General features: G+C 75.1%; 44 protein-coding genes (2 of these 44 running past the window's edge). 27 read left to right on the top strand and 17 right to left on the bottom strand.

The genetic code is table 11. From position 1 onward, the window contains the following. A protein-coding gene (locus tag ACZ47G_RS14575; protein WP_465742433.1) for a restriction endonuclease crosses the window boundary here: on the top strand, nt 1-342 show its 3' portion. The gene continues 237 nt to the left of window position 1, outside the view; 342 of the gene's 579 nt are visible here — the last part of the coding sequence; its start codon lies beyond the left edge, outside the window; its stop codon occupies nt 340-342. Nucleotides 343-349: 7 nt separating this feature from the next. On the opposite strand, the gene ACZ47G_RS14570 is transcribed toward ACZ47G_RS14575, so the two are convergent. From ACZ47G_RS14570 to ACZ47G_RS14560, 3 genes are read right to left on the bottom strand one after another with little or no spacing between them, the layout of a single operon-like run. Next, a complete protein-coding gene (locus tag ACZ47G_RS14570) occupies nt 350-808 on the bottom strand; it encodes a protein-tyrosine phosphatase family protein (RefSeq protein WP_465742431.1) in 459 nt (152 codons plus the stop codon). 14 nt (nt 809-822) lie between these two features. Further along, the gene (locus ACZ47G_RS14565; protein ID WP_465742429.1) at nt 823-1,662 is read right to left on the bottom strand and encodes an SDR family NAD(P)-dependent oxidoreductase; all 840 of its coding nucleotides are present in this window, start codon (nt 1,660-1,662) and stop codon (nt 823-825) included. A 37-nt stretch (nt 1,663-1,699) separates the two neighbouring features. Further along, on the bottom strand, nt 1,700-3,124 hold the full coding sequence (locus ACZ47G_RS14560; RefSeq protein ID WP_465742427.1) for a helix-turn-helix transcriptional regulator: 1,425 nt from the start codon (nt 3,122-3,124) through the stop codon (nt 1,700-1,702). Between the two features lie 149 nt (nt 3,125-3,273). Here ACZ47G_RS14560 and ACZ47G_RS14555 point away from each other — a divergent pair, with 149 nt between their 5' ends. The 3 genes from ACZ47G_RS14555 to ACZ47G_RS14545 all read left to right on the top strand — a co-directional run bounded on the left by ACZ47G_RS14555 (nt 3,274) and on the right by ACZ47G_RS14545 (nt 6,175). Continuing rightward, on the top strand, nt 3,274-4,203 hold the full coding sequence (locus ACZ47G_RS14555; protein ID WP_465742425.1) for an NADP-dependent oxidoreductase: 930 nt from the start codon (nt 3,274-3,276) through the stop codon (nt 4,201-4,203). A gap of 167 nt (nt 4,204-4,370) precedes the next feature. Then, the gene (locus ACZ47G_RS14550) at nt 4,371-5,159 is read left to right on the top strand and encodes an SDR family NAD(P)-dependent oxidoreductase (protein ID WP_465742423.1); all 789 of its coding nucleotides are present in this window, start codon (nt 4,371-4,373) and stop codon (nt 5,157-5,159) included. A 239-nt stretch (nt 5,160-5,398) separates the two neighbouring features. Then, a complete protein-coding gene (locus tag ACZ47G_RS14545) occupies nt 5,399-6,175 on the top strand; it encodes a GNAT family N-acetyltransferase (protein WP_465742421.1) in 777 nt (258 codons plus the stop codon). 144 nt (nt 6,176-6,319) lie between these two features. Here ACZ47G_RS14545 and ACZ47G_RS14540 read toward each other — a convergent pair whose 3' ends face one another. From ACZ47G_RS14540 to ACZ47G_RS14525, 4 genes are all read right to left on the bottom strand, one after another. Then, nucleotides 6,320-7,417, bottom strand: a complete 1,098-nt coding sequence (locus tag ACZ47G_RS14540) for a PP2C family protein-serine/threonine phosphatase (RefSeq protein ID WP_465742651.1) — start codon at nt 7,415-7,417, stop codon at nt 6,320-6,322. Nucleotides 7,418-7,603: 186 nt separating this feature from the next. Continuing rightward, nucleotides 7,604-8,026, bottom strand: coding sequence for a MarR family winged helix-turn-helix transcriptional regulator (locus tag ACZ47G_RS14535; RefSeq protein ID WP_465742419.1), 423 nt, complete (start codon nt 8,024-8,026; stop codon nt 7,604-7,606). A 30-nt stretch (nt 8,027-8,056) separates the two neighbouring features. Continuing rightward, the gene (locus tag ACZ47G_RS14530) at nt 8,057-9,397 is read right to left on the bottom strand and encodes a M48 family metalloprotease (protein WP_465742417.1); all 1,341 of its coding nucleotides are present in this window, start codon (nt 9,395-9,397) and stop codon (nt 8,057-8,059) included. Nucleotides 9,398-9,586: 189 nt separating this feature from the next. Then, complete coding sequence (locus ACZ47G_RS14525) at nt 9,587-10,339, bottom strand: universal stress protein (RefSeq protein WP_465742415.1); 753 nt, start codon at nt 10,337-10,339, stop codon at nt 9,587-9,589. Nucleotides 10,340-10,641: 302 nt separating this feature from the next. Here ACZ47G_RS14525 and ACZ47G_RS14520 point away from each other — a divergent pair, with 302 nt between their 5' ends. The 8 genes from ACZ47G_RS14520 to ACZ47G_RS14485 all read left to right on the top strand — a co-directional run bounded on the left by ACZ47G_RS14520 (nt 10,642) and on the right by ACZ47G_RS14485 (nt 17,908). Next, nucleotides 10,642-11,781: a CapA family protein gene (locus tag ACZ47G_RS14520; RefSeq protein ID WP_465742413.1), complete on the top strand. Its 1,140-nt coding sequence runs from the start codon at nt 10,642-10,644 to the stop codon at nt 11,779-11,781. 66 nt (nt 11,782-11,847) lie between these two features. After that, on the top strand, nt 11,848-12,168 hold the full coding sequence (locus ACZ47G_RS14515) for a GNAT family N-acetyltransferase (protein ID WP_465742411.1): 321 nt from the start codon (nt 11,848-11,850) through the stop codon (nt 12,166-12,168). 168 nt (nt 12,169-12,336) lie between these two features. Beyond that, the gene (locus ACZ47G_RS14510) at nt 12,337-13,116 is read left to right on the top strand and encodes a 2,3-dihydro-2,3-dihydroxybenzoate dehydrogenase (protein ID WP_465742409.1); all 780 of its coding nucleotides are present in this window, start codon (nt 12,337-12,339) and stop codon (nt 13,114-13,116) included. 121 nt (nt 13,117-13,237) lie between these two features. After that, nucleotides 13,238-14,464 (top strand): isochorismate synthase DhbC, encoded by a 1,227-nt coding sequence (gene dhbC, locus ACZ47G_RS14505; protein ID WP_465742649.1) that lies wholly within the window; start codon nt 13,238-13,240, stop codon nt 14,462-14,464. Then, nucleotides 14,461-16,149, top strand: a complete 1,689-nt coding sequence (locus ACZ47G_RS14500) for a (2,3-dihydroxybenzoyl)adenylate synthase (RefSeq protein WP_465742407.1) — start codon at nt 14,461-14,463, stop codon at nt 16,147-16,149. The genes dhbC and ACZ47G_RS14500 overlap by 4 nt, the downstream gene beginning before the upstream one ends. Before the next feature lie 33 nt (nt 16,150-16,182). Next, the gene (locus ACZ47G_RS14495) at nt 16,183-16,842 is read left to right on the top strand and encodes an isochorismatase family protein (RefSeq protein ID WP_465742405.1); all 660 of its coding nucleotides are present in this window, start codon (nt 16,183-16,185) and stop codon (nt 16,840-16,842) included. A gap of 14 nt (nt 16,843-16,856) precedes the next feature. Next, on the top strand, nt 16,857-17,099 hold the full coding sequence (locus tag ACZ47G_RS14490; RefSeq protein WP_465742403.1) for a phosphopantetheine-binding protein: 243 nt from the start codon (nt 16,857-16,859) through the stop codon (nt 17,097-17,099). Next, nucleotides 17,099-17,908 carry an AMP-binding protein gene (locus ACZ47G_RS14485; protein ID WP_465742401.1) on the top strand — a complete coding sequence of 270 codons (810 nt, stop codon included), beginning with the start codon at nt 17,099-17,101 and terminating at the stop codon, nt 17,906-17,908. Before ACZ47G_RS14490 ends, ACZ47G_RS14485 begins: the two co-directional genes overlap by 1 nt. 100 nt (nt 17,909-18,008) lie before the next feature. Here ACZ47G_RS14485 and ACZ47G_RS14480 read toward each other — a convergent pair whose 3' ends face one another. Then, nucleotides 18,009-19,247 carry a M20 family metallopeptidase gene (locus ACZ47G_RS14480; protein WP_465742399.1) on the bottom strand — a complete coding sequence of 413 codons (1,239 nt, stop codon included), beginning with the start codon at nt 19,245-19,247 and terminating at the stop codon, nt 18,009-18,011. Nucleotides 19,248-19,364: 117 nt separating this feature from the next. On the opposite strand from ACZ47G_RS14480, the gene ACZ47G_RS14475 reads away from it, so the two are divergent. From ACZ47G_RS14475 to ACZ47G_RS14455, 5 genes are all read left to right on the top strand, one after another. Further along, nucleotides 19,365-26,774: an amino acid adenylation domain-containing protein gene (locus tag ACZ47G_RS14475; protein ID WP_465742397.1), complete on the top strand. Its 7,410-nt coding sequence runs from the start codon at nt 19,365-19,367 to the stop codon at nt 26,772-26,774. Further along, nucleotides 26,767-26,952, top strand: coding sequence for an MbtH family protein (locus tag ACZ47G_RS14470; protein WP_380451627.1), 186 nt, complete (start codon nt 26,767-26,769; stop codon nt 26,950-26,952). Before ACZ47G_RS14475 ends, ACZ47G_RS14470 begins: the two co-directional genes overlap by 8 nt. Then, a complete protein-coding gene (locus tag ACZ47G_RS14465; protein WP_465742395.1) occupies nt 26,949-28,343 on the top strand; it encodes a DHA2 family efflux MFS transporter permease subunit in 1,395 nt (464 codons plus the stop codon). The genes ACZ47G_RS14470 and ACZ47G_RS14465 overlap by 4 nt, the downstream gene beginning before the upstream one ends. 83 nt (nt 28,344-28,426) lie before the next feature. Further along, nucleotides 28,427-28,978, top strand: coding sequence for a Uma2 family endonuclease (locus ACZ47G_RS14460; RefSeq protein WP_465742393.1), 552 nt, complete (start codon nt 28,427-28,429; stop codon nt 28,976-28,978). Between the two features lie 121 nt (nt 28,979-29,099). Next, nucleotides 29,100-29,651, top strand: a complete 552-nt coding sequence (locus tag ACZ47G_RS14455) for a YceI family protein (RefSeq protein ID WP_465742391.1) — start codon at nt 29,100-29,102, stop codon at nt 29,649-29,651. A gap of 90 nt (nt 29,652-29,741) precedes the next feature. Here ACZ47G_RS14455 and ACZ47G_RS14450 read toward each other — a convergent pair whose 3' ends face one another. The 4 genes from ACZ47G_RS14450 to fhuB form a co-directional block, all read right to left on the bottom strand. Further along, nucleotides 29,742-29,939 (bottom strand): DUF397 domain-containing protein, encoded by a 198-nt coding sequence (locus ACZ47G_RS14450; RefSeq protein WP_465742389.1) that lies wholly within the window; start codon nt 29,937-29,939, stop codon nt 29,742-29,744. After that, the gene (locus ACZ47G_RS14445; protein WP_465742387.1) at nt 29,936-30,751 is read right to left on the bottom strand and encodes a helix-turn-helix domain-containing protein; all 816 of its coding nucleotides are present in this window, start codon (nt 30,749-30,751) and stop codon (nt 29,936-29,938) included. The genes ACZ47G_RS14450 and ACZ47G_RS14445 overlap by 4 nt, the downstream gene beginning before the upstream one ends. Nucleotides 30,752-30,825: 74 nt before the next feature. Continuing rightward, nucleotides 30,826-31,944: an enterochelin esterase gene (gene fes / locus ACZ47G_RS14440; RefSeq protein WP_465742385.1), complete on the bottom strand. Its 1,119-nt coding sequence runs from the start codon at nt 31,942-31,944 to the stop codon at nt 30,826-30,828. A 17-nt stretch (nt 31,945-31,961) separates the two neighbouring features. Next, nucleotides 31,962-34,121 (bottom strand): Fe(3+)-hydroxamate ABC transporter permease FhuB, encoded by a 2,160-nt coding sequence (gene fhuB / locus ACZ47G_RS14435; RefSeq protein WP_465742383.1) that lies wholly within the window; start codon nt 34,119-34,121, stop codon nt 31,962-31,964. 116 nt (nt 34,122-34,237) lie between these two features. Here fhuB and ACZ47G_RS14430 point away from each other — a divergent pair, with 116 nt between their 5' ends. The 8 genes from ACZ47G_RS14430 (at nt 34,238) to ACZ47G_RS14395 (ending at nt 50,119) form a co-directional block, all read left to right on the top strand. After that, a complete protein-coding gene (locus tag ACZ47G_RS14430) occupies nt 34,238-35,266 on the top strand; it encodes an ABC transporter substrate-binding protein (RefSeq protein ID WP_465742381.1) in 1,029 nt (342 codons plus the stop codon). Between the two features lie 29 nt (nt 35,267-35,295). Continuing rightward, complete coding sequence (locus tag ACZ47G_RS14425) at nt 35,296-36,078, top strand: ABC transporter ATP-binding protein (RefSeq protein WP_465742379.1); 783 nt, start codon at nt 35,296-35,298, stop codon at nt 36,076-36,078. 279 nt (nt 36,079-36,357) lie between these two features. Next, entirely contained in the window at nt 36,358-37,218 is an 861-nt protein-coding gene (locus ACZ47G_RS14420) for a DUF4132 domain-containing protein (RefSeq protein WP_465742377.1), read from the top strand. After that, nucleotides 37,215-42,440 (top strand): hypothetical protein, encoded by a 5,226-nt coding sequence (locus tag ACZ47G_RS14415; RefSeq protein ID WP_465742375.1) that lies wholly within the window; start codon nt 37,215-37,217, stop codon nt 42,438-42,440. Before ACZ47G_RS14420 ends, ACZ47G_RS14415 begins: the two co-directional genes overlap by 4 nt. Further along, entirely contained in the window at nt 42,437-43,594 is a 1,158-nt protein-coding gene (locus tag ACZ47G_RS14410) for an ATP-binding protein (protein WP_465742373.1), read from the top strand. Before ACZ47G_RS14415 ends, ACZ47G_RS14410 begins: the two co-directional genes overlap by 4 nt. 2 nt (nt 43,595-43,596) lie before the next feature. Then, entirely contained in the window at nt 43,597-47,487 is a 3,891-nt protein-coding gene (locus ACZ47G_RS14405) for a DUF5682 family protein (protein WP_465742371.1), read from the top strand. Further along, the gene (locus ACZ47G_RS14400; RefSeq protein WP_465742369.1) at nt 47,484-49,550 is read left to right on the top strand and encodes a hypothetical protein; all 2,067 of its coding nucleotides are present in this window, start codon (nt 47,484-47,486) and stop codon (nt 49,548-49,550) included. The genes ACZ47G_RS14405 and ACZ47G_RS14400 overlap by 4 nt, the downstream gene beginning before the upstream one ends. A 116-nt stretch (nt 49,551-49,666) precedes the next feature. After that, nucleotides 49,667-50,119: a MarR family winged helix-turn-helix transcriptional regulator gene (locus ACZ47G_RS14395; protein WP_465742367.1), complete on the top strand. Its 453-nt coding sequence runs from the start codon at nt 49,667-49,669 to the stop codon at nt 50,117-50,119. A gap of 79 nt (nt 50,120-50,198) precedes the next feature. On the opposite strand, the gene ACZ47G_RS14390 is transcribed toward ACZ47G_RS14395, so the two are convergent. The 5 genes from ACZ47G_RS14390 to ACZ47G_RS14370 all read right to left on the bottom strand — a co-directional run bounded on the left by ACZ47G_RS14390 (nt 50,199) and on the right by ACZ47G_RS14370 (nt 55,639). Continuing rightward, nucleotides 50,199-50,774: a GTP-binding protein gene (locus ACZ47G_RS14390; RefSeq protein ID WP_380463163.1), complete on the bottom strand. Its 576-nt coding sequence runs from the start codon at nt 50,772-50,774 to the stop codon at nt 50,199-50,201. 66 nt (nt 50,775-50,840) lie between these two features. Further along, nucleotides 50,841-51,224 (bottom strand): DUF742 domain-containing protein, encoded by a 384-nt coding sequence (locus ACZ47G_RS14385; RefSeq protein ID WP_188307852.1) that lies wholly within the window; start codon nt 51,222-51,224, stop codon nt 50,841-50,843. Beyond that, nucleotides 51,221-51,652 carry a roadblock/LC7 domain-containing protein gene (locus ACZ47G_RS14380; RefSeq protein WP_465742364.1) on the bottom strand — a complete coding sequence of 144 codons (432 nt, stop codon included), beginning with the start codon at nt 51,650-51,652 and terminating at the stop codon, nt 51,221-51,223. The genes ACZ47G_RS14385 and ACZ47G_RS14380 overlap by 4 nt, the downstream gene beginning before the upstream one ends. Continuing rightward, nucleotides 51,652-53,856 (bottom strand): sensor histidine kinase, encoded by a 2,205-nt coding sequence (locus ACZ47G_RS14375; RefSeq protein WP_465742362.1) that lies wholly within the window; start codon nt 53,854-53,856, stop codon nt 51,652-51,654. The genes ACZ47G_RS14380 and ACZ47G_RS14375 overlap by 1 nt, the downstream gene beginning before the upstream one ends. A gap of 472 nt (nt 53,857-54,328) precedes the next feature. Beyond that, a complete protein-coding gene (locus ACZ47G_RS14370) occupies nt 54,329-55,639 on the bottom strand; it encodes an acyl-CoA dehydrogenase family protein (RefSeq protein WP_465742360.1) in 1,311 nt (436 codons plus the stop codon). Nucleotides 55,640-56,061: 422 nt separating this feature from the next. On the opposite strand from ACZ47G_RS14370, the gene ACZ47G_RS14365 reads away from it, so the two are divergent. Both ACZ47G_RS14365 and ACZ47G_RS14360 read left to right on the top strand, forming a co-directional pair. Next, nucleotides 56,062-57,138 carry a GAF domain-containing protein gene (locus ACZ47G_RS14365; protein WP_465742358.1) on the top strand — a complete coding sequence of 359 codons (1,077 nt, stop codon included), beginning with the start codon at nt 56,062-56,064 and terminating at the stop codon, nt 57,136-57,138. A 386-nt stretch (nt 57,139-57,524) separates the two neighbouring features. Then, nucleotides 57,525-57,671, top strand: the 5' portion of a protein-coding gene (locus tag ACZ47G_RS14360; RefSeq protein WP_465742647.1) for a lipase maturation factor family protein. The gene runs 1,452 nt beyond the window's last position; 147 of the gene's 1,599 nt are visible here — the first part of the coding sequence; the start codon lies at nt 57,525-57,527; its stop codon lies off the right edge, out of view.

The raw sequence follows: 57,671 nt of genomic DNA, 5'->3' as shown, positions 1-57,671 counted from the left end.
ACCGCCGAGCGGGTCGGCGGCCAGGGCGACCAGGCGGCCGACGTGATCGGCCACCACCCCGACCTCGGCCGCATCGTCGTCCAGGCGAAGCACACCAGGGTCGCGGCGAAGGTCGGCGTCAAGGTGATGTACGAGGTGAAGGGCACCGCAGGCCCCGCCCACGGCGCGGACGTGGCGGTGGTGGTGACCAACGGCGGACTCACCCGGGGCGCCATGGCCTGGGGCGACCGGCACGCCGTCCACTGGCTGGACCGGGCGCGGCTGGAGGTGTGGGCGGCGGCCGGGGTGCCGTTGGAGGAGGTGCTCGGACTCAGGAGGCGGCGGACCGGGAAGGCCGCTTGACGAACGATCAGGCCTGTTGGGTTCGGCCCCAGCGCTGCACGAACTTCCGCTGCCAGGGCGTCTCCACCGCGTGCCGGCTGTAGTGCTCCCGCACGTAGCCGACCGCCTCCTCGGCCGGGACGCCGTCCAGCACCGCGATGCAGGCGAGCGCCGTGCCGGTGCGTCCCCGGCCGCCCGCGCAGGCGAGTTCCACCCGCTCGCCCGCGCAGCGCTCCCAGGCCTCGCGGAAGGCGTCGGCCGCGTCCGTACGGTCCGCGGGCAGCCGGAAGTCGGGCCAGCGCACCCAGCGGCTCTGCCAGGGCAGCGGTTTCGGTTCGCGGCCCAGCAGGTAGATGCCGAAGTCGGGTCCGGGGCCGGGCGGCAGCGGGTTGCGGACGCCCCGGCCGCGCAGCAGCCGCCCGGAGGGCAGGCGCAGCACGCCGGGGGCGGTCGGGTCCCAACCGGTCGGCAGGGTGGGGTCGGTCATGTCGCCTCCGGGGCTCAGACGCCGGCGTGGCCGACGAGCTTCAGGCTGTGCTCCCACAACTCCGCGCGGGCCCGCAGGTCGTAGGCCTGGCGGTTGGCGCGGGCCTCGCGCAGCCGGTCGTAGTAGCGGCCGGTGCTGCCGGCGAGGCCGGGGTCGGTGACCAGCCGGTGGGTGGCGGTGACGCCGTCCTCCAGGCTGTCGATGCTGTGGCCGATCTCCCGCAGGACCATCTTGGTGGGCATGTACGTCGACGGATGGAGGCTGTTGACGGTCACCTCGGCGGCGGGCACCCGGGCGGCGAGTTCGAAGCCGCAGGCGATCTGGGCGAGCTTGCTGCGGCAGTACGCGCTCACCCCGGTGTAGCCGTGTTCCAGCATCAGGTCGTCGAAGTCGACCTCCTCCTGCCCGGCGGAGGCGACGTTGACGATCCGGGCGGGGGCGCAGGCGCGGAGCAGCGGCAGCAGTTCGAGGCTGAGTAGGAAGCCGGCCAAGTGGTTGACGGCGAAGCGCAGTTCGTGGCCGTCGGCGCTGGTGCGGCGGGTGCGGCCGTCGGGTTCGCCGGAGCCGACGCCCGCGTTGTTGACCAGGACGTCGAGCCGGTCGGTGGTGGCGCGGACCTCGGCGGCCAGGGCGCGGACCTGCGCCAGTTCGGCGAGGTCGGCGAGCAGGGTGGCGGGCCGGTCGACGCCGTGCGCCGCGGCGATCTCCTCGGCGGTGCGGTCGAGCCGGCCCGGGTCGCGGCCGTGCAGCAGGACGGTGTCGCCCTCGGCGGCGAGGCGGTGGGCGACGGCGCGGCCGAGGCCGTCGGTGGAGCCGGTGATGAGGACGGTCCGCGGCGGGGTGGGCGGGGTCATCGGGACTCCTGTCATCGGACGGGGCGGCGGAGCCGGATCAGGATGCCACGTGCAGCCGGGCCGCGCCGGGCATTCCGGCCCGGTGGGCCAGGGCGGCCGCCTCACCGCGCGAGCTGACGCCCAACTTGGCCAGGATGTTGGCGACATGGAACTTCACCGTGGACTCGCTGATGTGCAGCGCCTCGGCGATGTCCCGGTTGCGCCGGCCCTGGGCCAGCTGGTCGAGCACCTCCAGTTCGCGGGGCTGGAGCCCGTCCAGCGGATCGGTGGCGGCGGTCGGCGAGGGCAGGCCGAGCGGCAGCTCGACCGTCACGGTGGTGCCCCAGTTGGGGACGGACTCGACCTCGTAGCGGCCACCGAGGGCGGAGATCCGGTCGGCGGTGCGGTGGACGGCGAGGGCGTCGGCGGCGAGCAGCCCGAGGCCGTCGTCGCGCACCACGGTGCGCAGTGCGCCGTCCGCCGTGAACTGCCAACTCAGGTGCAGCCGGCCGGGCTTCTCCTGCTCCATCATCAGCATGACGGCGCACTGCACGGCGGCCCGGGCGGTGTGCGCGGTGTCCGCGGGGATGGATCGGGTGGCGTCGGACGGCGGCGCCAGGTCGAGCCGGACCCCGGTGTGCCGCAGCAGCGGGCGCAGTTCGCGGGCGAGTCGGGCGAAGGCGGCGTCGGCGGGCTCCTCGCTGAGCACGCGGTCCAGGTCGGCGGCCCGGCGCAGGTCGAGCAGGGCGGTGACGGCCAGGTCGGTGGCGGCCCGGCGGGCGGCGGCATCGTCCAGGTCGGCCGAGCGCAGCGGGGCCAGGACGGCGGTCAGGGCGGCGCTGTGGGTGCCGGTGAACTCGGCGATGGTCCGGGCGCGGGTGATCGCGGCGGTACGGGAGATCGCCGCCTGGCTGGGCGCGGCGTCGGTGGCGCGGTGCTCGGAGTGCGCGATGACCAGCTCGCACAGCTGCTGGAGGACGGCGAGCGCCCCGGCGGGCACCGGCGCGGCGTCGCTCAGGACCAGGACCAGCTGGACCGCCTTGTCGTCGGCCGGTGCGGCGATCACCACCACCGGCCGGGTACGGCCCGCCAGTTCGGCCTCGCCCTGCCAGGGCCGGCCGGCCGAGGTGGTCCCGGCGGCCCGCTCGGCGAGCCGGGACAGCTCCAGCCCGGTGAGGCCGGCGACCAGCTCGTGCGGGCCGTGGGCATTGGCCGGGGAGTGGGCGCAGACGCCGCTGAGGTGGGCGATCGCGGTGTGCGGGACGAGCGTCCGGATCACCTCCGACAGTCGCGGCACCACCTCGGGCCGGGGCGCGCGCAGCACCTCGACGGCCCGGGCCAGCGCGGTTTCGGGGCGGCCCCAGTGCTGCTGCCAGCTCTCGTCCACGTCCACGTCCACGTTCACGCTCTCGTCCACGTTCACGCTCTCGTCCACGTCCACGTCCACGCTCACGTCCATGTCCGTGCCTTCCGCCCTGTCCATGCCTCCCACCCTAGTTCGGGGCCCGCCACCACCCGCCCCTCCCTTCGGCCAGGTCGAACTGTCCGAACGGCCGGCCGGAGAGCCGGTGCGGGCGCCGCAGGATGGATCCCGTCGGAACGAACAACTCCCGGACGAACCGAGGAACTTCCATGACCAAGGCGATCGCCTTCCCCCAGTACGGCGGCGCGGACGTGCTGCGCCCGATCGACATCGAGCTGCCCGCCCCCGGGCCCGGCCAGGTGCGGGTCGCGGTCCGCGCGGTGGGCGTCAACCCGCTGGACCACAAGCTGCGCGGCGGCGAGATGGACGGGTTCTTCCCGGTCACCTTCCCCGCCGTGCCCGGCTACGAGCTCTCCGGGGTGGTGGAGGCGGTCGGCGCGGAGGTGACCGGCTTCGCGCCCGGCGACGAGGTGTTCGGCGCCCTGATGGGCGGCGGCTACGCCGAGCACGCGCTGCTGGCCGCGGCCGAGCTGGTGCACAAGCCGGCCACGCTGAGCTGGGAGGAGGCCGCGGCGATCCCGATCGCCGCCGAGACCTCCGAGCGGGTCCTCGCCCTCCTCGGCGTCCGCCCCGGCGAGACGCTGCTGGTGCACGGCGCCGCCGGCGGGGTCGGCACCCTGCTGCTGCAGTTCGCCCGGGCCCGCGGCATCACCGTCGTCGGCACCGCGAGCGAGGCCAACCACGACTACCTGCGCGAACTCGGCGCCATCCCGGTGACGTACGGCGAGGGCCTGGCCGAGCGGGTCCGGGCCGCCGCGCCGGACGGGGTGGACCGGGTGCTGGACGCCGCCGGCAAGGGCGGGGTGCTGCCGCTGTCCATCGAGCTGGCGGGCGGCGCGGACCGGGTGGTGACGATCGTCGACATCCCGGGCGCGCAGCAGCACGGCGTCCGCTTCTCCGGCGGCGCCGAGGACGGCGAGTTCTACCACCAGCGCGCCTTCGCCGCCGCGCTCGCCCTGCACGAGGCGGGCACCCTGCGGCTGCCGGTGCACCGGGTGTTCCCGCTCGCGGAGGCGGCGCAGGCGCAGCGGGTCAGCGAGGAGGGTCACGCGCGGGGGAAGATCGTCCTCACGGTCTGAGCGGTGCCCCCCGTCGCGCCCCCGTCCGGGCCTGTTGGGCCCCCGTCCGGGCCTGTTGGGCCTCCGTCCGGGCCTGTTGGGCCTCCGTCCGGGCCTGTCGGGCCCCCGTCCGGGCCCGTCGCGTGGAAGCTCGGCCCCGCGCCCGCCGCGCTCGGTAGAGTCCCGCCATGGTGACTCCGAACGTGACTCCGAGCGCGGTGGGACGGTTGGCCGGCCGTTCCTGCGTGGTGACCGGCGCGGCCAGTGGCATCGGCCGGGCCGTCGCGGAACGCTTCGTCGGCGAGGGCGCGTCGGTGGTCGCCACCGATCTGGACGCCGAGGGGCTGGCCCGGCTGGCCGGGTGGTTCCCGGGGGCCGTCAGCACGGTGGTCGGTGACGTGGCCCGCGATGAGGACGCCCGCCGGATGGTCGAGGCGGCCGTCGAGCGGCACGGCCGGGTGGACGTGCTGGTCGCCAACGCCGGGGTGATCCCGCTGATGGACATCACAGAGGCGACCGCCGAGGACTGGGACCAGGTGATGGCCGTCGACGGCCGCGGCATGTTCCTGACCTGCAAGTACGCGATCGAGGCGATGCTCGCCCAGGACCGGCCCGGCGGCTCGATCGTCTGCCTGTCCTCCATCTCCGGCGAGGCCGGCCAGCGCGGCCAGGCGGTCTACGGGCCCGCCAAGTTCGTCGCCTCCGGGCTGACCAAGCACCTCGCCGTCGAATGGGCGGACCGCGGCATCCGGGTCAACGCCGTCGCCCCCGGCACCATCGGCACCGAGCGGGTCGCCCGCCTGCGGGACGAGCCCGGCGGGCCCGAGTACCTCGCGGCGATCGAGAAGCTGCACCCGATGGGCCGCCTCGGTGACCCGGCCGAGGTCGCCGCCGCCGTCCTCTTCCTCGCCTCCGACGAGGCCTCCTTCATCACCGGGGCGGTCCTGCCGGTCGACGGCGGCTACCTGGCGCAGTAGGGGCGGGGCGGGGCGGTCGTCGGCCCGGCTCGTTGGTCGGGCGGTTCCGGGGCGGCCGCTCCTCGGACTGCGCTGGGAGTCTCCGCGCCCGCCCGCCTCCGCCCCTGTGCCCGCCCTCCGCCCCTGTGCCCGCCCTCCGCGCCCGCCCTCCGCGCCCGCCTCCGGCGGAGCCGGCCGAGCGGGGCGTCGGGGGTGAAAACCGGTGGCGCAGCGGCCGCGCAGCGTGTTGGAGTGAGCGGATGGATCATGATCATGTACTGGCCCTGTTCGACCAGCGGATCCGGCGCGACGCGCGGTCGGACGGTCCCGGCGTCCGCGTGGAGTTCGACGGCGCCGTGGTGCGCCAGGTCGGCGGGGAGCACGCCTGGAACGGCGTCGTCTGGTCCGGACTGGACGAGGCCGGGGCGGACGACGCGATCGCCGCACAGGTGGCCCACTTCACCGGGCTGGGCCTGGCGTTCGAGTGGAAGAGCTACGCCCACGACCGTCCCGCCGACCTCGGTCGGCGGCTGCTCGCAGCCGGGTTCACCGCCGAGCCGGACGAGGCGCTGATGATCGCCCGGATCGCCGACCTGCCCACCGACGCGGCACTGCCCGAGGGCGTCCGGCTGGAGCCGGTGACCGACGAGGCCGGGGTGGACCTCATGGTCGCCGCCCACGAGCTGGCCTTCGGCGCCGAGATGCCCTCCTTGCGCGAGCGGATCCTCGACCACCTGCGGCACGACTCGGAGACGTTGCTCATGGTCGTCGCGATGGCCGGCGACCAGCCGGTCAGCGCCGCCCGGATGGAACTCACCCCGGGCACCGGGTTCGCGGGCCTGTGGGGCGGCGGCACCGTCCCGGGCTGGCGCGGCCGGGGCATCTACCGCGCCCTGGTCGCCCACCGGGCCCGCCAGGCCGCCGAACTGGGCTACGAGTACCTCCAGGTGGACGCGAGCGACCAGAGCCGCCCGATCCTGGAGCGGCTCGGCTTCGCCCAGCTGAGCACCACCACGCCGTACGTGTACCAGCCGTAGAGCAGCCGGCAGTGGATGGCTGGCAGCTGACGGCTGGCAACCGGCAGCGAACAGATGACGACTGACAGCTGACAGATGACAGATGGTGAAATCTGTTATCTGTTATCTGTTATCTGTTCGCTGTCATCTGTTCGCTGTCATCTGTCACCGGAGCCGCTCCACCACCACCATCGCGGCGTCGTCGTCCAGCCGGCGGCCGACGTGGGCGAGCAGGTCGCGGCGCAGGTGGTTCAGCAGGACGCCGGGGCGCTCGGCCTGCCAGGCGGTGACCCGTTCGGCGAGCGGGTAGAAGCGGCGCTGGGCGTCCCGGGCCTCGATCACGCCGTCGGTGTAGATCAGCAGCCGGTCGCCGGGGCGGAACGGGAAGGTCTGCACCTCGTAGGAGACCGGGGCGAGCTCGCCCAGGCCGAGCGGCGGCGCGGGGTGCTCGGTGGTGAGCGTGGTGAGGCCCTCGGGTCGCAGCAGCAGTGGGGGCGGGTGGCCGCAGTCGATCAGGCGGACGAGCGAGCCGTCGTCCGGGATGTCGAGCAGGACGGCGGTGATGAAGGACTCGGCGCCCTCGTCCGGGACGTCCTCGGTCGGGCGCTGGTGCCGGGACCGTTCGGCCCGCCGGGCCTCTGCCAGCTGGGCGAGGTCCCAGCAGACGCTGCCGTCCAGGTACGCGGCCAGGCCCGGCAGGTCCGCGTGCAGGTGGGCGGCGGCCCGGAAGGCGCCGAGCAGCAGTGCCGCGTCGCCGAGCGAGGCCAGTCCCTTGCCGCGGACGTCGCCGACCAGCAGCCGGGTGCCGTCGGTGGTCCGGGCGGCCGCGTACAGGTCGCCGCCGACCTGCGCCTCGGCCTCGGCGGCCAGGTAGACGGAGGCGAGGTGCAGCGGCCCGATCCGTTCCGGCAGCGGGCGCAGCAGCACCCGCTGGGCGGCCTCGGAGACCGAGCGCACCCGTGCCAGTTCGCGTTCGTGCCGGTCGCGCAGCACCCGCAGGGCGACGATCAGCACCGAGACGACCACCTGGGCGCTGAGCTGGGTCTCGATGTTGGCGCTGGTCAGGCCGTCCCGGACGGCGCCGATGGTGGTGAGCGCGCCGATGGCGAGCAGGGCGACCCCGGCGGTGGCCCGGGGGCCCGCGACGGAGGCGGTGAGGGCGGGGGCGACGATCAGCAGCGGGCCGAGGTGGATCTCCGGCGGCGAGAGGATGTCGACGACGGTGATCACGGCGATCAGTGCGAGCGGCAGCGCCGTCATCATGCGGCGGCCGGGCCGCCAGGAGCGGCGGCGGGCGCGTGGACGGGGTTGGTCGGGTCGCTGCCGGAGGGGCACCTTTCCTCTGTACACCGTGGGGGCGGTGGGGCGCACCCCAGGGCGGTGGTGTCCGGGGGCGGCGGCGCCCGGTCGCGGGCCCCGCATTTCCCGGCCGGCCCTCGCGGCCGGAGGTCAGTCTTCCTCGCCGTACCGGGCCAGGTAGTCGGCGAAGCGGGCGACGTCGGCGTCGGACCAGTCGGTGAAGCGGGCGGTGAAGGCCGTCCGGCGCTGCTCGTTGGCGTCCCGCAGCAGGGTGAGTCCGGCCTCGGTGGCGCGCAGGATCTGGCCGCGCTGGTCGTCCGGGTCGGCCTCGCGGCGCAGCAGGCCGAGCTTCTCCAGCGCGGTGACCTGGCGGCTGACGGTGGACTTGTCGAGCATGAAGTACGCGGCCACGTCGGCGGCCCGGCAGCCGCCGCGCTCGGTGATCAGGTCGAGGATGCTGTAGGTGACCAGGGAGAGGTCGGGGTGCAGCTGGGAGGCCTTGTGCCGGGCACGGCGGGCGAAGGCGGTCAGCTCGCGCTGGATGGTGTCGATGGACGACTCGCGGCCGGGCACGGCGTTCCTACCTCCTCGGGATTTGTTGCACTATACAACGGATTCGCCCGGGGTCGTGCGCGGCTCCGTCGCCGGTCCGTCGGCCGGTCCGGCGGCCGGTCCGTCCGGTCCGGCGGCTGCTCCCTCCGGTCCGTCGGCTGGTCCGTCGGTCGGAGCGGTCGTCGGAACGGTCGTCGGAGCGGCCGACGGAGCGCCCGCCGTCCGTCCCCGCGCGGCCTGCCAGGCACGGGCGGCCGTGATCCGGCGGGTCGCACTCGGGTGAGTGGCGAACAGTAGCTCAAGCACCCGCGGCGGGTCGACATCCGAGACGTTCACCACCGCCAGTCTGCGCTGCATCGCTACGAACTGCTCGACGTCCCCGGTCAGTTCGAGTGCGTGCCGATCCGCCCTCGCCTCGATCCGACGGCTCACCGCGCACTGGGCCGGCCCCGACAGGGCGCCGATGAGCGCCGCGAGCGCGGCCAGCAGCGGCAGCGCCCGAGGGTCGGCCGCGTCGACCGCCCCGGCGGCCGTCAACAGTGGGTGCCAGCCGGCCAGCAGGCCCAGTGCGGCGACCGCCACGGCCGCGCCCACCGCCCCGAGCGCCGTGCCGACCGGCACGTCCCGGTGCTTGACGTGCCCCAGCTCGTGCGCCACCACCAGCTCCACCTCGCGCGGCTGCGCCGCCGACAGCAGGGTGTCGTAGGCGACGATCCGACGGGTCGCGCCGAAGCCGGACACGTACGCGTTCAGCGCGGTGGTGCGGCGGGAGGCGTCCGCCACCAGGACGTCCCGCACCCGCACCCCGTCCCGCTCGGCCAGCGCCAGCAGGGCGCTGCGCAGTTCGCCCGGCGGCATCGGGTCGAAGCGGTTGAACACCGGCTCGATCAGCAGCGGGTGGAGGAAGGACAGCGCGACCGTCAGCAGCGCCGCCCCGCCCGCCGCGGCCGGCCACCAGTACCGCGGTGACCAGGCCGTCAGCGCGAACAGCCCGAGCACCAGCGGTAGGACCAGCAGCAGGGTGAGCGCGAACGAGCGCACGGCGTCCACCGCCCAGCCCGCCCAGCCCTGGGTCACCAGCCCGTACCGGGCCCGGACGGTGCGCACCCCGGCGCTGAAGGGCAGTTGCAGCACCTGGCCCAGCACCACCAGAGCCGTCGCGCCGGCCAGCACCTCGGCCGTCCGGGAACCGCCGAACCAGCGGCCGGTGACGGTCACCAGCGCGGCACCGGCCGGGGTCAGGCCGAGCACCAGGGTCAGCGCCAGTCCCGCCACCCGGCCGCCGAGCGCCCACGGCAGTTGGGCGCGGCGCAGCGCGCGGCCGCGGGCGCGCTCGGCGGGGGTGAAGTCGGGAGCGGCGGCGCCGGCGGCGGCGGGGGCGGGTGTGTTCATCGGCGGGGACGGCTCCGGCAGGGGTGAGGGGGTCGGGTCCAGCATGTCCTACCGCACGCGGCGGGCGCCCACTCGTGGTGTCCGTTCGTGGTGTTCGTTCGTGGTGTTCGCCAGTGGTGCCGTCCGGCCCGTCCGGCCCGTCCGGCCCCTCGGGAGGGTTTCGAAGGGCTCCGAAGGGCTCCGAAAGGCTCACTCCTCCGCCGGGCCGGTGGCCCCGTGGACCCCGGCGCGCAGCAGCTGGTGGCCGAGGTCCACCAGGGCGCGGCCGACCGCGAACTCGTCGCCGACCGCCGGGGCCGGGGGGTCGCGGGGGTTGCGGCGGGCCAGGGCGTCGCTGTGCAGCACGGTGCCGTCGGCGTCCAGCACGGCGTGCACCCGGGTGGTGTCCCGGTCCTCGACCACGTGCAGGCTGAGCTGCCAGTCCTTGGTACGGGCGGTCGCCGGGGGCCACGCCTCCGCCGCGGCGTCCTCGGTCGACGGCGGGGCCGAGGCCGTACCGTCCGCCCGGACGATCACCACTGGGCAGACCCCGTGCGCCGCGCAGCGGGTGGACACCGAGCCGAGCAGCGTCCGGGTGAAGGTGCCCCGGCCGCGGCTGCCGAGCACCAGCAGGTCCGCGCCCTCGGCCGCCTCCAGCAGCACCTCGGCGGCGTGTCCGGGCAACAGGCTCTGCCGGACCTCCGCCGGGCACTCCGGCCCGACGATCTCGTTGACCTCGGCGGTCAGCGTGCGGTGGGCGGCCCGTTCGAAGCCCTCGTCCACCATCGGCGCGAACCAGCCGTACAGGGACGGGTACTCCCAGGCGGCCACCGCGTGCACTGCGGCCCCGGTGAGGACCGCCTGCCCGACCGCCCAGCGCAGCGCCGCCTTCGACGGCTCCGAACCGTCGATGCCGACCACGATCCGGCGCTTTCGGCCGGGGGCCGGTCGGCTGTCGGCCATCACGCACCTCCTTCGGCGTCCAGGCTCAAGGCTCGCCACCCGCTCGCCCGGCCTGCGCCCTCACCTCCACGCTGCGCGCCGCCCGGCCGGGGCGCCAGGGACGCGGTGGCCGGGTGGGCCGGGGGATTGGGACGGGCGGGCCCGGTGGGCCGGCGGGAGCGGGGGTGCCGCACGTGCCTTCCGTGCCGTGCGTGCCTCCCGTGCCCTGTTGTGTCCGGAATGTTGTGGGTGCGGGCTCAAGTGGTGGCGATTCGGTGGCGTAGGCTGACCGCTTCTTGCATCGACCTCGGGGGGAACCACTCATGCGCCGTGCCGCGGCCGCCGTCGCCGTGTTCGTCGGGCTGACCGCCGTCGCCGCCTGCGGGCCGGACGACCCGGCACCCGCCAAGGCGTCGAGTGCCCCGCCGGCCGCGGCGCCTGCGGACTCTGCCGGTACGGCCTCCGGCACGGCCCCCACCGCCGCCCCCACCAAGGGCGGCCCACCCCGTCCGGACGGCAGCATCACCGTCGCCTTCGCCGGTGACGTCCACTTCGAGGGGCGCACCCAGCCCCGCCTGACCGTCCAGCCGCCCGAGCCGGCCCTCGGCCCGATCTCCCGCACCCTCGCCGACGCCGACCTCTCCGTGCTCAACCTGGAGACCGCGATCACCGGGCGCGGCGCACCGGAGCCGAAGACGTACACCTTCCGCACCACCCCCAAGGCGTTGTCCGTCCTCAAGGACTCCGGCGTCGACGTCGTCTCGATGGCCAACAACCACGCCGTCGACTTCGGTGCCGACGGCCTCGCCGACACCCTGGCCGCCAAGGACTCCTCGCCCATCCCGGTGATCGGCGTCGGGCACAACGCCAAGGAGGCGTACGCCCCGTACCTGACCACCGTGCGCGGGGTGAAGGTCGCGGTGGTCGCCGCCAGCCAGGTCGAGGACATCACCAACCAGAAGTGGCGGGCCGGTGCCAACAAGCCCGGCATCGCCTCGGCCCTGGACGTCCCCGCGCTGGTCTCGGCCGTGCAGGCGGCCAAGCAGCAGGCCCCCGTGGTGCTCGTCTACCTGCACTGGGGCGAGGAGGGCAAGGCCTGCCCGACCGCCGCGCAGACCGCCGTCGCCAAGAAGCTCGCCGCCGTCGGCGCCTCCGCCGTGGTCGGCACCCACGCCCACACCATGGTCGGCTCGGGCATGCTCGGCAACACCTACGTGGGGTACGGCTTCGGCAACTTCCTCTGGTACGGCACCTCCAACTACGCCTTCTCCAACGAGACCGGCGTCACCACCCTCACCCTCGCCGCCGACGGCAAGGTCACCGGCGAGGCCTTCGCCCCGGCCACCATCGACGACAAGGGCATCCCCCAGCCGGTCACCGGCGCCGCCGCCGAGGCGGCCCTCAAGCGCCGCGACGGCCTGCGCGGCTGCACCGGGCTCACCCCGCCCCCGGCGGCCCACTGACACCCTCGGGCGGCACCGCCGTCCGTATCATCAACGGACGGGCGGACACGAGGAGTTGACCATCCTTTGACTCCTCCCGCGCCGCCCCGCCGCAGCCGATGGGGCTTCCGCGGCGTCAAGCCGATGGAGCTGGCCGGCCGACCGGTCCTCAACCTCTTCTACCGCTTTGCCCCCGCAGCCTGGGGCCACGGCTACGCCGCCGAAGCCGCCGCCACCGTCGTCGGCTGGGCCGCCGCCCACGCCCCCGACCTGCCCCTGATCGCCCGCATCCGCCCGGCGAACCTCCCCTCCCAGCGCGTCGCCCTCCGGGCCGGCCTCCACCGCGCCGAACACCTCGACGGGCCGGGGTACGACGGCTTCGACTGGATCTACACCGCCGGTCGGTAGCAACTCCGAGGCCGCCCGCCCCCGCAGTCGGGGTGGGCGGCCTCTTCGTGTGTTCGGGCGGTTTGACGGGGGCCCAGGTGTCGGAACGGGTCGAACGGACTATCGGCGTAGGCGAACCATTGTGTTAGGTTAGGCTTACCTAACAATGCTGGTCGGAGGGGAAGTCCCGTGGAACGGTCCGAATTCGCCGGTGTCGTCGCGATGGTCACCGGGGCCGGGCAGGGCATCGGCGCGGCCGTGGTCCGGGCGCTGGTCGCGGAGGGGGCCGTCGTCGCGGCGGTCGACCGGAACGGTGGCCCGCTCGCCGACGTCGCGGCCGAGTCCGCTGCGGTCCATCCGTATGTGGTGGATGTCGCCGATTCTCAAGCGGTGAGCAGTGCGGTCGAGTTGATCGAGCATCAACTCGGGCCGGTCGGAGTACTGGTGAACGTCGCGGGCATCCTGCGGGCCGCGCCGGTCGTCGAACTGACCGACGCCGAATGGGCAGAGACCTTCGCGGTCAACGCCACCGGAGTGTTCCACACCAGCCGGACGGTGGGCCGCCGGATGGCCGAGCGCGGGCGGGGCGCCATCGTCACCGTCGGTTCCAATGCCGCCGGGGTGCCGCGGGCCGGGATGGCCGCCTATGCGGCGTCCAAGGCCGCGGCCACCATGTTCACTCGCTGCCTCGGGCTGGAGCTGGCCCGCTCCGGGGTGCGCTGCAACGTCGTCTCGCCCGGGTCGACCGACACCGAGATGCAGCGCGCGCTCTGGGGCGAGGACGCCGAGGCGTCCGAACGGCGGGTGATCGAGGGGGACTTGGGGGCCTGGCGGGTGGGCATCCCGCTCGGCCGGATCGCCGCGCCCGCCGATGTCGCGGAGGCGGTGCTCTTCCTGGCCTCCGACCGGGCCCGGCACATCACCATGCACGACCTGTACGTCGACGGCGGCGCGACCTTGCGCGCCTGAGGCGCCTCCCGCAGACCGGTGGACCCCGAGAACCGGCAACCCGCAACCCGCAACCTGCAGACCGCGCACCGCGCACCGCGCACCGCGCACCGCGCACCGCATACCGTAGACCCGTCCCAGACTGGAGACACCCACCGTGACCACGGTGCACCACGCCCCGCCGACCCCCACCGACGGCGGCCCCGACCAGGCCGTCATCGGCGCGGCCAGCGGCCTGCTCGGCCAGTACCGGGCCGCCGCCGACGAGGCGTTCTTCGCCTCGCCGACCCGTACCCTGCTCACCGCCGGCCTGCACGCCCGGGTGCCGCAGGACGCCCGCCCGCTGCCCGTCCGGGTCGCCGAGACGCTGGCCGAGGCGCGTCGGGCCGGGGTCGAACGGCCGCTGGTGGTCGGGGCGGTGGCCTTCGACCACGACGGCCGGGCCGAACTGGCCGTCCCCGCCCTGGTCCGGGCCGCCGGGGCGCTGCGCGACGACCCGCTGATCGCGCTGCCCGCCCCGCAGGCCGCGGACACCGGGTGGCGGATCCGCCCGGTGCCGGCGCCCGAGGCGTACGGCGCGGGCGTCGCAGCGACCGTGGAGCGGCTGCGCGCTGGGGAGTTGAGCAAGGTGGTGCTGGCCCGGACGCTGGAGCTGAGCGGCGACCGGCCGCTCGACCTGCCGGCCGTCCTGCAGCGACTGGCCCGCCGCGACCCCGGCGGCTACACCTTCGCCGTACCGGCCGGCGGCGGCCGCACCCTGATCGGCGCCAGCCCCGAACTCCTGCTCTCCCGCCGGGGATCGGCCGTCCTGGCCAACCCGCTGGCCGGCTCGGTGCCGCGCAGCGAGGACCTCGGCGAGGACGTGCGCCGGGCCGCCGCGCTGCTGGAATCGCCCAAGGACCTGCACGAGCACGCCGTCGTGGTGGACGCCATCCGCGCGGCGCTGGCGCCGTACTGCCGCGACCTGGAGGTGCCCGAGCGGCCCACCCTGGTGCGGACCGCCGCGATGTGGCACCTGGCCACCACGATCAGCGGCGAGCTGGCCGATCCGGCCGTCTCCGCCCTGGAGTTGGCCTGCGCACTGCACCCGACCCCGGCCGTCTGCGGGACGCCGACGGACCTCGCGCGCCGGGTGATCGGCGAGGTCGAGCCCTTCGACCGGGGCCTCTACACCGGCATGGTCGGCTGGGGCGACGAGACCGGCGACGGCGAGTGGGTGGTGACCATCCGCTGCGCGGAGGCGGAGGGTCGGACGCTGCGGGTGTACGCCGGTGCCGGGGTGGTCGAGCAGTCCCGGCCGGAGGCCGAACTCGCCGAGACCAGCGCCAAGTTCCGCACCTTCCTGGACGCCGCGGGGGTGGCCCGGTGACCGCCCCGGACGATGCGCTGGACGGATTCACCCCGTACCCGGCCGAGTTCGCCGAACGCTACCGGGCCGCCGGTCACTGGCGCGGCGAGACCTTCGGGCGGATGCTGCGCGAGCGCGCCGCCGCGCACGGCGAGCGGACCGCCGTCGTCGACCCGGGCGGACACTCGGTCGCGGCGGGGGAGCGACGCTGGACGTACGCCGAACTCGACCGCCGGGCCGACCGGATGGCCGCCGGGCTGCTCTCCCGGGGCGTCCGGGCCGGGGACCGGGTGGTGGTCCAACTGCCCAATGCCGCCGAGTTCTTCGAGGTGGTCTTCGCCCTGTTCCGAATCGGTGCGCTGCCGGTCTTCGCGCTGCCCGCGCACCGGTACGCGGAGGTCTCGCACTTCTGCTCGTTCACGGGCGCGGTGGCGTACGTCGTCCCGGGCGTCGAGGGCGGCTTCGACCACCGCGAACTCGCCGGCCGCGTCCAGGCGGAGAATCCGGCACTGCGACTGGTGCTGGTGGCCGGAGAGGACCCGGGCGAGCACGTCCGGCTGGCCGACGTGCCCTGCGACGGGCCCGGGCCGCAGCGCGAACCCGAGCCCGGGGACGTCGCCTTCCTGCAGCTCTCCGGCGGCAGCACGGGCGTGCCCAAGCTGATCCCGCGCACCCACGATGACTACATCTACTCGCTGCGCGGCTCGGTCGAGCTGTGCGCGCTGGACGGGCGCAGCGTCTACCTGTGCGCGCTGCCCGCCGCCCACAACTTCCCGCTCAGCTCGCCCGGTTCGCTCGGCACCCTGTACGCGGGCGGCCGGGTGGTGCTCTGCCCGCAGCCGAACCCGGAGACGGCCTTCCCGCTGATCGAGCGCGAGGGCGTGACCGTCACCGGTCTGGTGCCGCCGCTCGCGCTGCTGTGGCTGGACGCCGCCGAACGCGGCGCCCGTGGCCACGAGAGCCTGGAGGTGCTGCTCGTCGGCGGCGCCAAGTTCAGCACGGAGGCGGCCCGGCGGGTGCGGCCGGTGCTGGGCTGCACGCTCCAGCAGGTGTTCGGGATGGCCGAGGGCCTGGTCAACTACACCCGGCTGGACGACCCGGAGGAGCTGATCACCACCACCCAGGGCCGCCCGATCTCGCCCGACGACGAGGTCCGGGTCGTGGACGACCAGGACCGCGACCTGCCCGACGGCACCACCGGACACCTGCTGACCCGCGGCCCGTACACCATCCGCGGCTACTGGAACGCGCCCGGGCACAACGCCGCCTCCTTCACCCCGGACGGCTTCTACCGCACCGGCGACCTGGTCCGTCGGCTGCCCAGCGGCCACCTGGTGGTCGAGGGCCGGGCCAAGGACCAGATCAACCGGGGCGGCGAGAAGGTCGCCGCCGAGGAGATCGAGAACCACCTGCTCGCCCACCCGGCCGTGCACGACGCGGCGGTGGTGTCGATGCCCGACCCGTACCTGGGCGAGCGGACCTGCGCGTACGTGGTGCTCCGCGCCGAGCACCGTGAACAGCCGCCGAAGGGCGTTGAGTTGAAGCGCTTCGTGCGGCAGCGCGGCCTGGCCGACTACAAGGCGCCGGACCGGGTGGAGTTCGTCGACGCCTTTCCCGCCACCGGGATCGGCAAGGTCAGCAAGAAGGACCTGCGGGCCGCCATCGCGGCCTCGCTCACTCGTTCCGCCTCCGGCTCCCATTTCTGAAGCCCGCCAACCCACTTGAGGAGTTCGACCATCGTGGGCCTGCCCCGCATTCCCTCCTACCCGCTGCCCGCCGCCGAGGACCTGCCCGCCAACCGGGTCTCCTGGACGGTGGACCCGGCCCGCGCCGTCCTGCTGGTGCACGACCTGCAGAACCACTTCCTGGACGCGTTCCCCGGCGACGCCGCTCCGGTGCCCGAACTCCTCGCCAACGTCGCCGCGTTGACCAAGGCAGCGGGTGCGAACGGGGTGCCGGTCGTCTACTCGGCCCAGCGCGGCGGGCAGAGCCCGGCCGAACGCGGGCTGCAGCAGGACTTCTGGGGGCCGGGCATCCCCGACGACCCGCGCGCCACGGCGATCGCCCCGTCCGTCGCCCCCGCGCCGGGCGACACCGTGCTCACCAAGTGGAAGTACAGCGCCTTCGCGCGCACCGAGTTGGAGCGGCTGCTGCGCGACCACGGCCGGGACCAGCTGGTGATCACCGGGGTGTACGCCCACATCGGCGTCCAGGCCACCGCCTGCGACGCCTGGATGCGGGACGTCCGGGCCTTCGTGGTGGCCGACGCGGTGGCCGACTTCGGGCCGGAGGAGCACCGCGCGGCACTGGAGTGGATCGCCGGGCGGTGCGGGGTGGTCACCACCACCGGGGCCGTGCTGGGCGCGCTGGACGGGACGGTCGGGGAGTGGGAGCAGTGAGTGGAGTGAAGGGAATGAGCGGAGTGACGGGCGTGGGCTTCAGCACGGAGCGGATCCGGGCCGAGGTCGCCGACCTGCTCGGTGAGGATCCGGCGGACATCCCGCTGGAGGAGGACCTCGCGGACTGGGGGCTGGACTCGATCCGGCTGATGACCCTCGCCGAGCGCTGGCGCGCCGAGGGCGCCGAGGTGGCGTTCGTCCGGCTGGCGGGGCGGCCGACCATCGCGGCCTGGGCCGAACTGCTGGGCGTGGCCTGATGGCGGCGGTCGTACGGGAGGCGGGCGCGGGGCGGTCCGACGCGGGGCCGCCGGGCGCCGGGCCGCCGGGCGCCGGGCCGTCGGGTGGCGGGCCGTCGGGTGGGGGCGCCGCGTCGGCGGAGCTGTCGGGGGCGGTCCCGGTCGCGGCGGAGGGTCTGGTCCTGCCGGGCCGGCTGCGGTCCGGACCGGCGGTCGAGTACCCGGCCACCACCGTGGTCGGCCCGGTCGAGGCGCAGGCGGCCCGGACGCCGGACGCCCCGGCGTTGGTGCTCGCGGACGGCGTGACGGTGACGTACCGGGAGCTGAACGCCTCGGCCAACCGGCTGGCGCGGGCACTGCTCCGGCGCGGCGCCCGGCCGGGGGCGATGGTCGGGCTGGCACCGGCCCGCCGCCCGGAGGAACTGCTGACGGCGCTGCTCGCGGTGGCCAAGTCGGGGGCGGCGTACCTGTCGCTGGACCCGGCGGACCCGCCCGGGCGGCGGGAGTGGCTGCTCGCCCGGAACGAGTTGGTGTGCGTGCTGGGCGAGGGTGTGCCGGGGGCGGTGGCCGGGCTGGACGCCTCGGGTGAGCTGGACACCGACCCGCCGCGGGCGCTCACTCCGCAGCACCTGCTGTGCGTCGGGTACGGCCCGGGCGGCCGCCCGGCCGCCGTCCGGCTGACCCATGGTGAGGCGGACCGGCGGGTGCGGGAACTACAGGCCGCCCATCCGCTCGGGCCGGGGGACCGGGTGCTGCAACTGCGGCTGCCGCACTGGGGGTTCCTCTGGCCGCTGCGGACGGGGGCGGCCGTGGTGCTGACGGACGGGTGACGGGTGACGGGTGACGGGTGACGGCGGACGGCAAACGGCAAACGGCGAACAACTTTCAGCGAACAGATGATGAAATCTGTTCGCTGAAAGTCGTCAGTTGTTACCTGTCGCCTGTTCGCCCAACCGGACCCGCCCCCGCCAGGTCCACCCCCGCCCCCGCCAGGTCCACCCCCGCCCCCGCCAGATCCATCGCCGTCCACGCCATCGCCACCGCGCCGTCCAGCAGGGCCCGTTCGGCCTCCGCCCCCACCGCCGCGTCCACGAAGGCCGCCTCGTGCGGGGCGCAGGCGCCCCCGGTGATGTCCAGTACCGGATGGATCGAGGGCACCACGTGCGACACGTTCCCCATGTCCGTGCAGGCGAACGGCCCGCGCTCCACCGGCTCCGGCCGCCCCAGGGCGGTCGCGTTGGCCCGCCAGTGCGCGAGCAGCGCCGGGTCGGAGCGCATGTCCAGGTAGTCCGGCTCGGGCCGGCTCAACTCCACCTCGCATCCGGTGGCCAGCGCCCCGGCCCGGAAGCAGTCCTCGACCCGCGCGCGCAGCTCGGCGAGGTCCTCGGCCGCCGAGGCCCGGATCTCGTACTCGGCGCTCGCGCTGTCGGGGATCAGGTTCGGTACCGTCCCGGCCGCCGTGGTGATGCCGTGCACCCTCCACTGCGGCGGTAGTTGCTGGCGCAGCAGCCCGAGCGCGACCTGGGCGACGGTGAGCGCGTCGGCGGCGTTGCGCCCCTCGTGCGGGTTGAGGCTCGGGTGGGCGGCCCGCCCGGTGTAGCGGACGGACAGCGTGCCGAGCGCGAAGGAGTGGAAGTCGGCGACCTCGACCGGGCAGGGGTGGACCATCATCGCCGCGTCGACCCCGTCGAACGCCCCCGCCGCCAGCAGCAGCGCCTTGCCCGCCCCGCGCTCCTCGGCCGGTGCGCCGATCACCCGTACGGTGAGCCCGACTCGGTCCGCGTACGGGGCGAGCCCGAGTGCCGCGCCGAGGCCTGCGGCGGCGATCAGATTGTGCCCGCAGGCGTGCCCGAGGCCGGGCAGGGCGTCGTACTCGCAGACCAGCGCGACGGTGACCGGCCCGCCGCCGAGGCTCGCCGTGAAGGCGGTGGCCAGGCCGTGGGCGGGCGCGGTGACGGAGTAGCCGTGGGTGCGCAGCAGTTCGGCGCACCAGGCCGCCGCCCGGTGTTCCTCGAAGGCGGTCTCGGGGTGGGCGTGGATGCGGCGGCTGAGCGCGAGCAGGTCCGCCCGGTACGCGTGGACGCGCTCGCGGACGGCCTGCTTGGTGGCGTCCAGGCGTCCAGGCGTGCGGCTGTGGTCAATGGCCGCCGTGGTCGGCGTTCGGCTCATGGGGCGTCTCCGGAGTGTCAGGGGCGTGGCCGCAGCGGGCCGTTGACCAGATCATATGAAGTTAGGTTAGGCTAACCTAAATAAGGCGTTCCGGATCCCCGAGGAGCTCTCCGCACCATGCCCGCCGTCGAAACGCACCCCGCCGATCACCAGCCCACCGGGGCGCGACCCGCCGACGTCCCGCTGCTCGCCGCCCAGGCCGCCGTCTGGTACGCCCAGTCGCTCGACCCGGCCAGCCCGGTCTACAACACCGGCGACGCCGTCGAGATCACCGGACCGCTCGACGAGGACGCGTTCGAGTCGGCCCTGCGGCGGACGGTGGACGAGGCCGAGGCGCTCGGCGTGGTCGTGGTCACCGGTCCGGACGGCACCCCGCACCAGCGGCCGAACCCCGACGCCCCGCACTGGCCGCTGCACCGCCTCGACCTGCGCGCCGCCCACGACCCGGACGCCGAGGCCGAGGCCTGGATGCGCGCCGACCTCGCCCGCCCGGCCGACCTCGCCACCGGCCCGCTGTTCACCCAGGCCCTCATCCGGCTCGCCGACGACCGTCGGCTCTGGTACCGCCGGATCCACCATCTCGCCGTCGACGCCTACGCGTTGACACTCCTCGGCGACCGCGTCGCCGCCCACTACACCGCGCACACCACCGGCACCGGACCCGGCCCCAGCCCCTTCGCGAGCCTCGCCGAAGTCGCCGCCGAGGAAGCCGCCTACCGCGCGAGCGGCGACTACGCGGCCGACCGCGCCCACTGGACCGCCCACCTCGCCGGCGCCGAGGCCCCCGCCACGCTGCCGGGCGCGCCCGCCGCCCCGGCTGGCACGCCCGCCACGCCCGCCGCCCTGACCGGTACCGGTACTCCCGCCGACGGCCCGGGCGGCGAGTCGACCCCGCTGCGCCTCACCGCCACCCTGCCCGCCGGCGCCCGGGAGCGCCTGGAGCGCGCCGCCACCGCCGTCCGCGCCACCTGGGCCGAACTCCTGCTCGCCGCCACCGCCGGCTACCTGCACCGCCTGACGGGCGCCGAGGACGTCGTGCTCGGCCTGCCGCTGGCCAACCGCCGCGGCCCGGCCGCCCTGCGCACGCCCGTCGCCACCGCCAACGTCCTCCCGCTGCGCCTCGCCGTCCGCCCCGCCGACACCGCCGAGGAGCTGCTGCGCCGGGTGGTCCGCGCCCTGCGCACCGCCCGCCGCCACCAGCGCTACCCCCTGGAGGACCTGCGCCGCGACCTCGGCCTGACCGGCGGGCGCCGCGCCCTGTTCGGCCCGATGGTCAACATCAAGGCCTTCGAGGCCGACCTCGACCTGGCCGGCCTGCCCAGTGTGGTCCGCAACCTCGCCGCCGGTCCCGTCGACGACCTCGCCGTCAACGTCTCACCCGGCCCCGACGGCGCCCTGCGGCTGGCGCTCGACGCCGACCCGGCCCGCCACGGCGCCGGCTCGCTCGCCACCCACCGGGACGGCCTGCTGCGCTACCTCGACGCCCTCGCCGAGCAGTTGCTCACCGACCCGCGGACGCCGATCGGCCGGATCGACCTGCTGGACGCCGACGCCCTGCGCCGGGCCACCGAGGGCCGCACCGAGCCGCCGGTCGAGCGGACCGTACCCGAGCTGTTCTCCGCCCAGGCCGCCCGCACCCCGGACGCCGTCGCGGTCCGTTGTGGCCCGGCCGCCCTCACCTTCGCCGAGCTGGAGCGCCGGTCCAACCGTCTCGCCCACCGTCTGACCGCCCTCGGCGTCCGGGCCGGCGCACCCGTCGCACTCGCCCTGCCGCGCAGCGCCGACACCCTGGTCGCGATGCTCGCCGTGCTCAAGGCCGGCGGCGCCTGCGTCAGCCTCGACCTGACCCACCCCCGGCAGCGGCTCACCGCGGTGCTGGCCGACGCCCGCCCGGTCTGCGCACTCGGCACCCCCGACGCGCTCGCCGTCCTCGACCTGCCGCCCGGCCTGCCCACCGTCCGGCCGTCGGACGGCGACGGCGTGCCTGACGCCGGGCACGAGCCGGACGCCGACCGCACACCTGACGCCGGGCGCGAGCCGGACGCAGACCGCGCGCCGGACGCCGCGCACGAGCCGGACACCGCCCCGCCGCCGCCCCGACTCCACGACGCCGCCTACGTGTTGCACACCTCGGGCTCCACCGGTCGCCCCAAGGGCGTGGTCGTCACCCACGCCGCGCTCGCCAACCTGCACGCCGGCCACGGCGAGGACCACATCGCCCCCGCCCTCCGCCGCACCGGCCGCGACCGGCTGCGCATCGCCCACAGCGCGTCCTTCGCCTTCGACGCCTCCTGGGACCCGGTGCTGTGGATGGTCCACGGCCATGAACTCCACCTGCTGGACGACGCCACCTACCGCGACCCGGCCGCGCTCGCCGCCCACCTCCACCGGGAGCGCGTCGACTACCTCGACCTCACCCCCTCCTACCTCGAAGTCCTGCTCGCCGAAGGCGCGTTGGACGAGGGCCGGTACCGCCCGTCGGTCCTCGCGGTCGGCGGCGAAGCCACCCCGCCCGCCCTCTGGCACCGGCTGGCCGCCGTCCCCGGCCTGCACCCGATCGACCTCTACGGCCCCACCGAGACCACCGTCGACGCCTACGCCTGGACCCCAGGCCCGGACGGCGCCCCGGCCGGCCGGGTGGTGCGCGGCTCCCGCGCCTACGTCCTGGACGGCTCGCTGCGCCCGGCCCCCGACGGCGTCACCGGCGAACTGTACGTGGCCGGCGCCTGCCTGGCCCGCGGCTACCTCGGCCGCCCCGACCTCACCGCCGAACGCTTCCACGCCGACCCCTTCGGCCCGCCCGGCGAGCGGATGTACCGCACCGGCGACCTCGCCCGCCGCCGCCCCGACAGCACCCTGGAGTTCCTCGGCCGGGCCGACGACCAGGTGAAGATCCGCGGCTTCCGGATCGAGCCCGGCGAGATCGCCGCCGCGCTCACCCAACTCCCGGGCGTGGCCCAGGCGGTGGTGATCGCCCGGCCCGGACCGCAGGGCAAGCGACTGCTCGGCTACGTCGTCCCCGCCGCCGGTGGCACGCCCGACCCGGAGGAGCTGCGCGCCGCGCTCGCCGCCCGGCTGCCCGCCCACCTGGTCCCGGCGGCCGTCCTGCTGCTGGACGAACTGCCGCGCACCGCCCACGACAAGCTCGACCACCGCGCCCTCCCGGAGCCCGCCGCCACCACCCCCGGCGCGGCCGCCGCCACCCCGCGGGAGGAACTGGTCTGCGGGCTGTTCGCCGACGTCCTCGGCCTGCCCTCCGCCCCCGGGCGGGAGGACTCCTTCTTCGACCTCGGCGGGCACTCCCTGCTGGCCGGCCGGCTGGCCGCGCGGCTGCGCGAGACCTTCGCCGCGCCGGTCGCCTTCGCCGACGTGTTCCGCCACCCGACCCCGGCCGCCCTCGCCACCCTGCTCCAGGGCGGCGGTCCGGCGCCCGAGCAGCGCCCCGCGCTGGTGCCGGTGCCCCGCACCGAGCGCCTCCCGCTCTCGCCCGCCCAGCGCGGCCTCTGGTTCCTGCACCGCCTCGAAGGCCCCACCCCCACCTACAACATCCCGCTCGCCCTCACCCTCACCGGCCCGCTCGACCGCGCCGCGCTCACCCTCGCCCTCGGCGACCTCACCGCCCGGCACGAAGTCCTGCGCACGGTCTACGGCGAGGAGTCGAACGGCACCCCGTACCAGCGCATCCTGCCCGCCGCCCAGGTTGAACTCCACCACGGAAAGGGAGACTTGACCGAGGCCGTCCGCTACGTCTTCGACCTCGCCGCCGAACCGCCGCTGCGGGCAACGCTCTTCACCCACGGACCCGAGCGGCACACCCTGCTCCTGCTGCTCCACCACATCGCGAGCGACGGCGCCTCCACCACCCCGCTGCTGCGCGACCTCGCCGCCGCCTACACCGCCCGGCTCGCCGGTCACGCACCCCGACAGGAGCCGCCGGCCGTCCAGTTCGCCGACCACGCGGCCTGGCAGCGGCAGCTGCTCGGCACCGCCGAGGCGCCCACCCCGCTCGCCGTCCGGCAGACCGAGCACTGGCGCGCCGTCCTCGCCGGGCAGCCCGACCAGCTGGACCTGCCCACCGACCGTCCCCGCCCGGCCGTGGCCGGCCACGACGGCGCCACCGTGCCCTTCGCCCTCGGCGCCGAGGCGCACGCCGCCCTCGCCGGGCTGGCCCGGGCCGCCGGCGGCACCGTCTTCATGGCCGTCCAGGCGGGCCTCGCCGCCCTACTCACCCGGCACGGCTGCGGCACGGACATCCCCATCGGTACGCCGCTGGCCGGCCGCGAGGACGAGCGGACCGCCGCGCTCGTCGGCTACTTCGTCAACTCCGTGGTCCTGCGGACCGACACCTCCGGCGACCCGAGCTTCCGCGAGCTGCTCCAGCGGGTGCGCGGCACCGTCCTGGCCGCGCACGAGCATGCCGACCTGCCCTTCGACCGGCTGGTCGAGGAGCTCAACCCGGCCCGCTCACTCGCCCGGCACCCGCTGTTCCAGGTGATGCTCGCCTGGCAGAGCCGCGCCGACCGGCCCACCGCCCTGGGCGGCGGCCTGACCGCCGAGATCACCGCGATCCCCAGCGGCACCGCCAAGTTCGACCTCACCCTGAACACCGGGGAGCTGCCCGGTGGCGGCCTCGGCGGCTTCCTGGAGTACCGCACCGACCTCTTCTCCGCCGCCACCGTGGCCGGGCTCGCGGACCGCCTCACCCGACTGCTCACCGCCGCCGCCGAAGCCCCGGACACCCCGATCGGCCGACTGCCGCTGATCAGCGCCGAGGAGCGCCACCGCGCCCTGGTGGAGTGGAATGGCACCCCGGCGGGCACCGCGCGGGCCGGCGTCCCGGCCGCCGTCCCGAGCGCCGTCCCGACCGCCGTCCCGACCGCCTCCCCGAGCGCCTCCCCGAGCGCTTCCTCGACCGCCTCCTCGACCGCCACCCTGCCGGAGCTGTTCGAGGCGGCCGCCGCCGCCAACCCGACGGCCATCGCCCTCAGTTGCGGGGAGGAGCGGCTCGCCTACACCGAACTCGCCGCCCGCGCAGACCGGCTGGCCCGGCTGCTGGCCGCCCAGGGCATCGGCCCCGGCACCATCGTCGCCCTCGCCCTGCCCCGCTCGGTGGACCTGGTCGTCGCCCTGCTCGCGGTGGCCAAGTCCGGCGCCGCCTACCTCCCGCTGGACCCGGACTACCCGGCCGACCGCCTCGCCTACATGCTTGTCGACGCCACCCCCGCCGCCCTGCTCACCGACCGGGCCACCGCGCCCCGGCTGCCCGCCCACACGGTGCCCCGACTCCTGGTCGACGGCGCGGAGCCGACGGCCTTCCCGGCCACCCCGCTGGCCCAGCACGAGCGCACCCGTCCACTGCGCCCCGACGACACCGCCTACGTCATCTACACCTCCGGCTCCACCGGCCGCCCCAAGGGCGTTCCCGTCACCCACCGCAACGTGGCCCGGCTGTTCAGCTCCACCGACCACTGGTTCGGTTTCGGCACCCAGGACGTCTGGACCCTCTTCCATTCCTACGCCTTCGACTTCTCGGTCTGGGAGCTGTGGGGCGCCCTGCTGCACGGCGGCCGCCTGGTCGTCGTCCCGCACCTGGTCAGCCGCGACCCGGCCGCCTTCCTCGACCTGCTCGCCCGCGAACGCGTCACCGTGCTCAACCAGACGCCGTCCGCCTTCTACCAGCTCAGCGCCGCCGACCGGGACCGCCCCGGCACCGAACTCGCCCTGCGCTACGTGGTGTTCGGCGGCGAGGCGCTCGAACTCGGCCGCCTCGACGACTGGTACTCCCGGCACCCGCAGGACGCGCCCACCCTGGTCAACATGTACGGCATCACCGAGACCACCGTGCACGTCTCCCACATCGCCCTCGACCGGGCGAGCGCCGCCGCCACCAGCAGCAGCACCATCGGCGTCAACATCCCCGACCTGCGGGTCTACGTCCTCGACCAGCACCTCCAGCCCGTCCCGCCCGGCGTCACCGGCGAGATGTACGTGGCCGGGGCCGGCCTGGCCCGCGGCTACCTCGGCCGCCCGGACCTCACCGCCACCCGCTTCGTCGCCGACCCGTACGCCGGACTCTTCGGCGAGCACGGCACCCGGATGTACCGCTCCGGCGACCTCGCCCGCCGCCGCCCCGACGGCGTCCTGGAGTACTTCGGCCGTGCCGACCAGCAGGTCAAGCTGCGCGGGTTCCGGATCGAACTCGGCGAGATCGAGGCCGTGTTGGCCGCCCATCCGGCGGTCGCCGACGCCGCCGTGGTGGTCCGCGAGGACGCCCCCGGCGACAGGCGGCTGGTCGGCTACGCCGTCGCCGCCGGCGCCACGCCCGAGGACCTGCGCGCCCACGCCGCCGCCGGACTGCCCGCCCACATGGTGCCCTCCGCCGTGGTGCTGCTCGACCGGCTGCCGCTGACCGCCAACGGCAAGCTCGACCGCCGTGCCCTGCCCGCCCCCGACGCCCCCGCCGCCGGAGCCGGTCGCCCGCCGCGCAGCCCGCGCGAGCAGCAGCTCTGCCAACTCTTCGCCGAGGTGCTGGGGTTGGCTGCGGTCGGGGTCGAGGACGACTTCTTCGCGCTCGGCGGGCACTCCCTGCTGGTGGTCCGGCTGGCCGGCCGGATCCGCGAGGTGCTCGGCCTGGACGTCGGCATCGGCACCCTGTTCCAGGCGCCCAGCGCGGCCGCCCTCGACGCGGCGCTGTCGGACGGCGCCCGCGACGCCGACGCGCTGGACGTCCTGCTGCCGCTGCGGCCCACCGCCCCCGGACGGCGCGCCCCGCTGTTCGCCGTCCACCCGGCGGGCGGCCTGAGCTGGTGCTACACCGGCCTGATCCGCCACCTCCCGGCCGACGTGCCGATCTACGGCCTCCAAGCCCAGGGTGTCGGCGCCGCCACCGCCGGTGAACCGCTGCCCACCACCCTGGAGGACCTGGCCGCGCACTATGCCGACCGGCTGCGCGAGGTCCAGCCCGAGGGGCCCTACCGGCTGCTCGGCTGGTCCACCGGCGGGATCATCGCCCACGCCGTGGCCGTCCGACTCCAGGAGCTGGGCGAGCGCGTCGAGTTGCTCGCCGTCCTGGACGCCTACCCGGCCGAGGGCTTCCGCGAACTGCCCGTCCCCGACCAGGCCGAGGCCCTGGAGGCCCTGCTCACCATGGGCGGCTTCGGCCCGGCCGACCTCGACCGGCAGCCGCTCGAACTCGACACCGTGATCGAGCTGTTGGGACGCGAGGGCAGCCCGCTGGCCGGGCTCGACCGGGCCACCGTCAGCGCGCTCAACGAGATCTACCTCAACACCAACCACCTGGTGCGCGGCTACGACCACCGCCGCTACGACGGCGACGTGCTGTTCTTCCGCGCCACCGTCGACACCGTCGACGACGCCCTGGTGCCCGGACTCTGGGCCCCCTACGTGTCCGGCCGGATCGACAACACCGACGTGGCCTGCTCCCACAAGGACATGACCCTGCCCGCCCCGATCGCGCACATCGCCCGCGTGATCGCCGACCACCTGGAGAAGTCCTCCGATGAGTGACGCCCCCGCCAACCCCTTCGACGCCGACGGCGAGTTCCTGGCCCTCGTCAACGACCAGGGCCAGCACTCCCTGTGGCCCGCCTTCGCCGCCGTCCCGGCCGGCTGGGGCGTGGCCCACGGCCCCTGCGCGCGCCCCGACGCACTCGCCTGGATCACCGCGCACTGGACCGACCTGTGACCCCTCCGGCCGTCGGGTCCACGGCGCGCCCCCTGCTCGCGGGGCGCGCCGCCGTGGTCGTCGTCCACACCGCCGCGATGTGCATGAACGGCCTCGACTCCACCATCGTCAACCCCGCGCTCTACCGCATCGCCGAGGACTTCGGCCGGCCAGTCCCGGCGGCCAACGCCGTCGAGACGGCCTTCCTGGTCGGCCTCGCCCTCGGTCTGCCGGTGGCCGGCTGGCTCGGCGACCGGTTCGGCGTGAAGCGGGTGTTCCTCGGCGCGCTCGCCGCCTTCACCCTCGCCTCCGCCCTGTGCGCCGCCGCCCCCGGCCTCGGCGCGCTGGCCACCGCCCGCGCCGTCCAGGGCGTGGCCGGCGGACTGCTCACCCCGGTCGGCATGACGCTGCTGTTCCGCGCCTTCGAGCCGCAGGAGCGTCCGCGGCTGGGCCGGATCCTGATCGTGCCGACCGCCCTGATGCCCGCCCTCGGGCCCCCGCTCGGCGGCTTCCTCGCCGAACACCTCTCCTGGCACTGGCTGTTCCTGGTCAACCTGCCGATCGGGATCGCCGCCGTCACCATCGGCCTGGTCGCGCTGCGGAGCGAGCCGGAGCCCCCGGCCGGCCGCTTCGACACCCGCGGCTTCCTGCTCGCCACCCCCGGCCTCGGCCTGCTCACCTACGCCCTCGGCTTCGGCCCCGCCCACGGCTGGTCCGCCCCGGCGGTCTGGCTCGGCGGACTCGCCGGGGCGGTGCTGCTCGGCCTGGCCGTACGGAACCAACTCCGGTCCGCTGCGCCGATGGTGGACCTGCGCCTGCTCGCCGACCGGTCCTACGGAGCGGCGGGCTGGCTCGCCCTCCTCACCTCGGCCGGACTGATGGGCGCCCTGTTCGTCCTCCCGCTGCTCTACCAAGCCGCCCGCGGTGCGACGGCGTTGGACGCCGGGCTGAGCGTCTTCCCCGAGGCGATCGGCCTGATGGCCGCCTCCCAGGTGGTCGACCGCCTGCTGCCCCGGCTTGGCCCGCGCCGCCTCGCCCTGCCCGCCCTGCTGCTGGCCGCGGCGGTCCTCGCCGCCCTCGGCTTCGCCGAAAGCCCCTGGGCCGTACGGGTGTTGATGTTCGCCGTCGGGCTGGTGCTGGGCACCGCCGTGCTCACCGTCCAGATCGCCGGCTTCGCCGACGTCCCGCCCCCCGCGCTGGGCCGGGCGATGGCCCTGTTCACCATCCTCCGCACCCTCGGCGGCGCCCTCGGCATCGCCGCCACCGCCGCCCTGATCGGCGCCCTCACCGACGGCCCCGACCCCACCCCCTACCGCCTCGCCCTCGCCCTCACCGCCGCACTGGTCGCTGCCGGAGCCCTCCTCGCCCGCCGCCTCCCCACCCAGGGCCCACCCCCACCGCCGGAGGCCTGAGGAACATGTGATCGGGGCGGGCGGGAGCGACGTCCCGCCCGCCCCGACTACCGTACGGTGGCAGGAGCACTGGAGGAGATCGCATGAATCCCGAGCACTACCGTCTTCTCGAAGAGGCCCGACAGGCCCTCCCGGACGGCTTCAAGGTCGAACTGTCAGGAGATGTCATTGTCATGCAGGCATCGCCGTCGTCGATTCATCAGCTGAACCTTGACCTGGTGCGACGTCAGTTCGACGTGCACTGCCCAGCTGGATATTTCACGAGCGGCAACAGTGACCTCTCGTCGCCCGAAGTCGGTGCTGTCCGCAATCCCGACCTCACTTACCTGCCTGAGGATGTCATTGACCTGGAGGGGCACAACATCCCCGCCGAGGTCGCGCTGATCGCGGTCGAGGTCGTGTCCCCATCCAATCCGGACAACGACTGGACGGGCAAGGTCCGCGACTACCCGCGTATGGGCTTCCCCCTTTATCTGATCATCGATCCACGCCGTAAGACGGTCACCCTGTTCTCCGAACCGAACCGCGACCGTTACCACACCCGGACCGACCGGGAGTTCGGCGAGACGATCCGGATCCCCGAGCCGTTCGGCTTCGAGCTGGACCTGGCGCGGCTGGTCCCGTACCGGGACTGAGGCGGCTTCACCCGTTGGCGGGAACTTGGCGGGGTGGTGCCGCGCGGCGGGCGGGGGGTACTGCATTGGGCTGACACGTTGCAGACTGACGCCAGGACCCAAGCCAACGTGGAGGTACCCCATGACCGTTTCGCTCCCCGAGCTCACCGGGGACTACGTCCTCGACCTCGCGCACTCCCGGATCGGCTTCATCGCGCGCCACGCCATGGTGACGAAGGTCCGGGGTTCGTTCAGGGAGTTCGAGGGCACCGCCCACCTGGACGGCGCGGACCCGTCGCGCTCGACCGGCCAGGTGGTGATCAAGGCGGAGACCATCGACACCGGGGTGGAGCAGCGCGACCAGCACCTGCGGACCAACGACTTCCTGGACGCCCCGAACTTCCCCGAGATCACCTTCCGTTCCACCGCGGTCGAGGTGAAGTCCGACACCGAGTACCGGGTGACCGGCGACCTCACCATCAAGGACACCACCCGCCCGGTGACCATCGACTTCGAGTACACCGGCAACGCCGTCGACCCGTACGGCAACCTGCGGGTGGGTCTGGAGGGTTCGGTGACGATCAGCCGCAAGGAGTTCGGCGTGACCTGGAACTCGCCGCTGGAGGGTGGTGGCGTGCTGGTCGGTGACAAGGTCGTGCTGGAGTTCGACATCTCGGCGATCAAGCAGAAGTAGCCCGGTCCTGTGGGCCCCGGCTGCCGGAGAGGCAGCCGGGGCCCACAGGCGTTCGGGCAGTGCCTCTGTAGGCTCAAGGGCTCGACGGGTTCACTGGCTCAGGGGAAAGCCGGCTCGGGCGAGCCGGACGAAGACGGTCCAGGCCTCGGGGGTGAAGGCGAGCTGGGGGCCGGACCTGTCCTTGGAGTCCCGCACGCGGACGGAGTCCGGGGTCAGGGCGACCTCGACGCAGGCTCCGCCCTCGGTGTTGCTGTGGCTGGACTTGAACCAGGCCAGCGCGTCGTTCATAGCTCCTCCAGCAACTCGCTGATCAGCTTGGCCGAGGACTCGGGGTCGAGTGCCTGCCGGAGGATCATTTCATGGCGGTGGCTGAGGATGCTCACCCTGGCGGGATCTGCGTGCAGCATGCCCAACGCCTGGCCCTCCTCGTATGCGAGCCGCTGGTGCTCAGCTGTCTCGAGAAGGATGAACTGGCCGTTCAGACCGGGATGAATTCCTCGGGACGGAACCACCTGAATCGTGATGTGGCGCGCCTCGCCGACGGTCAGGACGTGATGCAGCTGTCGGTGGTGGGCTTCGACAGTTGTCAGGGGTCGGCGAAGGACGCCTTCCTCGATGAGAAAGTTGAAGGCCCTGGTTTGTACCTTCAGCATTTCCCGGCGTTCCAACCTTGCGGCGACACGGGTTTCGACCGTTTCGTCGTCGAGCGGCGGCCAGTGGGAGTTGAGGAGTGCTCTTACGGTCTCCTCGGTCTGCAACAGACCTGGGAAGAAGTGGTTCTCGTACCAGTTGAGTGCTACGGCCTCGGCTTCGTACTTCATGTAGTCTTCGGCGGACGAGGGGTACTTCTCCGGTTTCAGGAACTCTGCCCCCGCGACAAGGATGCCTTTCGCGTCGCACATCTCGTCCGCCACCTGCAGCAGGTGCAGCGACGGCTTGCGCCTCCCCGCCTCCATCGACCGCAGGCTCTCGTAGCTGTACCCGGCCTGGGTGGCCAGGTCCTCGCGGCTGACTCCGGCGCGAGCGCGCCACAGCTTGAGCTGGTCGCCGCAGTACTGCCACGACATCGGCGGCGGCGTGGCGGACGAGGACGCGTTCATCGCTGACCCCCCAGGTCACTCAGTGTGGGTTCCGACGCTACGTCCGGATGGGCCTCGGATGTATGCGAATTGACCTAAACCCTTCTTGCGGGTGACCCCAGCAGGTGAGCCAGCCCGTCGGCCAGGCCGCCGCACCAGCAGGCGTAGTCGTGGCCGCCGTTGAACTCCTGGTAGTGGAGGTCGTATCCCCGTGCCGTGAGCACGTCGCGCAGGTGCCGGTTCTGGCTGAGCAGCATCCACTCCTGGAGGCCGACCTCGATCCAGAACCGGGCCTCCCGCAGGGGTTCGACCGCGAAGCGGCGGGTGAGCCACTCGCTCCCCGCGTCGAACTCGGTCTCGTCCGGCCACCAGAACGAGCCGGACTGGGAGAGCGCGTTGCCGAACCGGTCGGGGCGTCGGAAGGCGGCGTAGGCGGCGGTGAGGCCGCCCGCGCTCTGACCGGCGATGACGGTCCGGTGCGCGTCGTCGGTGGCGCCGAACTCCGCTGCGGCCCAAGGGAGGAGGCGGTCGGCGAGGAGGTCGACGAAGGCCGGGTTGCAGCTGAGGTCCGCGGGTCGGTCCGGCCCCATGGTGTGGACGAGCAGGGCGACCGTGGACGGGATCGCACCGTCCGCCGTCAGGTTGTCGAGGGTGTCGCCGACGGACAGCACCTCGCCCCACATCTCGCCGTCCAGCAGCATCGCCACCGGGTACGGGCCATGGCCGGGGTCGTGCCCGGCCGGGAGGTGGACGTCGATCGTCCGCCCGGCGACAGTGTGCCGGGCGGTCCGCCCGCGCGGCACGCCCTCCCGCCGCCGGACGTACGGCTGGGCGGGGGCCTGCGGCAGGCTGAGCACCGAGGAGGGGTGGCGGCCGTCGCGGGCGGGCAGGCGGGGTTCGGTGTCGTGCGGGTCGGGGCGGGCGTGGTCGAGGACGTGCAGCCAGTCGGCCCGGGTGGTGCCGGGGGGCGGGCCGTGGAAGGGGTGCAGCTGGTAGGAGGCGCGGTGGTCGGCGCGCAGCCGGTAGGTGAGTTCCCAGCGGCCGTTGCGGCGTTCCATGAGGTGGGGGGTGAGGTCCCCGGCATGCCGGTCCTTGTCGGTGACGGTGTGCAGCAGGGCGAGTACGCCGTCGCAGTCGTCCCCCTCGTGCACGAAGGTGACCAGCCGGTAGGCGGGGTCGGCGGGGTCCTGGTCGATCAGTGGGTAGGTGTTCAACTTCCTTCGTTCCTCGGTCAGTTCGTACGGCGGGCGAGCAGCACCCAGAGCAGGAAGGGCCCGCCGAGCACGGTGGTGACGATGCCGACCGGGATCTCCACCCCGCCGATCTGCACCCGTCCCAGGGTGTCCGCGAGCACGACGAGCAGCGCGCCGGTCAGGGCCGAGCCGAGCACCGGGACGCGGGTGGGCCCGGCCAGTCGGGCGGCGATCACGGGTGCGGCGAGCGCCACGAAGCCGACCGGCCCGCAGACGCCGACGGCGAGCCCGGCGAGCGCGACGGCCAGCAGCAGGCAGAGCAGCCGGACCCGGCCGGGGTCGACGCCGAGCGAGGCGGCCACGCTGTCGTCGAAGCGCAGCACCGCCAGTCGGCGGGCCACCACCAGGGCGAGCGGCACCAGGACCGCGAGCCCGATCAGGACGGGCGCGGCGATGGCGTAGTCACGTCCGTTGAGGCTGCCGGAGGTCCAGACGTACAGCGAGCCGGCCGAGTTGAGCGAGCGCCGGGCCAGCGCGACCTGGATCACCGCCGAGGCCAGGGCCGACATGGCGAGCCCGACCACCAGTACCCGGTAGCCGCGCGTGCCGAGCCCGCCGGAGACCAGGGTGACCACCAGGACGGCGGCCAGTGCGCCGAGCGGTCCGGCCCACCAGGCGCCGAAGGCGCCGGAGGCGGTGGCGGAGATCAGCACGGCGGCGGTGGCGCCGTCGTTGACGCCGAGGAGTTCGGGGGTGGCCAGCCGGTTGCGGGCGAGGGTCTGGGTCAGGCAGCCGGCCAGTCCGAGGGCGGCGCCGGCGGCGAGTCCGGCGACGATCCGGCCGAGCCGGAACTTCTGCACCAGCAGCACGTCCAGCCGGTCGCCGTAGCCGAACACGGCCTGGAAGGTGCGGCCGAGGCCGAGTTCGCTCTGTCCGGCGTGGGCGGAGACGACCACGGCGGCGAGCAGCGCGGCGGCCAGGGCGACGCCGGCGAGCAGTGGCCGGCGCGGGACGAGCAGCGACCAGGTGCCGTGGCGCAGGGCCAAGTCCGGTTGTATCGGCCGTGGTTGGGAGAGCTGGACGGTCCGGGCGTCGGCGGCGGGGTCGGTGAGTGCCAGTGCGGCGGAGCGGCGGGAGCGGACGATGGCGATCAGCGCGGGGGCGCCGACCAGGGCGACGATCACCGACACCGGCGCCTCGAACGGCCGGGCCACGACCCGGGCGAGGACGTCCGCGCCGGTGAGCACGGCGGCGCCGAACAGCCCGGCGAGCAGGGTGAGTCGGCCGATCCGGGGCCCGGTGAGGGCGCGGGCCAGGAAGCCGGCGAGCAGGCCGAGGAAGGAGATCGGCCCGGCCAGGGCGACGGCGGAGGCGGTGAGCAGGGTGACGGCGACGGCGACGGCCGCGCGGGTGGCGCCGGGGCGGTGGCCGAGGCCGCGGGCGAGGTCGTCGCCGAGGGCGAGGGCGGTGAGCGGCCGGGTGGTGAGCAGGGCGAGCAGGAAGCCCGCGCCGAGGACGGGGGCGAGCTGGCGCAGTGTCGTCCAGCCTTCCACACCGGCCAGCGAGCCGAGCACCCAGACCCGGTAACGGTCGTACGCCTCAGGCGAGTTGATGATGAGCACGCCGGTGATGCCGCCGAAGGTTGCGCCGACGGCGGAGCCGCCGAGCACCAGTCGCACGGGGGAGCCGCCGCCTCGGCTGCCCGCGATCAGCAGGACCAGGGTGCTGGCGAGGACGGCGCCGCCGAAGGCGAAGGCGAGGTAGCCGTAGGAGGTCTGCACGCCGAGTACGGCGATGCCGAGCACGACCCCGAGCGAGGCGCCCGCGTTGACGCCGAGCAGTCCGGTCTCGGCCAGTGGATTGCGGGTGACGGACTGGAGTTGGGCGCCGGCCACGCCGAGGGCGGCGCCGACCAGCAGGGCGGTGAGGGTGCGGGGCAGTCGCAGTTCGCCGACGACCAGGGCGAGCCGACCGTCGGCGCGGGCGCCGTGGCGGTCGAGCAGGTAGTCCAGCACCCGTGCGGGTCCGACCTCGCCGGCGCCGACCGACAGCGAGAGCGCGGTGAGCGCGAGCAGCGCCGCGACCACCCCGGCGGCGACCGGCCAGGCGCGGTGGCGGCGGGCCGGCGGGGGTGGGGGAGGCGCGTCGGGCGCGGTGGCGGCGGGCGCTTCGTGGACGCCCGCTTGCGGCGATGTCATAAGGTAAGGCTAACCTAATTAACGGGCCGTCCCATCGGGCACCACCGCCGTGCGCCGTCCTGCCCGGCTGCCCGGACGCAGCCCAACTCCCGTACCACCCTGCCCCGGAGGCATCCATGCCGTACGCCCAGAGCCCGCTCCGCCCCACCCGCCGCCACGCGGCCCGGGTGCTGGCCCTCACCGGGGCGGCCGCCCTCCTGCTGGCCGGCTGCGGCTCCTCCGGGTCCTCGTCCGGTCCGGCGGGCTCCTCGAACTCCGCGTCCGCCGCCCCGGGCAGCGCGGCGGACGCGGCCAACGGCGGCAAGCGCACCGTCAAGGACGCCACCGGCAGGGCCGTGGAGGTCCCGGCCGATCCCCAGCGGATCGTCACCCTCACCCAGGAGGACCTCGACGCGGTGCTCGCCCTCGGCGTCAAGCCGGTAGGCATCACCAACGGGCAGGGCCTCAACGAGCCGCCCGCGTACCTCAAGGAGAAGGTCCAGGGCGTGCCGGTGGTCGGCAACCTGCTGCAGCCGGTGATGGACAAGGTGATCGCCGCCAAGCCCGACCTCATCCTGGCCGGCGACATGCAGGACGAGCAGGTGCTCAAGCAGCTGCGCGAGATCACCCCCGCCACCCTGGTCACCATGGCGCCCACCGACGACTGGAAGCTCGCCTTCCGGGGCATCGGGAACGCCGTCAACAAGCTCGACCGGGCCAACAAGGTGATCGACGACTACCAGGCCAAGGCCGTCAAGGCCGGCACCGACCTCGGCAAGAACAAGGGCGCCGCCGTCTCCATCGTCCGCTGGAACCCCACCGGCCCGAGCTGGATGGAGAAGAAGCAGTTCGCCAGTGGCGTCGCCGTCGACATGGGCCTTGCCCGCCCGGCCGCCCAGGACAAGGACGGCAACGCCCACAGCCCGGCGCTCAGCCTGGAGAAGCTCTCCGAGATCGACGGCGACTGGCTGTTCCTGTCCACCCTCACCGATGACGGCAAGGCCGCGCTCAAGGACGTCCAGTCCAAGCCCGCCTACCAGCAGTTGAACGCGGTGAAGAACGGCCGCACCGTCACCGTGGACGGTTCGGTGTGGTCCACCCGAGGCGGCCCGCTGGCGGCCGACGTCGTCATCGGCGACTTCGGCAAGGCGCTCTCCGGATCCTGACGGCCGGCTCGAACTGGGGGAGTGTTTACATGGAGTTGACGATCCAGGGGGTCACCGCCGGGTACCGGCCCGGCCGTCCGGTGCTCGGCGGCATCGACCTCACCGTGCCCGCCGGGCGGGTGGTGGCGGTGGTCGGCCCGAACGGCTGCGGCAAGTCCACCCTGCTGCGGGCGGTGGCCCGGCTGCACCGGCCCGACGGCGGGCGGATCCTGGTCGGCGGTGAGGACATCTGGCGACTGAGCCCGCGCCGGGCCGCCCACCGGGTCGCGCTGCTCCCGCAGAGTCCACAGGCGCCCGAGGCGGTCACCGTGGCCGGGCTGGTCCGCTACGGGCGCCACCCGCACCAGGGCCTGTTCCGCCAGTGGTCGCCCGAGGACGAGCGGCTCACCGCCGAGGCCCTGCGCGCCACCGGCGTGGACGCCCTCGCCGACCGCCGCCTCGACCAGCTCTCCGGCGGCCAGCGCCAGCGCTGCTGGCTCGCCATGGTGCTCGCCCAGGACGCCCCGGTGGTGCTGCTGGACGAGCCGACCAGCGCGCTCGACCTCGGCCACGCGGTGGAGGTGCTGGAGCTGGTCCGGGAGGTCGCGGCGGGCGGGCGCACCGTGGTGATGGTCCTGCACGACCTGGCGGCCGCCGCCCGCTACGCCGACCTGCTGGTCGCCCTGCGGGACGGCGCGGTGGTGGCCTGCGGGCCGCCCCGGGAGGTGGTGGACGCGCCACTGGTGCGGGCGCTCTACGACATCGACAGCCACGTCCTGGCCGCGCCGGGCGACGGCGCCCCGGTCATCGTGCCCCGGGCGCCGCTGGGCTGACGAGCCCGCTGTCGGTGCGGCGGCGCCACCCCGTGCGGGGGTGGCGCCGCTTTCGCGTCGCCATGGGCGGCCCTGATGTGCGCCGCTCCGGGCGGACCTGATGAGCGTCGCCCGGGCGCCCCCGAGGTCCGATCGATCACTCGTTCGAGTGGTTTCAACTCGCCCGCCCACCTGGGAGCTCCCCCTGCCCGTCGCGTTGTCAGTGTCCCTCGTTACGTTCCTCGCATCGCTGGTCGGCAGGGTGGCCAGGACGACGTTCCCGGTGGGAGGAGTACGGCTGTGGCATGGGTGGAAACGGGCGCGGGAGGGTACCGCGTCGCGCTCGACGGAGCGGGCAGGGTGGTGTGCCGCAACGCGGCGGGCCGCGAGCTCAAGACCGTTCCGTCGAAGCTCGGTGACGACCCGGTGGTCACCCAGCTCAAGCAGCTCGCCGAGTGGCTCGCCGCGCACGAGCGGCGCTGTCAGGAGGACGTCGAGCGGTGGATGGTGCGCTCGCTGCCGGTGCCCGCCGCCGTGCTCGCCGCCGTCTGGCCGGACGAGGCCTGGCAGGCCGTCCTGCGCGACGTCGTGGTCACCGGCGCGGACGGTGCCGTCGCCGGCTTCCTGCGCGACGCCGACGCCGAGCGCGGCCTCGGCCTGGTCGACCTGGACGGCGACACCGTGCGCCTCACCGACCGCGAGGTGCTGATACCCCACCCCGTGCTCCTCCCGGACCTCGACGACCTGCGCGAGTTCGCCGTCGAACTCGGCGTCTCCCAGCGCGTCCAGCAGCTCTACCGCGAGGTCTGGCACCGGCCCGAGGAGCCGCCGGCCGGCACCGAGGTCGGCAGCTACGCCGGCGGCCGCTACCGCGAACTGCGCGAGCTGGTCGGGCGCTGCACCCGACTGGGCTGCCGGGTCCGCGGCGGCTCCGCGGTGCAGCCGATCACCGAGGGCGGGCGCACCGTCGAGGCCCGGGTGTGGGTCGGCGACTACTACGAGTACGACGCCTGCGAGACGGGCGCGCTCAGCTGGGCCGGCCCCGACGGTCGGGCCCTGCCGCTGACCGGGGTCGGGCCGGTCGCCTGGTCCGAGGGCATGAGGATGGCCGCCGCCCTGTACGCGGGCCGCACGATCGAAGGGGAGGACGAAGCCGCATGACCACCAGCCCGACCACCACTGCCGCCGCCGCGGGCCTGGCCGCTGCCGCCGCGAACCCCGGCGCCGCCGCCGCGAGCCCGACCACCGCCGCCGCCGCGAACCTGGGCGCCGCCGCGCCCGAGGCGCTGCTCGACGCCGGCGCCGTGCTGCCCGCCGGCACCCTGCCCGGCGCCGGCCGCCCGGACAGCGCCGCCGACGTGCTGACCGCCCGCGGCTACACCCACCCCGCCCTCGACGGCCGCCGGATCGTCCGGCTGGTCCCCGGCGCGCTCGGCCGGGCCGAGGACCTCGCCGTGGAGTTCCTCGGCCTCGCCCCCGACGGCGAGCCCGCCGAGGTCGGCCAGGTCCGCCAGGAGGCGCTCGGCTTCCCGGCCTGGGCCCTGGTCCACGACCCCGCCAACGGGCACCACGCGCTCGCCCTGGTCAAGGAGTTGGAGCGGCTGGCCCGCCAGGCCCGGTCCAAGCCCGGCGCGGCCAAGGACGGCTTCGACGAACTCGCCACCCGGCTCGGCCGCGCCGTCCCGCACTTCCTGCCCACCTTCTGCGAGGAGGTCGGCCGGATCTTCCTCACCCACGGCAACCAGACCTACGCCGCCGCCTGGTTCGGCAAGGCCCGCGAGGCCGAGCGCACCCACAACCTGACGGTCGACGAGGAGCGGCTGCGCGCCGTCTTCCTGGAGTTCGCCCTGGTCGGCGCGCTCACCGTCAAGTCCCTGCGCCAGTACGTCAAGGAGCTGGCCCGGCGGCTCGACCCGCAGACCGCCTGGCAGCGCTTCCGCCAGCTGTGCACCGAGCGCTCCGCGGCCGGCATGGCCCCGTACGCCGGGGTCGCCGAGGACGCCCGCGCGCTGATCCGGGCCGCCGGACTCGACCGCGCCGAACAGGAACGGGCGCTGCTCGCCGAGCTGTTGGCCTCCCCGGCGGTCAACCGGGCGCCCGCCGCGTTCTGGAAGTCCTGGCACGGCGCGCTGATCGACCTCGGCCGGAACGACGCCGAGGTCCGCACCCGGCTGCTGGAACTGCTGCCCGACCCGGCCACCGCGGGCTCCGAGACCCCGGACGACCGCGCCTGGCTGGAAGTCCTCGCCGCCACCGGCGCCGAGGAACTGCTCACCGGCCCGCGCGCCGAGGGCGCCGAGCCCGCCGCCGCCTGGCTCCAGCGCTGGTGCCACCACCTCGGCCGCGGCTGGCGCACCCGGCCCAGCTGCCCGGCCACCGTCGCACTGGCCGGCCGGATGACCGAGCGGCTGCGCGCCGACGCCGTCCCGGTCGACCTCTTCACCGGCATCCGGGCCGGTCTCACTCGCCTCGACCTGCTGGACCTCCTGCTCGCCGCGGGCGTCCCGGTGGCCGACCCGCCGGCCGGCCTCGGCCTCGACCTGCGCGAGTGGGTCGGGCACAGCGGCCCGGACAGCACCGACCTCGCGGCCGTCGCCGCCGACGCGCGCTTCCGGCCGCTGCTGCGCCGCGCCGCCCCGGCCGCCTGGGAGACGGCCGTCAAGCACCGCGCCGCCGTGCTGCCGCTGGTCGACGAACTGCTCGCGGAGTGGGCCGAGGAGCGCGCCGACGAACTCGCCGCCGCCCGCGGCCTGGCCGGCGCCGCCGACCTGGTCCGCTCGCTGACCCAGCACCGCACCGCCATCCGCACGGTCGCCCCGGCCGCCGCCGAACGGATCGCCGCGCTCGACGTCACCGGACTGCTCACCCGCGCCCTCGGCACCGGCATCCTGGACGAACTCGGCTGGCCCGCCCTGGAGCAGGCACTCACCGCGCTCGCCGACCCGCCCGCCGCCGACGCCCGCCCGGTCACCGCCCCCGGCCACCGGCCCCGGGGCCTGAACGACCTGATCATCGAGGACGCCTGGCCGTACCTGATCCTCGCCCGCCTCGACCGGGCCGTCGTGGTCGGCCCCGAGGGCGTCCTGCTGGAGCACACCCTGCGGGTGCCCCCGCTGCCGGGCGTCCGCAACCGCCCCCGGCTGCGCCTCGTCGACGGCGAACTCCTCGTCGTCTGGTACGAGGGCAACCAGCAGAAGGCCTACTGGTCCAGCCGGCCCGACCAGACCTTCGAGCTCACCGGCCGCACCATCGCCGGCTACCACTACGGCGAACGCCACCCCGAGACCCCCTCCCTCCCGTTGCCCGGCGGCGGCCGCAGCACCGGCACCCGTCCGCTGCACCCCGGCGACACCCGGCTGCCCGAGGAGCACCCCGTCCTCGGCGACGGCACCGGCCACTGGACGGTGCGGCACGCCCCGGACGGCACCCCCGTGCTGCGCGAACTCGACCCGGCCACCGGCACCCTGGGCCGAGCCGCCGAACCGCCCGTGATCGCCGCCACCGCCGCGGCCGGCCGGCTGGTCGTCGGCAGCACCCGGCTGCTGCCGCTGCAGCCCGGCCTGGAGCACACCCCGCTCGGCACCGACGGCACCGTGCTCGGCAACTGGGTCCGCAGCGAGCCCGGACGCGCCGTCACCACCTTCACGGCCGACGGCCGGCGCATCGTCCTGCCGCTGGACGGCCGCACCGAGCCCGACACCCTCCCGGTCGGCCGGCTCGCCCTGCCCGGCGCGACCGGCCCGGTGGTCAGCCGCTCCGGCGAGGAGTTCCTCGCCCTCAACCTGCCCGACCTCGCCGACCGCTCGGACCGCACCGTCGACCTGCGCTCCTGCCGCTCCGGCGAACTCTCCGCCGCCGGCACCGCGGTGATCCCGCCGTACGACCACTGGCACGCCCTGCGACCCCGCGACGAGGCCGGCTCCCGGGTGCTGCGCGCCCTGACCACCGAGCAGGCCGCCCGGCTGATCGACCTCGCCTGGCCCGTCGACGCCGAACCCGTCCCGGCGGACGAGCAGCGCTGGCTGACCGTCCAGGGCGTGCGCCGCCCGCTCGCCCAGCGCGGCGAAGCCCGCAACCGCCTGCCGGTCGAGGCCGTCGGCACCGCCTTGCCCGGGATCACCCACCCGCTGCTGCTGGCCGGCGTCGCCGGGCTCGCCCGCGCCGCCGCCGACCTGCTCGACCGGGTCGCCCGGTTCGTCCCGCAGCCCGAGGCCGAACGCCCCGGCAAGGCCGAGGCCGCCGAGTGGCGGCCCCAGCACGGCCGCGACCACGAACTGCGCGCCGCCGTCAGCGCCGTCCTGCCCGGGACGCCCGGCCTCGGCAACAGCTGGGGCAACGCCGAGCAGTACCGGGTCCTCAACAACCTGCGCGCCGTCAGCGCCGTGCTCGCGGCCCCTCCCGCCGCGGACGGCGCGGGCTGGAGCTCCGCGGCCACCACCGTCCGCCTGGCGGGCGGCGACGCCCACCAGGGCTGGCGGCACCTGCTCGGCCGGGTGGACGTCCTCGCCCACGCCATCGCCAACCCGCTCACCTCCGCGGAGCACCGCGCCACGCTGGCGCTGCTGCTCGGCGAGCTCACCAAGGGCCCGCTCGCCGACCGCGGCGCCACCCTGCGCCAGGTCGTCCTCGGCGAGACCGACGAGCGCGCCAAGGGCCAGCGGCCGGAGGCCTTCCGCCGGGGCGAGGTGCTGCGGCACGGCGACCGCACCGTGGTGATCCTCGACTACCGCCACCAGCACCCCGACGGGACGGCGCACTGGCTCGCCGTCGACCACGACCCGAGCGGCGAGTTCGGCCCCGTCGCCCACTTCACCACCATCGAGGAACGCGGCACCGAGGAGCGGGTCGACTCCGCCTGGACGGCGACGTTCGGGCGGGTCGCCGCGCTGCGCGGCAGCGTCCCCTGGCAGCCCGCGCACGCCGCCGCCTTCGCCGAACTCACCGGCATCGGCACCGCCCGCGCCACCCTGCTGCTCTGCCCGCCCTCCGGCCTGCTGCAGTGGGGCACCGTCCAGGTGCCCGCCGAACACGGCCTCAAGGCCGCCGAGGTGAAGGCCGCCCAGGCCTGGCTGCGCGGGCACGACCACGACGCGATCGCCGACGTCTGGGGCGCCCTGCTGCCCGCCGACGACCCGAAGCGGCTGTGGACGGAGGGTCCCGACACCGCCGCCGGGGCCGCCGCCTGGATCCGGCACTTCGGTCGGCTGGTCACCCTCCCCGAGTCCATGCTGCCCGGCGTCCAGGGCGTGCCCATCGACCGGATCGAGGAGGTGCTCAACCCCGGCCGGACGCCGTGGCTCACCCGCACCACCACCTACCGGCTGGTCACCGAGGGCCGGGGCACCCCCCAGCTGGAGCCCGAGGACGCGAGCGCCGTCCCCGCCGCCGGCACCCTCGCCGGCACGCTCGACGCCCTGCGCTGGCTCGCCTACCACCTGCCCGCCGACAGCCCGCTGCGCCCGCTGCTGCCCGGGACGGCCGGCGCGCTGCGCGACCGGCTCGCCGACCCGGAGCTGCTGATCAACTTCGGCCTGGTCCGCACCGCCAAGGGCGCCTCGGTGTCCGCCGTGCTGCGCGGCCACTGCGGTCTGCCCGCCGAGGGCGGCGCCGACCCGGACGGCCTGGTCCGCTGCGGCCCGGCGCTCGTCCTCAGCCCCTACCACGCCGAGTTCGAACAGGTCTGGCTGCGCCCGGCCGGCCTCGGCGGCCCCGACGATCCGCTGCTGGAGCTGCTCCTCGGACTCGCCGACGGCTACTGGTTCGTCGGCGAGCTGACCGCCGTACGGTCCGTGCTCAGCGGCGAACCGGAGCGGCTGTTCGCCCCCACCTCCGCTGCTTCCGCCTCCGCCTCCGCCGCCACCGCCACCGGCCCGGCCACCGGTGACGGTCCGGCCACCGGTGACGGCCCGGTCAGCGGCGACGGCCCGGCTTGGCTGCAGAACCCGCAGCTCAGCGCCCCCGAGCTGGTCGCCGAAGCGGCCCGCACCCTCGGCCTGGGGGAGGACGCGGCGGCGCTCTACCTCCAACTCCTCGCCCTGCCCGACCCGACCGACCGCAACGCCGCCCGCTGGACGGGCTGGAAGCCCGCCCGGCTCAAGCGCGCCCGCGCCGAACTCGCCGCCGGTGCGCCGGTGCTGGAGGCCAAGCGGGCCCGGGCCGGCCGCAGCCTGTTCCTGCCCGGTGGCTGGCAGGAGGCCAAGGCCCCCGCCCTCCCGGTGGAGACCTGGAAGGCAGCCCTCTACCAACTGTCCACCCACCGGCCGGTGCTGCCGCACCTGCCCGTCCCCGAACTGTTCGCCCGCGCCTGGCAGCGCACCCTCGACGGCGACGCCCCCGGCTACGAAGAGCTCCAGACCAGCAAGCGCAGGAAGGCCCGCCGATGAGCACCACCGCCGCCACCACCACCGCCCCCGACAACCCGGTGCGGCAGATCGTCCCGCCCGAGGAGAAGCACGCCGCCGAACTGGAGTTCCTCGCCGCCCACGACAGCGGCCCGCGCCCGCCCGGCTGGCTCCTCACCCCGCGCGCCGTCGTCACCTTCGTCATGGGCAGCGGCGGCGAGAAGCTCAAGGCCGGGCGCCGCAGCCTGGCCATCGAGCCCAAGTTCGTCGGCGAACGCGCCCTGGTCGAACGCTGCGTCGTCACCCTCGCCGGGGAGCGCGGCCTGCTGCTGGTCGGCGAACCCGGCACCGCCAAGTCGATGCTCTCCGAACTGCTCGCCGCCGCCGTCTGCGGCACCAGCGCGCTCACCGTCCAGGGCACCGCCGGCACCACCGAGGACCAGCTCAAGTACGGCTGGAACTACGCCCTGCTGCTCGCCAAGGGCCCCAGCCGCGAGGCCCTCGTCCCCTCCCCGGTGCTCACCGCGATGACCACCGGGGCCGTCGCCCGGGTCGAGGAGGTCACCCGCTGCCTGCCCGAGGTGCAGGACGCCCTGGTCTCCCTGCTCTCCGAACGGCGCATCGCCGTACCCGAGTTGGCCGGCACCCCGGACGGCCAGCTGCACGCCGCGGCCGGCTTCACCCTGATCGCCACCGCGAACCTGCGGGACAAGGGCGTCAGCGAGATGTCCGCCGCCCTCAAGCGGCGGTTCAACTTCGAGACGGTCGGCCCGATCGGCAGCCTCGCCGCGGAGGTCGAGCTGGTCCGCCGCCAGTCCACCGTCGCGGTCGCCCGGGCCGGCGCCGGCTACGCCGTCGACGACGCCGTCCTGGAGGCGCTGGTCACCGCCTTCCGCGACCTGCGCACGGGTCGCTCCACCGAGGGCTGGGAGGTCGAGCGCCCGTCCACCGTGATGAGTACCGCCGAAGCCGTCTCCGTCGCCACCGCCCTCGGCGTCTCCGCCGCCTACCTCCCCGACGGCGGCGACCTCCTCGGCCGCCTCCCCGGCCAACTCCTCGGCGTCGTCCGCAAGGACGACCCGGCGGACGCGGCCCGGCTGCTCGGCTACTGGGACGGGCCGGTCCGCCGCCGCGCCGAACAGGGCGCCGCCACCTGGCGCACCCTGTGGGACCTCCGCTCGGCGCTGGAGGCCTGACGATGACGAGCAGCGCGGTGAAGCCCCTCCCGGGCGGTCCCACCGGGGTCGGACCCGTCCCCGACGTCCGCGCCGAGGCGGACCGGCTGGCCGGCTCCGGCGCCGACCGTCCCGGGCCCTACCTGATCGGCGTGCGCCACCACGCGCCCTCCCTCAGTGCGGTCCTCCCCGCGCTGCTCGACGCCGCCCGGCCCGAGGCCGTCCTGGTCGAACTGCCCGCCGAGTTCCAGCCCTGGCTCGACCGGCTCGCCGACCGGGCCACCCGGGCCCCGGTCGCCCTCGCCGCCGCCCCGTCCGGCCCATCGGTCCCGGCCGACGACTCCGGCGCACTCGCCTTCTACCCCTTCGCCGACTTCTCCCCGGAGCTCGTCGCCCTGCGCTGGGCCCGGCGCAACGGCGTCGAGGCCATCGCCTGCGACCTCCCGCTCGCCCACCGCACCGGCGCCGACGGCACCCGCGGCCACCGCCCCGCCGACGGCCCCGCCACCCCCGGCGTCGCCGACGCGCTGCGCCACCGCCTCACCGGCCGCGACTCCGACGAGGACCTCTGGGACCGCCTGGTCGAGACCGCCGCCCCCGGCTCCACCCCCGAAGCCGTCCGGCGCGCCGCCCTCTCGGTCGGCTGGGCCCTGCGCCACGACGCCGCGACCGGCCCCGGCGTCGACCCGTACGACCTGCGCCGGGAAGCCTGGATGCGCACCCGCATCCGCGCCGCCGCCGCGGACGGACGCCGGATCGCCGTCGTCGTCGGCTCCTTCCACGCCCCCGCCCTGCTCGACGGGCCCACCGCCCCCGACCAGCCGCCCGGCCCGGACGACCCCGGCCATGTGCTCTCCCTGATCCCGTACACCTACCCGCTCCTCGACGCCCGCTCCGGCTACCCGGCGGGCATCCGCGATCCGGAGTGGCAGCACACCGTCCTCGACGCCGGGGGCGACCCGGACCGCCTCGCCGAGGCGCTCACCACCACCGCCGTCCGGATCTGCGCCGCCCTGCGCGCCCAGGACCACCCCTCCGGCCCCGCCGACGCCCGCGAGATCGTCCGTCTCGCCGGCGACCTCGCCCGGCTGCGCGGCCACGCCGCCCCCGGCCGCGGCGAACTGGTCGAAGCCGTCCAGACCGTCCTGGCCCAGGGCGAACCCCTCGGCCGCGGCCGGGCCGTCGCCCGCGCCCTCGAACAGGTCCTGGTCGGCACCCGCACCGGGCAGCCCACCCCCGCCGCCCCGCGCAGCGGACTGGCCCCCGCCGTCGAGGCCCTCCTCGCCGAACTCGGCCTCCCCGGCCCCACCGACCCCGGCCCGCGCGAACTGCGCCTCGACCCGCTGCGCAGCACCCTCGACCGCCGCCGCGAGATCCTCCTGCACCGCCTCACCGCCGGCGGCGTCCCCTACGCCGAGCCCGTCCCGAGCACCGGCCCGGGCGGCACCGAAACCCTCGGCACCCGCTGGCACCTGCACTGGACGCCCACCGTCGCCGCCCTCCTCACCGTCGCCGGCACCCGCGGTGTCACCCCCGCGCAAGCCGCCGAGGGCACCCTCCGCAGCCGCCTCACCGACGACCCCACCCCCCGCGAGATCATCGACGGCCTCACCGCCGCCGCCTCCTGCGCCCTCCCCATCCTCACCACCAGCCGTCTCACCCAACTCACCACCACCCTCCCCACCACCGCCACGCTCCCCGACCTCCTCGCCGCCCTCACCCTCCTCGACCGCCTCACCGCCGGCCACTTCCCCGGCCTCACCGAGGCCTTGGCGGGCGGTCCCGGTGACGCCGGGGTCCTGCCCGCCGGTGCGGCTGTGGCGGGCCTCCCGGTTGACGCCGAGTCCTCCGGCGGGCTGCCCGGGCTCACCCCGGGGGCCTCGGCCGATCCCTCCCTGCCGTCCCGCCCGGTGCTGTTGGCCGGCTCGGGCGAGGCCGGTGCTCCCGACCGGGAGCTGCCGTCCGTCGAGGCCGCGGCCCGCCGGTCGACCGCCGGTGCCCGAGGCGGCGCCGCGTTCGGGCCGTTGAGCCCGGTGGCCCCGTTCGACGCGGTGACGGAACTGCTGACCGCCGTGGCGGTGCGGCAGGTGGAGGGATTGGGCGGGTCGGACGATCCGGCGGATGCGCGGGCGTTGGTGGAGCTGGCGCGGCGGGCGGACCGGCTGGGCGGGGTGCGGCTCGGCCATGTGCTGAGTGAACTCGCCGAGCGGGGAAGCCCGTTGGTGCGCGGGGCGGCCGGGGCGGTGCGGGTGCTGCTCGGGCTGGAGTCGGCCGGGGTGTTCGGCGGGCGGGCCGCGTCCTGGGTGGACGGGGCGACGGACGTGCGGGCGCGGCAGGCGCTCGGGCGGGCGCTGGTCGGGCTGTTGACCGCCGCGGAGGGGCTGTTCGACAGCGCGCCCGAGGCGCTCGAACCGCTGCTGGAGCGGGTCGGGTCGCTGCCGGACGCCGCGTTCCTGGACCGACTGCCCGCGCTGCGCGGCGGATTCGACACGCTCAGCCCGGCCGCCCGCGACCGGCTGCTGTCCCTGGTCGAGGAGCGCCTCGGCACGCGGCTCGCCGAGCTGCCGGAGCAGACCGCCCCCGCCCTGGTGGCCCGTTGGGTCCGCGCGGACCTGGCGGCCCGCCGACTGCTGGTCGGCCGCGGCCTGCTACCGCCCACCACCGGGCACGGCGAACCGGAACCAGAACGAGAGCCGCAGCCACAGCCCGAGCCCGAGCCCGAGCCACAGCCCGAGCCCGAGCCCGAGGCACAGCCCGAGGCACAGCCGAGGCCCGGGCAGCCGCCGTGCCCGGGGCAGGCCCTCACCCCGGCCGAGCGCTGGCGCCTGCTCCTCGGCCGCCCCGGCACGGGCGGCCTCACCGGCCGCAGCGCCCGACTCGCCACCGCGCTGGACGAGTTGTACGGCAGCGGGCACGGCGAGGGCTCCGGTCCGGGCCTGGACGACCGGGGCGGTACGAGGGGCGGCCGCGGGCCGTCCTTCCCCGGGGTGCGCGAGTGGGCCGAGGAGTTGGAGGCGCTGTTCGGTCCGGGCGTGCGGGAGGAGGTGCTGGCGACGGCCGTCGCCCACGGCCGTACGGACGTCCTGGACGCGATCGACCCGTCCGCCGTCCGCCCGTCGGTGGAGCTGTTGCGGGCGGTGCTGGACCACGCGGGCGGCCTGCCCGAGGCCCGGGTGGCCCGGCTGCGCCCGCTGGTGCGGCGGCTGGTCGAGGAGTTGAGCCGTGAGCTGGCGACCAGGCTGCGTCCGGCGCTGACCGGGATCAGCGTGCCGCGTCCGTCCCGGCGCCCGGGCGGCGGGCTGGACCTCCACCGCACGATCCGGGCGAACCTGGCCACCGCCCGCCCGGATCCGGACGGCGGTGGGACGGTCATCGTGCCGGAGCGGCCGGTGTTCCGGACGAGGGCGCGGCAGGCCAACGACTGGCGGCTGATCCTGGTCGTGGACGTCTCCGGGTCGATGGAGGCCTCCACGGTCTGGGCGGCGCTCACCGCGTCGATCCTGGCGGGGGTGCCCTCGCTGAGCACCCACTTCGTCGCCTTCTCCACCGAGGTCCTCGACCTGACGGAGCGGGTGGCGGATCCGCTGAGCCTGCTGCTGGAGGTGCGGGTCGGCGGCGGCACCAGCATCGAGACCGGGCTGCGTTACGCGCGGGAGCTGGTGACGGTGCCGTCGCGGACGCTGATCGCGGTGATCAGCGACTTCGAGGAGGGCGGTCCGGTCAACGGGCTGATCGCCCAGACCCGGGCGCTGGTGGACTCCGGCGTCCACCTGCTCGGCTGCGCTGCCCTGGACGACACCGGGACGGCCCGGTACTCGAAGTCGGTCGCGGGCCAGTTGGTCGCGGCCGGGATGCCGGTGGCGGCACTGAGTCCGTTGGAACTGGCCCGCTGGGTGGGGGAGAAGGTGCGATGAGCGTGACGGAGACGACGCAGGGCGGCGGCTGGCCGGGCGTCCGGCCGGAGGTGGTCGCCGAGGTGGTGTCCGGGCTGAGCGCCCGGCTGCAGAAGCGGCTGGACGGTGCGGCGGCGAAGCTCGCGCGGCAGCCGCTCGGTCGGGACGGCGACGAGTGGCGGGTGCCGGTGGACGAGGAGACCGTGCTCGTCCTGCACGCCCCGGGCGGGGTGGTCACCGACCCGGCCGACGTGCGCTGCGGCTGCCTGCTGGCCCCGGCCTGCGTGCACCGCGCCGCCGCCGTCACCCTCTGCCCGCTGGCCGAGGAGGCCGAGGTCGCCGAGGTTGCCGAGGTTGCCGAGGACGCTCAGCGGCCCACCGGGAACGTGGAGACCACGGACCCGGCCGACCCGGTCGAGCCCGCCGGAGCCCCGGAAACCCCGGAAACCCCGGGAGCTCCCGCAGCCCTCGCAGCCCTCACCCCGTCCGAACTCGCCGCCGCCCGGCACCTCCACCAGGCCGCCTGCGCGCTGCTGGCCGCCGGGGTGAGCGGGGCGGGCGCGGTCGCGCAGGCCGAGTTGCTGCGGGCCGGCCACCGGGCGCGGGTGGCGGGGCTGTACCGCCCGGCCGCGGCGGCGGTCGCGGTGGTGACCAGGGTCCGGGCGGCGCGCTCCGGCGCGCCCGACCACCGGCTGGCGGACCTGGTGGCCGGGCTGCGCGAGCTGCTCGGTCTCACCACCGCCCTGACCGCCCCCGCCTCCGCCCTGACCGCCTCCGTCCCCGCCCACGCCTCTGCCCCCGCGCCCACCCCGCTCGCGGCCCTGCGCGGCACCGCCCGCCAGGCCTACGCCGAGGAGGGCGGCCTGCGGCTGTACGGGCTGTTCGCCGAGCCGGTGCTGACCGCGACCCACGCGGGCGCGGTCAGCTGGGCGGTGGACGCGGGCGGTCGGCTCAGCACGCTCGCCGAGGTGACGCCGCACGGCGACGCCGCGACGGCCGCCCCGCTGGCCGTCGGGGCGGGCGGCCGGACGGTGCGGCTGGGCGACGCCGCGCTCAGTCACCGGGAGTTCAGCCGGGCCGGGCTGGCGGTCCAGGGCGCGACCAGGTCGGCCGCCGGCCGACTGGGCGCCGGTGCGTCCGTCCGGGCGGTCCGCGCGGCGGGTGCGGACTGGACGGCCGAGCCGGTGGCCGGGCTCTGGGCCGAGCCGCCGGCCGCCCAGGTGGTGCGGGCCCTGGCGGCGCAGGAGCTGCCGTACGAGAGCCGGCCGGCCGGGAGTGACCTGCTGTTCCTGGACGTCACCCTGCTGGGCGCGGCCCCGACCGGTCCGGGCGGAGCGCTCCAGTTGCTCGCCCGGGTGGTCGGGAGCGAACCGGTGGTGGTGCTGCGGCCGGGGCACGAGCACCCCGATCTGGCCTTCCGGGCCAATCTGGCCCTGCTGGCCACCGCCCCCGGCCTGCGGCTGCGGCTGATCGGCCGGTTGGAGCGCGCCGACCGTCCGGAGCTGCGCGCGCTGGCGATCGGTACGCCGCCGGAGGCTGACCCTGGGCGGCTCGGCCCGGTCCGTCTCGCCCTGGCCGCCGACCGGGCGGGCCGGGTCAACCTGGGCCTGGAGCGGCTGCAGACCGCCGACCTCCAGCCCGTCGACCTCCCCGCACAGCCTTCGACCGATCCCCGGACCGAGCCGCCGACCGAGCCCTGGACGGAGCTCCCCTCCGTGCCGCCGGTCGGCCCGCCGGTGCACGTGCTCGGCCGCCGGGTGGAGCAGACGGTCACCACCGGCCGGTCCGCCCTCGGCCCGAGCGCGGCGACGGCGGCGACGGCGTCAGCGGCGGCGGACCGTACCCTGCTGCGCGCCGCCGGGCTGGCCACCGCCGCCGAGCTGCTGGACGCGCTCCGGGCGGCCGCGGCGGACCAGCGGCGTGACGTGTTCGGCCGGATCGTCCCGGACGACCACGACGCCTTCGCCACCTCCTGGCTGGCAGCCGCCGAGTACACCGAGGCGCTGGCGGCCGCGCTGTGCGCCGCCGCCTGGGAAGGCGACGAATCCGCAGCCGAGGAGGAGGTGCGGCCGGCCGAGGTATAAGTCGAAGTATTTGCAAGGACCGATAATCCGCGCCAACTGGCATACTTGGGGGAGGGCAGACAGCACAGGACGTACAGGGCCCAGAGGTACGGCCGAAGACGAAGGGAAGGCGCGCCATGTCCATCCGCGACGACGCGGCCGAGGTCCGGGCCGGTGGCTGGCGGACGCTTGCCGCACTGCACGGGCTGATCGACGCCGCGCTGGAGAAGGCGCTCCAGGCGGAGCACAAGCTCTCGGTGGTCGAGTACACGGTGCTGGAGGCGCTGTCCCGGCAGGACGGCTGGCACATGCGGATGCAGCAGCTGGCCCGCGCGGCGGCGCTGAGCAGCAGTGCGACCACCCGCCTGGTGAGCCGCCTGGAGGACCGCGGCCTGCTCAGCCGCTACCTCTGCGCGGACGACCGGCGCGGCATCTACACCGAGCTGACGCCGGAGGGCCGCGCCCTGTTGGAGGCGGCCCGCCCGGTGCACGACGCCACTCTGGAGGCGACCCTGGCGCAGGCCGCCGAACTGCCCGAACTGGCGCCGCTGGTGGACGCGCTCGCCGAGCTCACCCCGGCGAAGCGGTAACCCCACCAAGGCCGTCCATCCGGCAGTGCCCCACCACCGCGCACTCACCGTGAGGTGCCGCGCCGCACCGGGCAGCGCCTTACCGCCGCCCGGCGGCCAGCGCGTCCCGGTGCACCCGGTCGAGCAGGGCGAGCAGCAGCTCCTTGCTGGACGCCCGCTCCCGGACGTCGCACAGCACCACCGGCACCTCCGGCCCGAGGTCGAGCGCCCGGCGGACGTCCTCCGGGGTGGCCTCGCGGCGGCCGTGGAAGCAGTTGACCCCGATGGCGAAGGGGATGCCGCGCTGCTCGAAGAAGTCCACGGCGGCGAAGCTGGATTCGAGCCGCCGGGTGTCGGCGAGGATGATCGCGCCGAGGGCGCCGAGGGCGAGGTCGTCCCACATGAACCAGAACCGGAACTGCCCCGGGGTGCCGAAGAGGTAGAGCACCAGGTCTTCACGGACGGTGATCCGCCCGAAGTCCATCGCCACGGTGGTGGTGGACTTGCCCTGGATGCCTTCGAGGCTGTCGACCCCGATGCTGGCGCGGGTCATCCGCTCCTCGGTCTGCAGCGGTTCGATCTCGCTGACCGAGCCGACCATGGTGGTCTTCCCGACGCCGAAGCCGCCGGCGACGAGGATCTTGACCGCGCCCGGCACCAGGCTCTGGGTCGTCAATTCGGGTCTCCTGGAAGGGAACTGGGATGGTGCGGGGAGGGCGGACGGTCCGGCCGGGGGAGCCGGTCAGAGTCTGCGGACGCCCTCGATCACGGCCTGGATGAGTGAGATGTCCGGGGCCTCGGCGAGCGCGACCGGGGCCCGGGTGAGGATCAGCCGCGCCTCCGCGAGGTCGTCCAGCAGCACCTTGACCACGCTCACCGGCAGGTCCATGGTGGCCGCGATCTCGGCCACGGCCAGCGGGCGTTCGCGGCACAGGTCGAGGATCGCGGCGGGCTCGGGGGTTAACCGGCTGGTGTCGGTGCGCGGGTCGGCGGTGACCACCAGGGTGATCAGCGCGAAGCCGTCACGGACCGGGCCGGTGCGCCCGTTGGTGATCGCGTAGGGACGGACCAGGTGGCCGGCGTCCTTGTCGTAGAACCAGCCCTCGTCGGCGTCGGCGGCGGTCACGCACCGCCACCCGCGCCGGTCTGACCCGCGTCGCTGCGCGGCGCCGCGGTGAGGTACTGGCCGACCTGCTTGACCAGCATGTTGATCTCGTAGGCCATCAGCCCGGCGTCCACCTGCTCGCTGGTGAGGACGGCGAGCCGGGCGCCCTGTCCGGCGGTGGTGACGAACAGGAACAGCTGGTCCATCTCGACGACGGTCTGCCGGACCCGTCCGCCGTTGAAGCGGTGCCCGGCGCCGCGGGCCAGGCTCTGCAGGCCGGAGGCGACGGCGGACAGGTGCTCGGCGTCGGCCCGGTCGAGCCCCTGGTCCATGCCGACCAGCAGGCCGTCCTCGGAGAGGACGATGGCGTGCCGGGTCTCGGGCACCCGCGCCACCAGCTGGTCCAGCAGCCAGTTGAGGTCGCGCTGGGTTTCGGTCTGCTGCGTCATCACTGCTGTTCCTTGGCTTCCTGAACGGCGGAGGCTTCCGCGGCTTCCCCGGGGGCGGAGGCTGCGGCCGGGTTGGGGGCAATGGCGGGCGCGTCCGGTCCGGTACCGGCCGCGCGGGCGCTCCGGGTGCCGCGCTGGATGGCGGCCATGGTGGCGCGGGAGCGCGCCGGCGAGGGGTCGTCGGCCTCGCCGAACCGCGGCCCGGTCGGGGCGGCGGGGGCCCCGTACGGCGCGGACGCGGAGGGCGGGGCCGACCGCGGGGACGCGGAGAGGGACGGCGCCGGGGCGGCGGGCGACATCATGGCACCGGGCGCGTTGGCCTCGCGGAGCTGCTCGGCGAGGCTGGCGTTGCGGACCCGCTGCGGCAGGACCCGCGGGGTGCGCAGTTCGCCGTCCGGGCCGTGCTCCACGTGGTCCTCCTGCGGGCGTTCGTGGCTGGGAGCGACGTCCGCCGGCAGGCCGGCGGCGAGGTCGGCAGCGACATCACGGGCGGCGTCGGCGGCGTGCTCGACGGACGAGCCGTTCGAGGCATGAGAGGCATGCGCGACGGGCGAGGCATGAGAGGCATGCGCGACGGGCGAGGCAAGCGAGGCGTGCGCGGAAGGCGAACCATCCGCGCCATCCGAGGCATGCGCGCCGTCCGAGCCGTGCACGGCACCCAGCTGCGCGGCGAGCTCCGCCGACGGACCGGTCGGCAGGTCGTACGGGCGCGGCAGCGCGGGCCGGGGGACCACCACGGCCCCGGGCAGCCCGGGGATCTGGGCGCCGACCGGCAGCCCGGTGTCGTCGGGGAGGGCGCCGTCGCCCTCGCCGTCCTGCCGCGCGAGCAGCTCACCGATGATCAGCCCGCCATCCGCCGCGCCGGGGGCGCCGGGGCCGACCGGGGGCACCTCGGCGGCGCCGGTACCGGCATCGCCGGCCGGCGCGCCCCCGGTCAGCCCGCTGAGCACCCCGGCGAGCGCGCCCGTCAGCTCCTCGTCGATGTCATCGAAGTCCCCGTCCGACGGCCGCGGTTCGGGCACCGGGGTGCGGGTGACCCGCGCACCGGACGGCAGTCCGGGCACCGCGGCGGGCTGTTCGGCCTGCTCCAGCAGCACCGAGGGCACCAGCACCACGGCCCGGGTGCCGCCGTACGGCGAGGGCCGCAGGGTGACCTGGATGTCGTGCCGGGCGGCCAGCCGCGCGACGACGAACAGGCCGAGCCGCAGGTCGTCGCCGAGCGCGGAGACGTCCAGCTCGGGCGGGTTGGCCAGGTACTCGTTGAGCCGCTCGTACTCGTCCTCGGTCATGCCGAGGCCGCGGTCCTCCACCTCGACCGCCAGACCCTTGGGGACCTCCTGCGCGGAGACCTGCACCTGGGTGTACGGCGGGGAGAAGGTGGTGCCGTTCTCGATCAGCTCGGCGACCAGGTGGATCACGTCGGCGACGGCCTGTCCGCTGAGCGAGGCGCGCGGCACGCCCTGGACGACGACCCGGGCGTAGTTCTCGGTCTCGGAGACGGCGCTGCGCAGCACGTTGACCACGGGCACGGCGTTGCGCCAGCGCCGGGCGGGCAGCGCGCCGCCGAGGATGACCAGGTTCTCGGCGTTGCGCCGCATCCGGGTGGCCAGGTGGTCGACGGCGAACAGCTCGCGCAGCAGCTCGGGTTCCTCGTGCTCGCGCTCCAGCGCGTCGAGCATGCTGATCTGCCGGTGGATCAGGATCTGGGTGCGGCGGGCGATGTTGAGGAAGACCTTCTTCGTCCCCTCGCGCCCCTGGGCCTGGTGGACGATGGCGGCGACGGCGGCCTGCCGGACGGCGGCCAGGCCGTCGGAGGTCTGCTGGACTTCGTCGCCGGTCCGCCGGGAGGGCGTCCAGGTGGGCGGGGTGGGCACCGGCTCCCCGGCGCGCAGCCGCCCGACGACCCCGGGGATCTCCCGCTGGGCGAGGGCGAGGGTGTCGGTGCGCAGTGCGGCCAGCCGGGCGGAGAGGGCGCGGGCGGCCCGGATGCCGCGGACCAGGCTGACCAGCAGCACCAGGGCGACGACGGCGGTGCCGGCCGTCAGCGCGGTGTGGTGTCCGGCGTCGCGCAGCAGGTAGGCGGCGTAGCCCCAGGCGGCGGCCAGGCCCAGGCTGGGGACCAGCACGAGGGCGAGGAGCGAGCTGCGGAGGGAGCCGGACCGGCCGGCGCGGTGGCCCGTGCGGGGGGCCGATATGCCTGGCATCTGATTCCTTGTTGCAGGGCCGAGGTGCAGGCCGGGTCTCGGGGCCGAACGGCGGGTCGGCCCGGGCTGCCCGGACCGGGCTTCAGGGCGCCGAGGCCGGGGTTGCCGGACGGGGTGACGCGGTGTCACCGTCCGGGCGGGGTTCAGTGCGGCCGCCGACGGCAGGAAACCTATCAGTCCCAGGTGCCCTCATCGCAACATCAACTGACGATATGTGAACGGCTGATGGCAGGACCGGTCGGTTCCGGTCGGAGCGTTCGCCGACGGATCGCCGCAGCTCAGCGCGGCCGTCGTGAAGCGGGAGCGGCCCCCCGGCAGGCCGGGTGGGCCTTCCGGGGAGCCGTCAGGAACAGGTCAAAAGGAACAGGCCAAACGGTCATCATGCCGAAAGTTCGCCACCAACCGGGCGGCGGTTCCCACCAACCAGGCGGCGGTTCCCGGCAGTCGGGCGGCGGTTCCCGGCAGTCGGGCGTCAGCTCGCGGCGGAGATCGGCACCACCCGGGCGCCCCGGCCGCCCTGGCCGAGCTGGGCGCCGCGTCCGTAGCGCCGGTCCGTCGCCGGCGCCTGCGATTCGCGCTGGTTGAGCTCGGTCCAGGCCCAGCTGGTCAGTTCGGACAGCTCGGCCGACCACTGCTTGCCGTAGGTGCCCGCCGCCACCTGCCCGAGCCGCAGCTTCTGCACGTCCGAGGTGCCGGCCGGGGCGTAGATGTGGGTGGCGTCGCGGAGGTAGCGGATGATGTTGTGCTCCTCCTGGGTGCCGCGGGCGGCGAAGATCTCCATCGCCTGGCGCGCCGAGTCCATCGCGTATTCGGTGTTGATCAGCTTGGCGTTCATCAGCTCGGCGTCGCAGGCCTTGCCGTGGTCGAGCAGGTGCGAGGCGTGGTAGGCGGCCAACTTGGCCGTCATCAGCCGGGACTGCATCTCGCCGAGCTTCAGCGCGATGCTGTTCAGCTGGTTGATCGGCTTGCCGTAGAGCACCCGCTCCTCGGCGTAGCGCACGGTGTCCTCCACCACGGCGACGTGGATGCCGAGGGCGACGGCGCCCAGGTTCAGCCGGCCGTACAGGGTGGAGGAGGAGTAGGCGACGTCGAGGCCCTGGCCCTCCTCGGCGAGCCGGTTGCCGACGGGGATGCGGCAGTCCTCGAAGACCAGCTCGCCGAAGCTGAAGCCGTGCAGGCCGCCCTGGGTGCCGATGGTGCCGGCGCGGAAGCCGGGACGGTCGCTCTCGACCAGGAAGGCGGACAGCCCCTTGCTGCCCCGGTCGGTGCGGAAGACCACGCCGTGGACGTCGCCGATGTGGGAGTTGCCGACGAACACCTTGCGGCCGTTGAGGACGTACTCGTCGCCCTCGCGGCGGGCGGTGCCGCCCATGCCGAGCACGTGGCCGCCGGACTCCGGCTCGGTGACCGCGATCGTCGGCAGGGACTCGCCGGAGGCGAACTTCGGCAGCCACTCGCGCCGTTGGGAGGCCGAGCCGAAGTGGATGACCTTGGCGACGCCGAGCTGCGAGGCCTGGGCCATCGCGCCCATCGCACCGCTGACCCGGGCCAGCTCCTCCACGATGACGGTCTTGGCGAGGTGCCCCAGGCCCAGGCCGCCGAACTCGCGCGGGATCGTGACGCCGATCCAGCCGCGACGGGCGATCTCCCGCGAGAGTTCGAACTCGATCTCCCGGTCCGCCTCCATTCTGGCCACCTGAGGACGCACCTCCTTCTCCGCGAACTCACGCACCTCCGCCCGGAGGCTCTCGTGTCGTTCGTCGGTGAAGTAGTCCATCGTCATGCTTGGTCCTCTCATCCCAGTGGTGACGTGCCTCCGTTCGCGCCGTAGATGCCGCTCCGGCCGTCCCCCCAGGTCGGTGGGGGTGTGGGGTGTGGCGGTGCCGATCGCTTCGAAGCCATCGGTGCATGCGGACCTTGGGCCGGGGTCTCCCGTGGAGCCTGGGGGACTACCGTCCGTGTCTTCGGCAGGGCTCATTGTCATATGTGCACATGGGGTCCACACATAGTTGATCTTGGAATGGCGGAATTCGGCCCACTCGACCGGTGGCGGGTTTTGTCACGGCTTCGGGTGGGGATTGATCTTCCCCTCCTCCGGTGACCGGCCAGGGGGTCGCTCAACTGCTGCTTTGACTGTTCATCAGCAACGGCGGCGATCGGTCCCGGTAACACCGCGGCGCCCGGATGTCTGATTACATGTGCGCCATGACTGATGTGATGAGCACTCAAGGCCAGTTCCCGGGTGCTGCCGGGGAGTCCGAGCGGACTCGCAGGCTGCGCAGCCTGGGTCTCAACGAACCCTCCGCGGACGAGGCCTTCGACCGCTTCGCCCACCTGGCAGCCAGCATCACCCGGGCTCCCATCGCGATGGTCAACTTCATCAACGACGAGCGTCAGATGTTCCGGGGGCTCTACATTCCGCCAAACTCCGGCGACGTCGCGGCCGAAGAAGGCGCTTCCTGGGCGGACCGGGGCATCGCCTTCGATCTTCCCACCCGCCAGATGCCGATGAGCCACGGGTTCTGCCCGCACGTGGTCGCCCAGCGCTCACCCCTCGCACTGGACGACATCCTCGCCTACCCCCGGTTCGCCGGGAACCCGGTCGTGGACGAACTCGGCGTCCGGGCCTACCTCGGCGCCCCGCTCGTCGACGACACCAACACCGTCATCGGCACCGTCTGCGTCCTCGACCGGGAACCCCGGCAGTGGGGGCGCGAGCGACTGCGCGACATCCAGCACCTCGCCGAGGCGCTGCTCTCCGAGATCCGGCTGCGCGACAACCTGCTCGCCCAGCAGCAGGAGATGTTCGCCGCCTTCGACGGCTCCCCGTTCCCCATCATGCTGACCGACGGCCCCGGCCAGGAGATCCGCTACGCCAACGCCCAGCACGCCGACACCTTCGGCGCCCCGGTGGCGTACGGCTCGATCGGCACCGCCTACCCGCAGCTCGGCGCGGCCGGCCTCCAGCAGGCCGTCGCGGAGGCGTACCACACCGGTCGCGTCACCGTCCTCAACGACGTCCGGATCCAGTCCGGCCGCCCCGAGGCGCAGCGCGTCCAGCAGATCTTCAGCTTCACCTGCACCCCGCTGCGGGCCGCGCGCACCGGCCAGGTCAACGGCGTCCTCACCGTCGGCATGGACGTCACCGCCCAGTCCCGCACCGAGGAGGAACTCGGCACCCTGGCCGCGCTGCTGGTCGACCGGCTCCAGCAGAACGGCGCCGCCACCCCGACCGGCCGACCGGGCATCGCCGGCGGTTCCGGACTCGTCCTGCCGAGCTGAGCGGCCGACCGCCGCTCGTGCGCGGCCAGACGGCCCCCGGCCGTACCCGCCCACCGCACCACCCGTACCGTCCACCACCGTGGCGGGGCGCCTCTCACCCCCGAGGAGAGGCTCCCCGCCACGCTGCCGTTCCGGGGCGGGTGCGGCCGACCGTACGGGCCATGGCAGTTCGCGCGCGGCGCTGTGCGGCGGTATGCCCCCGGTGCCCCGAAGCGGGCCGGCCGCTCCGCTCCGTGACGGTATGCCCGCGGTGCCCCGAAGCGGGCCGGACGTGGCGCTGTGCGGCAGTTCGCCCTCGGGCCGAGCGGGTGAACCGTCCGCCGCCCGCACCCCGACCCGGGCCCGGCCGCGCGCCGCCGGTGGTAGGCATGGGCCGCATGAACTGGATGGACTGGTTCGCCGCCCCCGACTACTGGCTGAGCCGCCTGCTCGTCCAGCGCCTGCTCGCCGGCCTCTACCTGATCGGATTCCTCGCCGCCGTCGCGCAGTTCCGTGCCCTCATCGGCACCCACGGCATGCTGCCGGTGCCCCGC

This window comes from Kitasatospora sp. NPDC030952 (assembly GCF_055571335.1).
Note: the sequence above shows the minus strand (reverse complement) of the source record. Positions and strands in the feature narration are given on the sequence as shown.

What these genes read in the sequence shown, in the direction of transcription:
- ACZ47G_RS14570 (WP_465742431.1), bottom strand. Translation starts at nt 808, where the DNA reads ATGACCGACCCCACCCTGCCGACCGGTTGGGACCCGACCGCCCCCGGC.
- ACZ47G_RS14565 (WP_465742429.1), bottom strand. Translation starts at nt 1,662, where the DNA reads ATGACCCCGCCCACCCCGCCGCGGACCGTCCTCATCACCGGCTCCACC.
- ACZ47G_RS14560 (WP_465742427.1), bottom strand. Translation starts at nt 3,124, where the DNA reads ATGGACAGGGCGGAAGGCACGGACATGGACGTGAGCGTGGACGTGGAC.
- ACZ47G_RS14555 (WP_465742425.1), top strand. Translation starts at nt 3,274, where the DNA reads ATGACCAAGGCGATCGCCTTCCCCCAGTACGGCGGCGCGGACGTGCTG.
- ACZ47G_RS14550 (WP_465742423.1), top strand. Translation starts at nt 4,371, where the DNA reads ATGGTGACTCCGAACGTGACTCCGAGCGCGGTGGGACGGTTGGCCGGC.
- ACZ47G_RS14545 (WP_465742421.1), top strand. Translation starts at nt 5,399, where the DNA reads ATGGATCATGATCATGTACTGGCCCTGTTCGACCAGCGGATCCGGCGC.
- ACZ47G_RS14540 (WP_465742651.1), bottom strand. Translation starts at nt 7,417, where the DNA reads ATGATGACGGCGCTGCCGCTCGCACTGATCGCCGTGATCACCGTCGTC.
- ACZ47G_RS14530 (WP_465742417.1), bottom strand. Translation starts at nt 9,397, where the DNA reads ATGAACACACCCGCCCCCGCCGCCGCCGGCGCCGCCGCTCCCGACTTC.
- ACZ47G_RS14525 (WP_465742415.1), bottom strand. Translation starts at nt 10,339, where the DNA reads ATGGCCGACAGCCGACCGGCCCCCGGCCGAAAGCGCCGGATCGTGGTC.
- ACZ47G_RS14520 (WP_465742413.1), top strand. Translation starts at nt 10,642, where the DNA reads ATGCGCCGTGCCGCGGCCGCCGTCGCCGTGTTCGTCGGGCTGACCGCC.
- ACZ47G_RS14490 (WP_465742403.1), top strand. Translation starts at nt 16,857, where the DNA reads ATGAGCGGAGTGACGGGCGTGGGCTTCAGCACGGAGCGGATCCGGGCC.
- ACZ47G_RS14485 (WP_465742401.1), top strand. Translation starts at nt 17,099, where the DNA reads ATGGCGGCGGTCGTACGGGAGGCGGGCGCGGGGCGGTCCGACGCGGGG.
- ACZ47G_RS14480 (WP_465742399.1), bottom strand. Translation starts at nt 19,247, where the DNA reads ATGAGCCGAACGCCGACCACGGCGGCCATTGACCACAGCCGCACGCCT.
- ACZ47G_RS14475 (WP_465742397.1), top strand. Translation starts at nt 19,365, where the DNA reads ATGCCCGCCGTCGAAACGCACCCCGCCGATCACCAGCCCACCGGGGCG.
- ACZ47G_RS14470 (WP_380451627.1), top strand. Translation starts at nt 26,767, where the DNA reads ATGAGTGACGCCCCCGCCAACCCCTTCGACGCCGACGGCGAGTTCCTG.
- ACZ47G_RS14460 (WP_465742393.1), top strand. Translation starts at nt 28,427, where the DNA reads ATGAATCCCGAGCACTACCGTCTTCTCGAAGAGGCCCGACAGGCCCTC.
- ACZ47G_RS14455 (WP_465742391.1), top strand. Translation starts at nt 29,100, where the DNA reads ATGACCGTTTCGCTCCCCGAGCTCACCGGGGACTACGTCCTCGACCTC.
- ACZ47G_RS14450 (WP_465742389.1), bottom strand. Translation starts at nt 29,939, where the DNA reads ATGAACGACGCGCTGGCCTGGTTCAAGTCCAGCCACAGCAACACCGAG.
- ACZ47G_RS14445 (WP_465742387.1), bottom strand. Translation starts at nt 30,751, where the DNA reads ATGAACGCGTCCTCGTCCGCCACGCCGCCGCCGATGTCGTGGCAGTAC.
- fhuB (WP_465742383.1), bottom strand. Translation starts at nt 34,121, where the DNA reads ATGACATCGCCGCAAGCGGGCGTCCACGAAGCGCCCGCCGCCACCGCG.
- ACZ47G_RS14430 (WP_465742381.1), top strand. Translation starts at nt 34,238, where the DNA reads ATGCCGTACGCCCAGAGCCCGCTCCGCCCCACCCGCCGCCACGCGGCC.
- ACZ47G_RS14425 (WP_465742379.1), top strand. Translation starts at nt 35,296, where the DNA reads ATGGAGTTGACGATCCAGGGGGTCACCGCCGGGTACCGGCCCGGCCGT.
- ACZ47G_RS14415 (WP_465742375.1), top strand. Translation starts at nt 37,215, where the DNA reads ATGACCACCAGCCCGACCACCACTGCCGCCGCCGCGGGCCTGGCCGCT.
- ACZ47G_RS14410 (WP_465742373.1), top strand. Translation starts at nt 42,437, where the DNA reads ATGAGCACCACCGCCGCCACCACCACCGCCCCCGACAACCCGGTGCGG.
- ACZ47G_RS14405 (WP_465742371.1), top strand. Translation starts at nt 43,597, where the DNA reads ATGACGAGCAGCGCGGTGAAGCCCCTCCCGGGCGGTCCCACCGGGGTC.
- ACZ47G_RS14400 (WP_465742369.1), top strand. Translation starts at nt 47,484, where the DNA reads ATGAGCGTGACGGAGACGACGCAGGGCGGCGGCTGGCCGGGCGTCCGG.
- ACZ47G_RS14395 (WP_465742367.1), top strand. Translation starts at nt 49,667, where the DNA reads ATGTCCATCCGCGACGACGCGGCCGAGGTCCGGGCCGGTGGCTGGCGG.
- ACZ47G_RS14380 (WP_465742364.1), bottom strand. Translation starts at nt 51,652, where the DNA reads ATGACGCAGCAGACCGAAACCCAGCGCGACCTCAACTGGCTGCTGGAC.
- ACZ47G_RS14375 (WP_465742362.1), bottom strand. Translation starts at nt 53,856, where the DNA reads ATGCCAGGCATATCGGCCCCCCGCACGGGCCACCGCGCCGGCCGGTCC.
- ACZ47G_RS14370 (WP_465742360.1), bottom strand. Translation starts at nt 55,639, where the DNA reads ATGACGATGGACTACTTCACCGACGAACGACACGAGAGCCTCCGGGCG.
- ACZ47G_RS14365 (WP_465742358.1), top strand. Translation starts at nt 56,062, where the DNA reads ATGACTGATGTGATGAGCACTCAAGGCCAGTTCCCGGGTGCTGCCGGG.